Below are 48,210 nucleotides of genomic sequence, written 5' to 3' on the forward strand. Positions count from 1 at the left end.
TGCCACCAACCGTCAGAGCAGCGACAATGCTTGTAAAAATAACGGATATCGTAAATTCAATAGGTGAAGCTTGCTTTTCTACAAAAGACAATGCCAATTGGGCTACGACAACAGCCGATGCCGTCCCGCTGATAATCCCTGAAATATCACCAATGACATCATTGCAAAAGTTTGAAAAGCGATCCGCGTTCCTGATAATGCGAATCGCTTGTTTCGCCCCGTTCACCCGTTTCGCCGCCATTGCATGAAAAGGAACTTCATCTGCAGACGTTGCCGCAATTCCGAGCATATCAAAAAAAATTCCGATCAAAATGATGACGAAGACGATCAGCATACCAACCGCCCATTCTACCCCATCAAGAAGGACAGTCGACACAATTGAAAAAAGAGCCGCTAACACAAACGTGATAACGGCAATTCCTAAGCTCCATCGTATTGAATAGCGAATAAGCTCCTTTATCATTGAATGAATAACACCTAATTTCTTTAGTTAAACTATGTATATCAAGTGGAGTGGTCATATATAGAGTAAACATTGCGGCTTAGGTCCAGTAGGTTTTCCCAGCAGGGTACCGCGCGTTGCCGCTTCGGCGGTTTCCCTTTAAACCCCGCTTAGCGCTGTCGCCAAACGCTAGACTGGATTGCCACTTAGTCCGCACTACAATCCTCTATATATGTCAGAGCGAACAGTCTAGGAGTTTTCCTCTAACAGCCTTTGACCGGTTCCTAGCCTCTTTTGCAGAGCTGATTTCATATGTTTAAAAGAAGCTTTTTCATTGGCCATATGAAAAAGTTCCTTCATCAACATAATCCCCTCAGACTCCACTCAAGGCAGGCTACGCTGCCCGCGCCTCAAGCCTTCAATGTCGGATGTCAATAAGGCGCTAAAGACAGGTTCATACCCATTTCGCACGGACTTCCATTCCGATGCGAAAAACAGGCCTCCGCGGAAAGAGGGTCAACGCCCACATGCCATTGTGGATCGCCCTCTAACCTTAACCCCCAGCATCAACCCAAGGCTGGGCGCCTCAAGCCAACACCAGGAACTTCATCGATGTGCCCTTCGGCGGATTTTTAGGCCCGCCTTCAGAACCGGGGGGCTGACTAGAATACTGCACCACTCCATGAATTTTTCTAGCTCTATTATATCATATTCAAAAGGAGTGACTCAATAATGGAATCGCAGATCCACAAATAGCCGGCTGTCCATTCATTGTGATTAAAAATCTCTTTTGCCGACAAAATCGCATAAAGACGAAAGCAGCTCCGTATTCATTGAACATCCCTGCAAAGCCGCCTTAGATTTTGCTATATGCTCTGCCAGCTTTTTCTTGGCCTCTTCCAATGATAGGAGAGAAATGTAGGTTGTTTTATGATTATCTTGGTCAGAACCGACCGGCTTGCCGATTTTTTTCTCGTCTCCTTCAACATCCAAAATATCATCCCGTATTTGAAAAGCGATGCCGAAATGTTGGGCAAAAACGCGCAATTTCTTTATTTCTTCTTCAGTCGCACCGGCAATAATGGCTCCCGCAACAATGCTAAATTCTAAAAGCTTTGCCGTTTTATGCTCGTGAATATATTCGAGTTCTTCTAAAGAAATGGTCTTATTTTCTCCTTCCATGTCGGCCGTTTGTCCACCGACCATTCCTTCCGCTCCCGCCGCTTTGGAAAGCTCTGCTATCAATTTGATTTTAACCGGATCCGAAAGCTGGTTGCAATCGGCTATTACGCGAAAACTTTCGGTCAACAAACCGTCTCCGGCAAGAACGGCGATTGCTTCGCCAAACACTTTATGATTGGTTGGTTTACCTCTCCGCAAATCATCGTCATCCATGCAAGGCAGATCATCATGGATGAGCGAATAAGTATGAACCATTTCTACTGCACAGGCGGTTCTGTACCCGAGCTCTTCTTGTTTTCCATATGAATGAAGCACCGCCAATAAAAGGACGGGGCGCAATCTTTTTCCTCCGGCATTAAGAGAATAAAGCATCGAGTCTTTTAACGTTTTCGGAGCATTCAATTGCTCGATGAAAGTCGGGAGAATTGAATCTATAGCTTCTTTTCGCGATTTTAAATATTCTGATATAGAAATCACAATCATTCGTCCTCCTGTGGTGTAAACGGCTTGATCTCGCCATTGTCTTCGAGAATAAACTCCATCTGCTCTTCCACCCTTTTTAACTTTTTGTGGCAAAGTTTAGAAAGTTCCATACCCTCCTGAAAATATTGAATCGCTTCCTCCAACGGTACGTCCCCTTCTTCTAATTTTTTGACGATTGATTCTAATTGTTCCATCGCTTTTTCAAATGAAATGTCTTTTTCCTCTTTCATTGTCTTCTCCCCTCAATGTTCAATACTTCACAGTGGACGGCGCCGTCTTGAAGCTTAATTTGGACAGTATCGCCCGGAGCTGTTTGCTGAACACTTTTAACGAGAACGTCTTTTTTATAAACGAGGCTGTACCCTCTTTCCATTACTTTTAATGGACTTAACGCATCAAGTTTCGAGACGAGCGCCTGAAAACGTGCTTCCTTTTGTTGCAATAATCTTGTTAATTCCCGCACCAGTTTTTGATCTTGTTCCACTATTTTTTCTTTTGTTTGCTTAATGCGATCGGAAAAAAGATTTGCATTCAGCCGATTGTTTATGAGCAAATAGCGGTCCATGTGGTTTTGCCAATAACGTTTTCCCGCTTTTTGAAAACGTTCTAACAAAAGATCAAGCTCCTGCTCTTTTTGCAAATAAAGTCTTTTCGGATATTTAAATGCATACGAGGTCGTTAGTCTGGAAAGCTTGATTTTTTCTTTGTTTATCCGTTCTTTTAAAGAGTTGACCATTCGAATTCTCCGCTCTTGAATCCGCTCCTTCAAATCGGCAATGTTCGGCACTGCCAGCTCGGCTGCTCCCGTTGGGGTCGGCGCCCGCATGTCCGCAACAAAATCGGCAATTGTAAAATCCGTTTCATGCCCCACTGCTGAAATAATCGGGATCTTTGACTGAAATATCTCCCTCGCCACTATTTCTTCATTAAATGCCCAAAGCTCCTCAATGGAACCGCCGCCCCGTCCTAAAATCAGCACATCTAAAAAACCTAACTGATTGGCGGTCTGAATTTGTTTCACGATTGATCTGCTTGCATGGATGCCTTGTACGAGTGCAGGGAGAACAATCACTTTTGCCACGGGATACCGCCGTTTAATGGTTGTGATGATGTCACGCACAGCAGCTCCTGAAGGCGACGTAATGACACCGATCGATTTTGGAAAAGCAGGAATCGGTTTTTTATGTCGATGATCAAATAAACCTTCCTGCGCTAATTTTTTTTTCAGTTGTTCATAAGCAAGGTAAAGGCTGCCGACGCCATCCGGCTCCATTTCTTTTACATACATTTGATAGGCGCCGGCTTGCTCATATACTGTGATCTCACCGCGCACAAAAACGCTCATCCCTTCCTCCGGACGGAAAGACAGGGAGCGGTTAAAACTGGAAAACATGACAGCCTGCATTCTGGCATGCTCGTCTTTTAGCGTAAAATAAATATGTCCGCGCTCGTGAATTTTTACGTTTGAAAGCTCCCCTTTTACCCAAATATCCTGCAGATGAGGATCGACATCAAACTTCATTTTAATATATTTTGTCAATGCCTTGACCGTTACGTATTTTCGATCCGCCATGAAAACGCTCCTTTATTGGTTAACCGAGCCGTTTTTTTGCTGATTTTACCGTATTGTAGACGAGCATCGTGATCGTCATTGGTCCGACTCCCCCAGGTACAGGGGTGATGACGCTTGCTTTCTCTTTCGCTTCTGCAAAATTGACATCGCCGACAAGCTTGCCATTTTCCAAACGATTGACACCGACATCAATGACAACGGCACCTTCTTTTATATCATCTGCTCCGATCAACTGCGGACGGCCAACCGCAACAATTAAAATATCTGCTTGTGTTGTGATGTCCCGCAAATTTTTTGTTTTTGAATGGCAATATGTAACTGTTGCATGTTCGTTCAGAAGCAATTGACCGACCGGTTTGCCGACAATATTGCTTCTGCCGACCACGACGACATGTTTTCCGGCAATGTCAATGTTGGCAGATTTAATCATTTCCACGATTCCGGCAGGCGTGCATGGCAAAAATGCATCTTGCCCCGTCATCATACGCCCGATGTTGATCGGGTGAAAACCGTCAACATCCTTTTCTGGAGAAATCTTTTCGATCACCGCTTTTTCGTCTATATGCTTTGGAAGAGGAAGTTGGACAAGAATGCCGTCAAAGCGGTCATCGTGATTATAATGATCAATAAGTTCCAACAATTGTTCCTGGGAAACGGTTTCGTCTAAATGTTCAAGTTTGAATGAAACTCCGGTCTCTTCCGATGCTTTTTGCTTCCCTTTAATATAAGAGAGAGAAGCGGGGTTATTTCCGACCAAAATAATGACAAGGCCCGGTGTAATCCCTTTCTTTTGCAATTGTTCGACCTCTTTTTTGAGTTCGCTTCGTTTTTCTTTTGCTAATTCTTTGCCGCTAATAATCGCTGCCGTCATTGTTTTTCCTCCTCTGTTTCCAATTCATTTTTTACATTTGAGAGGACACCATTTACAAATTTGCTTGACTGATGATCGCCAAAAATTTTGGCAAGTTCGATTGCTTCATCAATTGCAACATTATAAGGAATATCCGGCTCGTATTTCATTTCATAAACAGCCATGCGCAAAATGGCGCGATCAACATTTGCCAGCCTTTCAAGCTTCCAATTCACTAAATTTGATTGAATCAACTCATCAATTTCTTTTTGGTATTTGACTGTTCCAAATACAAGCCTGTTCAGAAATTCATCTTGTTCCTCGTCAGATAAAACATGTTGAATAGCTTCTGCAGGCGGCGTATCAGCCAAATCTATTTGAAATAGTGCCTGCAAGGCTTTTTTTCTAGCTGTTCTCCGTTTCATCGTCCTTCTCCTTTATTCATCCTAATTGTCGAAATGTCTTACATGAATCATATCACAATTCCGCTCCTTATCGTACACGAAAGTTCATGGGAAGCAAGAATTCAGAATGATTTTTATTTTTTCAATAAAAAAAGGGGGGCGTCCCCCTTTTTTTACATCTCCTCTTCAATTTCCGTCTCTTGTGATTTAACCTCAAATTGTATTCCAACAACGTGAATGTTGATTTCATTGATTTCAAGCGCAGTCATTGTTAAAAGCGCTTGGCGGATGTTATCTTGCACTTTTTGCGCAACAACCGGTATGGAAACGCCAAAATTCATGACGCAATAAACATCGATTACGATGCCATCTTCCCGTAAATCCACTTTTACGCCTTTGCCATGGTTTTTCTTTCCAAAACGTTCAGCGACACCAGAAGCAAAATTCCCGCGCATTTGCGCCACACCTTCAATTTCGGAAGCTGCAATGCCTGCAATCACTTCAATGACTTCCGGAGCAATCTCTACTTTTCCCAAACTTGCTTCCTCATGATTCATCTCAAGAAGATTTTCTTTCATGAGATCCACCTCCTACGAATTATTCCATGATCTTGTAATGTTCAAGGAACCTTGTGTTAAAATCTCCGCTGACAAATTTTTCGTGTTCCATTAATTTTTTATGAAAAGGAATCGTTGTATATACTCCTTCAATCACAAACTCGCTTAATGCCCGCTTCATTTTTGCAATCGCTTCTTCTCTTGTCGCACCGTGGGTAATCAGCTTGGCGACCATTGAGTCATAGTACGGAGGAATGGAGTAGCCCGGATAACAGGCGGAGTCCACTCGAACCCCGGGTCCTCCCGGCGGAAGGTACATTTCAATTTTTCCTGCCGACGGCATGAAATTTTTTTCAGGGTTTTCAGCATTGATCCGACATTCGATTGCCCAGCCATTAAATTTGACGTCTTCCTGTTTGTAGGAGAGCGGTTCATTGGAGGCAATCTTGATTTGTTCTTTGATTAAATCGATGCCTGTGACCATTTCAGTAACAGGATGTTCAACTTGGATTCGTGTATTCATTTCCATAAAATAAAATTGTTGATTTTTGTAATCGAAAATGAATTCAACCGTTCCAGCTCCTGCATAATTGACAGCTTTTGCAGCTTTAACAGCCGCTTCTCCCATCTTGTTTCGCATTTCTTCTGTCAGAACAGGGGATGGGGTTTCTTCCACCAGTTTTTGCAAGCGTCTTTGAATGGAACAGTCCCTTTCGCCGAGATGAATGACATTGCCGTGATGATCAGCGAGAATTTGAATTTCAACATGGCGGAAATCTTCAATATATTTTTCAATGTAAACACCGGGATTGCCGAATGCCGTTTGCGCTTCTTGCTGGGTAATTTGAATGCCTTTTCTTAAACTATCCCTGTCATGCGCAACGCGAATCCCTTTTCCGCCTCCGCCAGCCGTGGCTTTAATGATGACGGGATATCCAATTTCTTCGGCAAGCTCAACGGCCTCCTCAACATCTTGAATGATTCCTTTTGAACCAGGCACAATTGGAACTCCCGCCTGTCTCATCGTTTCACGAGCAACATCTTTTTCCCCCATTTTTTGGATAGCTTCAGGACTTGGGCCGACAAAAATTATATTGCAATCATTGCACAATTCGGCGAAATCAGCGTTTTCCGCTAAAAAACCGTAGCCGGGATGAATGGCGTCAGACCCGGTCAAGGTAGCAGCACTGACAATGTTTGTAAAGTTTAAGTAGCTGTCTTTAGAAGCTGTTGGTCCGATGCAATATGCTTCATCGGCAAGCTGTACATGCAGCGCCTCTTTATCGGCTTCCGAATAGACAGCAACCGTTTCGATCCCCAGCTCTTTGCATGCGCGTATGATTCGTACAGCGATTTCTCCTCTGTTGGCTACAAGCAGTTTTTTAATCATTTCTAAGTCCCTCACTCCGGTTTTACTAGAAATAATGGTTGCCCATATTCTACGAGCTGTCCATTCTCCACCAAAACATCCACGATTTCGCCTTTTACTTCTGCTTCAATCTCATTAAATAATTTCATTGCTTCCACTATGCATACGACGGTATTTTCTTTTACTTTTGAACCTATTGTAACATACGGATCTGCATCTGGTTTAGGTGAAGCATAGAATGTACCCACCATCGGGGAGGTAATTTTATGGAGTTCACTGGAATTTTCTTCAGTTTCAGCCGTCTTGACGGCAGCTTTCGAATCGTCAATAGCATTTGCCGGTGCAGCGGGTGCTTTTGGGGCAAGGTTTGCTTGCACGTTTTCCTGGCTAAAGGTTTGGTTGGCAACGAAGGACGCTTCGACTTTCCTTTTTTTTAATTCAATTTTCGCTCCGTCAAATTCATATGTAAATTCATCAATTGCTGTTTCATCAATCAGTTTAATCAATTCCTTGATTTCTTCTATTTTCAGCATTGCAAACACTCCTTAAAGTATATAGCATTATCATCAAGTATTAAAAGTAACTACCATTAATCATACGATAATCTTTTGCAAAAATTCAACCGCAATCTATCATTTAAGCTTTCTTGTATTATTTTCATGAATGCGTAAAAAAGCCCCGATTGGATACGGGGCATGTTATTCAGCCGTTTGCAATGTGACGAGAACGTCTTCCGTTGTTTGGATTTCATCTTTTACCATATGAATGAGTTCATTCGCTTGTTTTTTCGAAAGCTCCTTCGCTTTTACCGTTATTCTCACTTGATCTCCGTCGGCGCGCACTAATGCATCATCATATCCCTTTGTTTTAATTAATGTTTCAAGCACCTTTTCTTTTTCCGCCAATTCGGATAATCGGCGCATTTCTTCATAAGCTTTGCTTTTTTCCTCAGCTGATACATCATTTGAACCAATGATTGATTCTAATTCTTGCTTTCGTTCGCTCCGCGCATCCTCGAGTTCCATTCTCAAAGCAGTAAAAAGGTCTTCTCCGGTAACTGTAGACACCATTGATCCATCTTGATTTTCAGCTTTGCCAGTTTGGTCTTGTTCATTTGCTGCGCTGTTATTGGCTTGCGGCGGTTCCTCTTGCTGCGAACTTTCGTTTCCTTCTTTTTCTTGCGTTTCTGTTTTTTCGGTGTTTTCCTTTATGCCCTCCTTCTTATTTTCGGAAGAACCTGTCAATGCAACGTTTTGGGAAGTGCCTCCTTCAGGTGAAGTAATGTAATAGACAGATAAAACGACAACTAAACTTAACATCGTTAATAGCCAAACTGTTTGTTTTTTCAACACATCAACCATCCCCCTTTACTTTTTTTGGCATCACAGCAACTTGGTGGCTATTTACATCAAGTACTCTTGTCACGGCATCGACAATCATCTTTTTTACTTGGACGCTTTCAGCTCCTTCTGCAACAATAAGTACTCCGCGAATTTTTGGTTTTTCCGTTTTGGTGACAACAGGTAATTCCTCTTCTCCTTTTCTTATGATCACAACTTGTTCATCGACAGACTTATCTTCGACGAGTCTTCTTCCGCCTTCCTTGTCAGTCTCCTCCGTCGTTTGGTTGTGCATTACACGGTTTTTCTCCAGCACCTGCTCAGATGTAGAATCGACATTAACGACCACTTCCACTTGACCGATGCCATTGATTGATTCAAGCGCCCCTTTCAATTCGCTTTCAAATCTTTCTTCATACTGTTCGATCGTGTTTTTATCGCTTGTTTGTTTAAATACAGGTTCTACTTCTTTTTCATTTGGTGAGTTCATCGGTTCCAACGTTGCTGCATCATCGGAAAAAACACTCCCCACTATCATAAAGGCAACGCCCAATAACAAGAAAACGAACATGAATGGAAAGATCGGCAGTTTTTTTTTATGATCCCTGCTGGAAAATTTTGAGGCTAATGTTTGAAATATATTTTTCCTATCATTCACTCAATCGCCTCCTTGCATGTGAATCGAAATTTTTTCTTGAGAAAGCCCCCATTTTTCTGAAAGCAGGGCAATAATTTCCTTTTCATTTTCATTTTCGATTGTTGGTTGATCAGCTTCTTTTTGAAAAACTGGCTCAATTTCCACAGGTTTAACCATTTCCACAGAATTCGCATTTTCTTTTTCTCCGATAGTCACGATAACTTTTTCCACTTCCTTTAATTGATCCTCATCTGTATTGGCAGAAAGTTGAAGATCTTTCACGGTTAATCCATATTTTTCTACCAGCTCCCCTTCCACCATATTTTCCATTTGGACAGCCATTTGTTCTAAAATATATGCATGATCTTTTGCTTGTATTTCTTTTTTCTTAAATTCAATCGAATTTTTTATAGAGTCTTCCGTTTTTTCAAATTGATGAATTTCATTTGCCAGCATTTGCGGCAAATGATAAGAAAAAATTTTTAATATTGGTTCAATCATAACGGCCAATAATAAAAGGCTCATAATGATTTTTACATATTTCTCCATGGCAGATCGCGGAAGGATCATATCCAATAGGACGGCAATAAAAATAAATAAGATAATGTTTTGAATCCATTCCGTAAAAAAAGCCATATTTTCACTCCTATCGAACCATCATCGTGACATTGCTGGCGGCAATAATCACCGTAATGGATAAAAAGAACATGAATGAAACCAGCAAAAGCGCCGCAAAAATATAAATGATGCTTTTTGAAATGATATCCAAGCATGAAATCACTTCTCCCTCTCCCAAAGGCTGCAATATGGCTGCGGCAAATTTATAGATAAATGCAACAGCTAAAATCTTAATTGCCGGAAAAACGGCAATGAATAAAAGGATGACAAGGCCAAAAATGCCAACGATATTTTTTAAGAGCATCGATGCGCTCACAATCGTGTCGGCCGCATCCGTAAACATTTTTCCAAGAACAGGAATTATATTTCCGGCAACAAGTTTCGTTGTTCTTAACGCAATGCCGTCAGCAACGGCGGATGATGCTCCTTGAACGGAAATCACGCCCAAAAAGATGGTCAAAAAGGTTCCAATTAATCCAATGCTGATATTGCGCAGCAATTTTGCCAAATGCGTCACTTTATAATGATCGGTCATTGTGCTCACTAAAAATAGAAGGGTTGATAATAACAATAGCGGAAGGACAATTTTTTCGATCAATATACCGCTGCCGTTCATTAAAAAAACGGTAATTGGATGGAAAAAGGCCGCCGAAGCAATTCCCCCTGAAGAGGCCATCAAAGCAATTAAAAGCGGTATGAGAGCAAGCAAAAAATTTGTCATCCCTCTAATGGCTTCCATCGCATACGAACTTGCTACTTGAAAACTGTTCAGTGCTAAAATGACAAGAACCATATACAAAATCGAGTAGGAAACTTTGCTAATGGTTGTCCCTTCAAAAGCATTTTGCAAATGTTTTAAAAGGGCGCTGAAGACCGTTAAAAGAATAATTGTTCCAAGAAGTTTGCCATTTGCGATAATTTCGTAAAAAAGAAATTTGCAAATTCCTGTTATCCATTCCTTCAACGAAAATTTTTTCTCACCGCTTATATAATCGATTAAGCTTCCTTTTTGGCTTTCAGGCAGCCACCCGCCATATTTGTTTATAATATCATCCCAAAATTTTGTTACTTCCTCGAGCCCGAGCTTGTCCGCTTGTTGGGCAATGTATTCATTTTGAAACGCCTCCGCATCGTTTCCTTCTTTATAAGCTGCATCGGCAGCCGCTTGTACGGCGTTTGGCAAAGAGATTAAAAAAACAAATAAAAAACCAATTTTCCATAACAACGTCGGCTTCATCGTCTCTCCCCTTTGGCTTAAATGTCTGGAAGAAGCTTAATCATCGTTTGAATGATCACTGTAATGATCGGGATCGCCATTGATAAAATCAGAATTTTCCCCGCTAATTCAATTTTTGAGGCAATGGACCCATGTCCAGCATCTTTTGCAACTTGGGCGCCAAATTCTGCAATGTAGGCAATGCCGACGATTTTCAAAATAGTCTCAATATACACAAAATCAATGCTTGCCTGCTTTGCAATGTTTTCAATCATTCGGATCAATTGAAAAAGGTAATCGACTAAAAAAATAAATATCGTAACACCTGTAAAGACAATTAATAAAAAGGAGAACGCAGGTTTTTGTTCTTTGACGACAAGCGAAAGCAATGTCGCCATTAAACCAACTCCGACAATTTGAAAGATTTCAATCGTTAAGCCCTCCTATCCGTGAAAAAGAAAAACGGACTTAATTTTTTGAAACAAATCATTCACAATGGAAGCGACCATAAAAAGTATGTAAATAAAGCCTAACAACGTTACCCATTGGGCATATTCTTTCTTCCCCATTTGATCTAAAATTGTATGAAGAAAGGCAACGATTATCCCGATTCCGGCAATTTGAAAAATTGTGTTGACATCAACTCCCATGATTCCTTCTCCTCCTAGCTCATTTCATTACATCAGCAGAATAATGATGAGCAATCCAACTAAAAATCCTAAACTTTTCATCATTTTTTCGTAACGCACTTGATGATCAACCGCTTCTTTCTCTTCTTTCTCTAAGTGGGCCATCGTCAATCGGATGTGCTTTTGCTGCGTGATCAAATCATGCTGGCCAAGGGTTTCACCAAACTGTCTTAAAATTTCCAATTCCCCTTCTTTTAAAGAAGTGGAAGGCCATATTTCTGACAGGCTTTCTTCCCATGCCCTCTTTACATCCGTGTCGCCGTCCGATAATTTTTGCGAAAAGGATATAAATAGATCGGAAAGGGGGGAAGCAGTTTGTTTGGCAATATGTTCGGAAGCGTCTTTCAAAGGGGCATGTCCGTACATGATTTCTGCCTCCAAGCTTTGCAAAGAAACTTTTAATTGCCTAAGCTGTTTGGTGCGTTCCGCCAATCTTTTGGCTGCATCAAAACCAGCCCATGTTGTAGCCAAAAGGATAAACACGGATCCGATTATTTTCAGCATGACTATTTGACACCCGCTTTATATAAAAGTTCCTTGTTTTTTTTCCCCCATATTTTCATTACAGTTCCCGGCAAATGGACTTTCCCAAGTTCTAGAAAGCGGTCAAAAATGCCGGCTTTAATCAGCTCTCTGAGCGTCGGCCGGAGCATTAAATCTTCCAGACGCTCTCCATGGGCGCTTACAAACAACCGAACTCCACTATTGACTGCTTCAAGCAACGCTTCCGCATCTTCCTTTCGTCCGATTTCATCCGCAATAATGACTTCAGGACTCATGGAACGGATTAACATCATCATGCCTTCCGCTTTCGGGCAGCTATCGAGGACATCGATCCGCTGGCCAAATGTAAACTGCGGAATTCCTTTCACACAGCCAGCTATTTCCGATCGTTCATCAACGATGCCAACTTTTTGAGAAGGAATCTTATTTGTCCCTTGACTTATCAACCTGGCAAAATCGCGAAGCAATGTCGTTTTTCCCGATTGCGGCGGCCCGTATATAAGCGTATTTAACCAGTTTTCTTGATAAACATAAGGAACAAACCGCTCGGCTATGCCAATTTTTTCTCTTGCAATCCGAATATTAAATGAGGTGACATGGCGGATCGCCTTGACTTTTCCTTGCTCTGTCACAACTTTTCCCGCAAGGCCAATTCGATGCCCTCCTCCAATGGTGATATAACCTCTTTTTAACTCCTCCTCCAGCGTATAGATAGAGAACTGGCTAATTTTGTTTAGAATCATCACTCCATCTTCTTTTGTGGCCTGATAGGGGAGAAAATGAGGTTTGCCGACAGCAACGAGCTCTATCGGCTTGTACAAGCGAATACGAATTTCCTCGGTTCGTTCAAAAAAAGAAGAAGGGAGTTTTTTCAGCTCTTTTTCTATTGATTCCGGCAATATGGAAAAGATTTCGTTCAATCTCCCTTCCTCCTTTGTTATAGTTACTTTCAATGTATGCGAGCTTGGACACTTTATGACTGTACTTTCCATATTCCTTTTTATATATTTGAAATTATTTCTAAAAAATAGGGATGGCATTTTGGGGCTTGATCCATTTAGGAGTGAATTTTGTTTGTTGCGGAATTGAACGAGGGACTGTATGGATGGAAAGCTTTCCTATTTTGCTAGTCTTCCTTTTTTGACTAGGAAGTTCATCAACTGAAAAAAGGCTTTTTTATTTTTGGCTCTCAGCAAACATGACCCGCCTCCCCTTCACCTTATTCATTTTAGGAGAAACTTCAATTTAACAGAAAATGGAATTTTAAAACGTTGTGAATATTGTGCAAGGAAGAGGAAGACGATTCAATATTGGCCGCAAAAAGACAAAAACCATCATGCTCCTTTAATTTATCTCCATTGGCCGCAACTCAACTGAACACAAAAAAGGTGATCCAAAAGGAACTTTCCCTTTGGATCACCCAATCCTTTCATAACATTATGCCCGGGAAACATAGGAACCGTCAGATGTGTTGACGACAATGACATCCCCTTCGTTAACAAAGAACGGAACTTGGACGACAAGACCTGTTTCTAATGTTGCCGGTTTTGATCCTCCTGAAGCAGTATCTCCTTTAATGCCCGGTTCAGTTTCAGTGACGGTCAGTTCAACGGTATTCGGAAGCTCAATACCGATGGTCTCTCCTTGGTACATCATAATGTATACTTCCATATTTTCTTTCAAAAATTTCAATTCGTACTCAATTTGCTTTGCACTAAGTTCAATTTGCTCATACGATTCTGTATCCATAAAAACGTGTTGATCACCGTTTGCATACAAATATTGCATTTTTCGGGTATCGATTTGCGCGCGGGCCACTTTTTCACCAGCCCGGAACGTTTTTTCTTGTATGGCTCCTGTCCGAAGGTTGCGCAATTTGGATCTGACAAACGCCGCCCCTTTACCCGGTTTAACATGTTGAAATTCAAGAACGCGCCAAATTCCGCCGTCCACTTCAATGGTTAATCCTGTTCGAAAATCATTGACAGAAATCATTTTTTGTTCCTCCTATAACATAATCATTCCCGATAATTCGGCCATTAAAGAATAATGAAATCTTTGCGCGAATGAGTCAGCAGTTCGTTCCCTTGCTCGGTAATAAGGATATCATCTTCAATCCGGACTCCTCCCTTTCCCGGGAGATAGATTCCAGGTTCAACCGTAACCGCCATCCCCGGTTCAAGCACGGTGTCGGAACGAACGGATAAAGTCGGCCCCTCATGGATTTCAAGGCCGATTCCATGTCCTGTTGAATGGCCAAAGTAATCTCCGTATCCTTTCTCGGAAATGTAAGTTCTCGTTATGGCATCCGCTTCCCTGCCGGTTATTCCGGGTTTGATTTCGTTTACGCCCTTTTTTTGGGCTTCCAATACGATTTGATAAATTTCTTTCATTTCTTCTCCCGGGTCGCCAACAGCAATGGTTCTTGTAATATCCGAGCAGTAGCCTTTATAATAAGCGCCGAAATCAAGGGTGACTAGTTCGCCTTTTTCAATTGTCTTATCGCTTGCCACACCATGCGGAAGGGCAGAGCGGTAGCCTGATGCGACAATCGTATCAAAAGACGAAGAAGCGGCTCCGTTTTTCCGCATAAAAAATTCAAGCTCATTCGCTATTTCAATCTCTTTCACACCTGGCCGAATAATATGTAAAATATGTGAAAAAGCTCGATCCACAAGTTCGGCAGCTTCCTTTAATATCTTAATCTCTTCGTCCGTCTTAATCAAGCGTAACTTTTCAACGATATTTGAGACAGGGATGAATTCAATTCCCTTTAATATATTCTTATACTCGGTATAGACGGAATAGGCGAGATGATCCTGTTCAAATCCCAAAGCCCGGATTCCCATTTTTTTCGCTTGTACGGCGATTTCTTCCATAATGGATCCAGTATGCTGAACGATTCTAAATTCCTTCACCTGCTTTTTCGCCTGCTCAACATACCGGAAATCTGTAATAAAACAGGCATCATCCTTTGACACGAGAGCTATTCCAGCCGTCCCTGTGAACCCGGTTAAATATCGGCGATTATATTCATTTGTAATTAACATTCCGTCAATATTGACAGATTCCATTTGCTCACGGATTTTTTCAAGCTTCATTTTTATCATCTCCCAACAAATGAAGTAAAGAGAGAGCAGCTAATTGATAACCGTAAAATCCAAATCCGACGATTTGTCCTTTTGTAACAGGTGCAGTGACAGAATGATGTCGAAATGATTCCCGTTGATGGATGTTTGAAATATGAACTTCCACAACCGGCTTTGAAATGGCGCTGATGGCATCCCTTATCGCATAGCTGTAGTGGGTGAAAGCAGCCGGGTTTAATATTATGCCGTCAAAATGCCGATCGGCTTCATACAGCTTATCGATGATGGCGCCTTCATAATTTGATTGAAAAAAGGAAAATTGAATACCTTTTTCTTCTCCAAACAGTGTCAGCTCCTGTTCTAAATCGTTTAATGTTTTATTTCCATAAACATGCGGCTCCCTCAATCCGAGATGGTTTAAATTTGGACCGTTTATCACTAGTATCTTCAACGTCATGACACCTTTCTGCTGGAAATTAAAAAAGAATGCTCATTTCAAGAACATTCTACCATAAGTTTCATTTCCGCTCACCATTAAGTTTGCGGACGCGCTCCCCTTGTTCATATGAAATGGAGTAGCCGACAAAAACGCCAAACAAAATAAATAAACATAATGTTGTTACAAACGTGTTGGCGCCAAGCTTGTTGATCGGATCAACATTTAAAAGCGATGGCCCAACCCAATAACAGACAACCGCCCATAAAGCAATGCCGAAAAAAATTCCTCCCCAGATGGAACGGACATTTTTCAACAATATATAATATAGAAAGGATAGAATGATCGAAATGATGCCGCATAAAAAAATTCCGATAAAATGGCTGGCCTGATGAAAATTCCTATCGTTGAAGCCAAAAATTTTTAGAATATGATTCGGTCCAATCGTTGTAAAGTTGAGTATATAAGCTAAATAATCGATGGAACTCCACAAAACGCCGCCAACAAAACCAGTGACAGTGATGATGGAAAAAAACGATTGCGCCGGATTTTTCTTATTTTCCTGCGTTTGAGTTTCTTCCGCCGTTTTTTGATCGGTCATTTGCTTCACCTCCGCTTATAGTATACCCATTTTTATGAAAGGTACTTTTTTCACTTTATTTTAAAAAATTTTGCCTTTTGAATGAAAAAAACCGGGATGGGACATACTATTAAAAAATGAAATTTTCAACGCTTTTCCAAAAGTAAAAAAAGAATAGCTTCTTGCCTAGAGGTTTGGAAATTTTTCTTGTAGAATAATAACTAATAACATGACCTTTTGCAATCATAATATAAATAGGCAGGTAGGTGCTGTTATGAAAGAAGGAAAAGCGTTATACGGCGGTCAAGCGGTTATTGAAGGAGTCATGTTCGGCGGAAAACATCATTTCGTCACAGCGATAAGACGGAAGGACAATTCGATCGACTTTTTTGAACTGCCTCGAAAAAAATCACCGATTATCGCAAAATTAAAGGCAATTCCATTTCTTAGAGGATTGATCGCAATCATTGAAGCAAGCGCAAATGGTTCACGGCATTTAAATTTCTCATCTGAACGCTACGGAATCGATCCTACAGATGATGAGAAAATCTTAAAGGAGCAAAAGGAATCAAAGCTGACCCTTATTTTAGGTGTCGCTGTTGTCGGGGTTTTGTCCTTTTTCTTTGGTAAATTTATTTTCACGTTAATTCCTGTGTTTATCGCAGAATTGTTCAGACCATTGGTTCCATCCGATATGGGGCAAATCTTGCTTGAAGGGTTATTTAAACTTGTTTTGCTTTTATCCTATATCTATTTTATATCCATGACTCCCTTGATTAAACGCGTCTTTCAATATCACGGGGCAGAGCACAAAGTGATCAATGCGTATGAAAATAGTCTTCCCTTGACGGTTGAGAACGTGCAAAAGCAGTCAAGACTACATTACCGCTGCGGTTCAAGTTTCATTTTATTTACTGTGATCGTAGGCGTATTTGTGTATATGGTTGTTCCGACTGAACCGCTTTGGCTCCGCATTGTAGACAGAATTGCGCTCATTCCGATTGTTATCGGCATTTCGTTTGAAGTGCTGCAATTGACGAACAAGTTGCGCCATCTCCCGGTTTTGAAATGGTTTGGCTACCCCGGACTCTGGCTTCAGCTTCTGACAACGAAAGAACCTTCAGACGATCAAGTGGAGGTGGCGATCGCAAGCTTTGAAAGACTTCAAGCATTAGAACAAGAAAAAGAAAGAATGGAACAAATCAGTTAATGTGACTGAAACTTATTTTCTTCCTTTTAATAAGCTATAATAAAACGATTGACGGGAGGTGGCCTTTTGATGAACCGTTATCCCTTCCACCCTGTGTTTTTCATTATTTCTCTCATGAGCGTTTTTGGGCTTTTCTACATGTTTTTCTTTCAAACGAAGGTTTTTTTTTATCAGCTGTTCGTTTGGGCGGTCGTCATTGGGATCATCGTTCTCATCTTTCGCATGGTGATGAAAAGGCGATTGAATAAAGAATATGCCCAATTTTTAAAAGCCGCTAAAAAATCGAAAAAGAGATATAAAGATAAAAAGATGAAGAGCTTGCATAAGAAAGGTTATCAAGCAAGAGCTAGAACGTCGTCTTCCGTTAAAAAGCGAAGAAATCATAACCATTTAACCGTCATAGAAGGAAAAAAAGGAAAAAAGAAAAATAGAGCTCTTTTCTAATAGTCCCATTCTTTTTGGAAGTTCATCATTTAGGAAACTCCGGAAAAAACATTGTTTTCCGCTACTTATTCGTCGAGCTCCCACAACGCTTGAAATATTCGGAACCGGTCACACAGATAAAAATGAAGCGGCAGATTCTCTTCTGCCGCTTCATTTTTTACAATCCGCATTTTAATTGGGCGCCGCAGTTTGTACACGTGTTGCAGCCGCCAATTTCCTGCACCGTACCTTCACGGCAAACAGGGCAGGTGTTACCTACCTCGTTGCCATATGTGACATCCGTTGACCGCAAATCTTGAACAGTGTTCATTAATACAACTTTTCCTTCATTTTCTTTTGGAAGTTCGCTGTTGTCATCAAAAGAGTTTTCTTCCGCTGTTAACGTCAGCACTTGTGTATCCCGGCTTCCGTCGACATAAACGGTTCCGCCTTTTGCCCCGCCTCTCCATAAACGTTCATAAACCTTTTGCACTTGTTCAACTGAATAGCCTCTCGGTGCGTTTACCGTTTTGGAAAGGCTTGAGTCGACCCAGCGCTGTATGATGCATTGTACATCCGCATGCGCTTCCGGCGACAAATCCATTGCTGTCACAAACCAATTTGGCAAATGGTTCGGATCAGCTTCCGGATGTTGATCCAAATACTCTTGAACAATATCGGCTTTGACTTCTATGAATTTGCCGAGGCGTCCGCTGCGGTAATAGGAAAATGAGAAATAAGGTTCCAATCCTGTCGATACGCCAACCATCGTTCCAGTGCTGCCTGTTGGTGCAACGGTTAACAAATGAGAATTGCGAATGCCGTATTTTAAAATGTCATGGCGTATGTCTTCCGGCATCTTTTTCATATAGCCCGTATTGATAAAGGCTTCTCTTAATTTTTGCGTTTCCTCTTCCGTTTTCCCTTGAAGGAATGGGAAGCTGCCTTTTTCCTTCGCCAGTTCAATCGAAGCGCGGTACGCTGTCGTTGCGATTGTTTGAAACACTTCGTCAACAAGCTTGTTGCCATCTTCAGCTCCATATTCTTTCTCACAGTAAATGAGCAGGTCAGCCAAGCCCATGACGCCTAAACCAACGCGCCGTTCACCGAGCGCTTGCTTTTTATTTTCCTCAAGGAAATAAGGGGTTGCGTCAATGACGTTGTCCTGCAAACGCACACCGATTTCTACCGTGCGTTTTAGTTTTTCAAAATCAACAACTTTCTTTTCTTTGTCTACCATATTCGCCAAGTTTACGGCTGCCAGATTACAGACAGAATATGGAGCGAGCGGCTGTTCCAATATTTGTTATCCCGGAGGCTTTTTATCCTCCAGTTCTAACGGTTCATTTCCCGTTAGTTCAGCATATGTTTTCATTGCACACGTTTTTGCTGCATGACGATTGAAACGGTTTTTATTTTTTGCAGCCATTCAGACGGTTTTATCTTGTGTCTGCATGGCATAGGCATGATTTGTGTGCAATGCTGCGGCCTCGTGGGCGGATTATATTCTCCATCGGAGGTTCACCGCCTATGCGTTGCCCCTGACTGAGTTTTTAGGCTCAGCCTTCGGTTCAGGTTCCCGTCTCAGGGTTCCTGCTTCATTCCGCAGTTTTTAACGTGAGGCAAACTAAGCTGCTTTACCACACGGATTTGTTGCCACGACCTTTTGTCCATACGCTCTTGCGTTTGTCATATCGTTGGCATTGTCGATGAAGAAAATACCCGGTTCAGCCGAATAGGTTGCGCAAATGTTAATCAGCTTCCAAAGCTCTCTAGCGCGGATTTTTCGATAGACGCGGACGCGGTAGCCCATTTTTTCCCATTCGCGCACATCACCGACTTCGTGCCATTTTTCATTATAAATGCTCATTTCTTTTTCAGAGTACGTCTCAACATCCGGAAAGCGCAATTCATATTCCTTATCTTCTTCGACCGCTTGCATAAATTCTTTTGTTAAACAGACGGAAATATTCGCACCGGTCAAAAATTCCGGATTATGTACGCTGTATGTTCCGCCTGTGCGCAGTTTTTCTTCCGCTTCTTGAATGATCTTCTCCGTGAAGCCGCCGTAGCCCGGCATGTTTTTGTAGTTTACAATGCCTTGGTACATGGCGATTTCCTGATCAGTGAGGGGCGTAAATTTCAACTTATCCTGCGCGGCTTTTTTAATTCCTTCATCTTCCGTATTTTCAATTAAAAAACGCAAGATGCGCGGATTTTGCATTTTGGAAACGATGAATTCAATGATGTCCGGATGCCAGTCAGCCAGCATAATCATTTGCGCTCCGCGTCTGGAGCCGCCTTGCTCAACAAGATGCGTTAGTTTGGCAATATCATCGAGCCACGACACAGACCCGGAAGATTTTCCGTTTACTCCACGCGCTAATGTATTGCGCGGACGCAATGTTGAGCCATTCGTGCCGACACCGCCGCCCCGGCTCATAATTTCCATCACTTGTTTTCGATGTTCAGAAATTCCTTCGCGCGAGTCTTTTACAAACGGCATGACGTAGCAGTTAAAATACGTAACATCCGTTCCGGCGCCTGCACCGTACAAAACGCGGCCTGCAGGGATAAAGTTTAAATGGACCAGCTCATCATAAAATTTTTCAAACCATTCTTTTCTTTTTTCCTCTGTTTTCTCCACTGCCGCAAGGCCTGTTGCGTTTCTTTTGGCAATTTGTTCATAAAAGATTTCAAGCGGCTTTTCAATCACATCCAGAGATCGAACGATAATCCCCGTTTCTCTTTCTTCAGGCTTTTCGAGCGAATGAAGGAACTCTTCTTCCACTTGCACTTTTACTTTTTTGTTTTCCCAATCAATTTCTAAAATGTAGCCCAGACCCCTTGCCGGAAATTTTGGATCTTCTTTAATTGTCAGGACGACAAAATCGCCTTCAGAAAGAGTAATCTTTTCGGTATCTTTAAATGAATATCTGTCAAGCATGACTAATCTTGAAACGCCCTTGTGTGTAATATTCATATCTTCCGTAATCGGATGTACTTGCGGAAAATGGCTGATATCCTTATTCAGCTTATCTACATCAACCTTTAATTTCTCTTTCAGCGCTGCACTCATTTTCACAACTCCCTTAAAAATATGATACTCGTTTAAAGTTACCACATTTCGACAATATATTCAACAAAATATTACAATATATAGTATGTAAGAACTTTTGTTCGCTCTATATATTGTATGATATGCATATTTCTTCATAAAAGTCAAATGAAAAACTAATCAAAAAACGAAGGAAAGAAAAGAAAATCTTAGATAATTTGATAAACAAGCGGTACAATGAAGAAATTTGTCGGTTGCCTTTTGAAAATATAGCCTGCCCTTGCCGTTTACAGATCCCATGCCAAAAATTATTGCTGCCAAAGAAAAAAGCGGGAAAAACCGCTTCAGTTTATCTTCTGAAATTCCAATCATCCGATTCATATTTTTCCTTCGCCAACTGTCTGACATAGTTCTCTTGCTCTTCCGTCAACTCATAAGGTTTGAGATCTATGTCAAGCCCGATTTCAAAACCTTTTTTAAAGGCATTCCATGCTTCAGCCATTGTCACGGACTCCTTTCGCAATTCATTTATCGCAACGGCTTTCTTTTTAAAATTTCTTTCCAGTCTTTCCCGGACTCGCTCATTCGGGTATTTAAACAAATCAAAAAGCAGTTGTTCGTCTAAGTCCAACAATATGGAGCCATGCTGTAATATAACGCCTTTCTGTCGAGTTTGAGCGCTGCCTGCCACTTTTCGTCCTTCCACCACCAACTCATACCAAGACGGTGCATCAAAACATACGGATGACCGCGGATTTTTGAGATGTTGCTTTTCCTCATCTGTTTTCGGAATAGCAAAATAGGCTTCTAATCCCAAAAGTCGGAAACCTTGCAAAATGCCTTCGGAAATGACACGGTAAGCCTCTGTCACTGTTTTCGGCATTTTCGGATGTTCTTCTGAGACGATGACGCTATATGTAAGCTCTTTGTCATGCAATACCCCTCTGCCGCCTGTCGGACGGCGGACAAATCCTAAACCGTGGCGTTTGACAGCATCCATATCAATTTCTTTTTCGACTTTTTGAAAATATCCGATCGATAATGTCGGCGGATCCCAGCCATAAAAACGAATTGTCGGCGCTATTTTTCCTTCGCTGTGCCATTCCAATAAAGCTTCGTCAAGAGCCATGTTATAAGATGGTGATGAAAAACCGGAGTCAATGAAATTCCATGTCTCTTTTCCCATTTTCAAAACCCTCTTTGCATTATAATATTTGCCTATTTAGTCTATCAAATTAAGCCCTTGTTGTTAAATAAAACAATCTTGAAAAGAAATGACAATTCTTTTCGTGTTTTATATAATAAAAGTTGTCGATAAAAAGGCGCCGTGTTTCAATCAATGGGAAATAAAAGAAAAAGGAGTCGAACAAGCGTGTATTGGTCATTACTCATTCTGGCAGCCATCATTGTTTATTTTCTTATCACATTTCTTTATCAAAAGCGGATTATGAAAGGACTGACAGAAGAGGAATTTAAGGCTGGCTATCGAAAAGCCCAGCTGATTGATGTGCGTGAACCGAATGAATTTGAAGGGGGACATATTTTAGGGGCGCGGAATATTCCTTTAACCCAGTTACGCCAACGCTATAAAGAAATCCGACCGGATAAGCCTGTTTATTTGTATTGCCAATCAAGCGCAAGAAGCGGGCGGGCAGCTCAATTTTTAAAGAGGAAAGGATATCATGATCTCTATTATTTAAAAGGCGGATTTAAAAAATGGACAGGAAAAATTAAAACAGGAAAATAAGGATTCGCCGCAACACGCGAATCCTTATTTTTTTTCATATTTTAAGATTGGATTTCTTGCGGCAAGTGTTTCATCAAGCCGCTTTACGACGGTTGTATGCGGAGCTTCCTGAACGATTTCCGGCTGTTCTTCCGCTTCTTTTGCAATTTGAATCATTGCTTCAATAAAAGCATCGAGCGTTTCTTTTGATTCCGTTTCAGTTGGCTCAATCATCAAGCATTCTTCAACATTAAGAGGAAAGTAAATCGTAGGCGGATGATAGCCAAAATCAAGCAATCTTTTCGCAATATCAAGAGCGCGGACGCCCAATTTTTTTTGCCTCTTCGCAGATAAAACAAATTCATGTTTGCAAATGCGGTCATAGGGCAAATCGTAATACGGTGCTAATTTTCTTAACAAATAGTTGGCGTTCAGGACGGCATTTTCTGTCACTGCCTTCAAGCCGTCCGGACCCATCGACCGGATATAAGTGTATGCGCGGACATTGATGCCAAAATTTCCATAAAACGGTTTGACCCGACCGATCGATTTCGGACGATCGTAATCAAAGTGGAAATAATTCCCATCTTTTATTAAAACAGGTTTCGGCAAAAACGGTATCAATTCATGTTTTACTCCGACCGGACCCGAACCAGGGCCGCCCCCTCCGTGCGGGCCTGTAAAGGTTTTATGAAGATTCAAATGAACGACATCAAATCCCATATCTCCTGGCCTTGCTTTGCTTAATACAGCGTTCAAATTGGCTCCGTCATAATACAGCATTCCACCAGCTTCATGGACGATTTCGGCAATCTCGCAAATTTGTTCTTCAAAGAGACCGAGCGTATTTGGATTTGTCAGCATCAAAGCAGCAGTATCATCGCCGACTGCCTTCTTCAAATCATCCAAATCAACAAGACCGTTTTCATTGGATTTAACGGTTACGGTTTCAAATCCGGCAACACTTGCTGAAGCAGGATTTGTTCCGTGGGCAGAATCAGGAACAATCACTTTCATCCGCTGCTTTTCCCCGTTTGCTTCATGATAGGCGCGAATCATCATCAATCCCGTCCATTCTCCGTGGGCTCCTGCCGACGGCTGCAAAGTGACTGCGTCCATGCCTGTAATTTCTTTTAAATGCTCTTGTAAATCATACATGACTTCCATAGCCCCTTGAACGGTTTCCTCATCCTGCAGAGGATGAATATGGGTAAACCCCGTTAATCTCGCTGCATTCTCATTCATTTTCGGGTTATATTTCATCGTGCAAGAACCAAGTGGGTAAAAACCGGAATCTACTCCATGATTCCTCTTGGATAATGCTGTGTAATGCCTCATAATATCTAGTTCGGAAACTTCAGGCAATTCAGCCTCTTCTTTTCGTAAATAATGATGTGGAATGAGGTGTTCAAGATTCTCCTCGGGCACATCTAAATCAGGAAGACTGTAGCCAATCCGCCCCGGTTTTGATCTTTCAAAAATTAACGGCTGATCTTTCATTGCCATTCCTCCAGTTCCTTAACAAAAAAGTCGATTTCTTCTTTTGTGCGCAATTCTGTAACCGCAACAAGCATGTGATTTTCCAGTTCTGGATAGTCTCGGCCAAGGTCATATCCGCCAATAATTCCTTTTTCCATCAATCTTTTGTTTACGAAAGAGACAGGTTGCTTGAGCTTTACGACAAACTCATTAAAAATGGAACCTTGAAATGGAATTTCAAAACCCTTTCCTAACAAAAAGTTTTTGGCATAGTTTGCCTTTTGAATATTTTGATAAGCCATTTCTTTTACACCTTTTTTTCCAAGAGCAGCCATGGCAACAGAGGCAGCGAGAGCATTTAACGCCTGGTTGGAACAAATGTTGGATGTTGCTTTATCTCGCCGAATGTGCTGTTCCCTTGCCTGCAGTGTCAGAACAAAACCGCGTTTTCCTTCTTCATCCACTGTTTGCCCGACGAGCCGGCCAGGAATTTTCCGCATGAGCTGTTTCTTTACGGCGAAATAGCCGCAAGTGGGACCTCCGAAGGACAAAGGTATTCCAAACGGCTGAACATCGCCGGTGACGATATCGGCACCAAATTTTCCAGGCGGCGCAAGCACACCTAATGCAAGCGGATTGCTTGAAACAATCAACATTGCCTTTTCCTGATGAACAATTTCTTCAATGGAAGACAGCGGTTCTATTTGTCCGAAGAAGTTTGGATATTGGATCATCACTCCCCCTATTTCGCCGCTCATCATATTTTTTAAAGCGTTGATATTTGTGATGCCTTGATGATGGGGGATTTCCTCCACTTCAATGTTCTGTCCTTTTGCATATGTTTTTAAAACTTCCCTCGTTTCAGGGTGAACTGTTTGGGAAACGAGCACTTTTTTCTTTTTCGTTTGGTTGGCTGCCAACAAAGCTGCTTCTGCCAAAGCTGTTCCGCCATCATACATTGAAGAGTTGGCAACGTCCATCCCAGTTAATTCGCAAATCATTGTTTGAAATTCAAAAATGGCTTGAAGCTCGCCTTGAGATATTTCAGGTTGATAAGGGGTATAAGCTGTATAAAATTCCGAACGGGAAATCACATGATCAACAATTGCCGGGATGTAATGGTCATATACACCAGCGCCGAGAAACGAAACGTTCGTTTTTAAATCTTTATTTTTGCCGGCAAGAATCGAAAGTTCACGGAACAAGGCTGTTTCCGGTTTTGCTTTTTTAATGTTGTATTCTCCTTTAAACCTCACTCTCTCCGGTATATCAGCAAATAGCTCATCGACAGATTGGATGCCGATGGCCTCCAGCATCTCTTTCCGATCCGCCTCCGTCATCGGTAAATAACGGTGTTTCATGAAAACTTCTCCTTTCCTCATTATCTATTTTTCTGTTGGCGTTTATAAAACGGGGTTGGTGCAATTTTCGCTCTCAGCCGTTTTTTCCGGATTTCAATTTCAATTTCGGCGCCGCATTCTGCAAACTCTTTTTTCACCATGGCAAGGGCGATGCTTTTGTTTAATGTCGGAGAATAGGTGCCGGAAGTAATGAAGCCGATTTTTTGATCGCCTTTAAACAATTCATAACCCGTTCGGGGGATGCCTTTATCCATCATCTCAATCCCGACAGCCTTTCTCAGTATCCCTTTTTCCTTTTGCTCTTTTAACACAGTTTTTCCGATAAAATCCTCTTTTTTATTCAGTTTCACCGCAAAGCCGATTCCAGCTTCGATCGGGGTAATGTCTTTCGTGAGCTCCTGGCCGTACAGCGGCAATGCTGCTTCCAGCCGCAAAGTGTCGCGTGCTCCCAAACCGCAAGGAATCAACCCTTCTTTACTGCCCGCATGCAAAATTTCATTCCATAAGAAAACAGCGTCCTCATTTCGACAATAGATTTCAAACCCGTCTTCCCCTGTATAGCCTGTGCGGGAAATCAACGCTCTTCTTCCTGCTATCGGCGCATTTTCAATAAATTGCAAAAATTTTAACATTGATAAATCGACGTCTGTTAAAGTTTGCAATACATTTTCCGCTTTTGGTCCTTGTAATGCGAGCTGGGCGCAATGATTTGAAATATTTTGCAATTCTACATTTTCTTCTTGATGGGTCAAAAGCCACTTGTAATCTTTTTCAATATTTGCTGCATTGACAACAAGCAAATATTTTTCTGCTGATAAACGGTAAACGATCAGATCATCGACACATCCGCCGTTGTCAAAACACATGGCGGTATACTGCGCTCGTCCTTCTTCAAGTTTAGACACATCGTTTGTTAACATCCTTTGCAAAAAAGCCAAACTTTTTTTGCCTTTCACAATGATTTCCCCCATATGGGAAACGTCAAATAAGCCTGCTTTTGATCGGACGGCATGATGTTCCTCTTTAATCGAGGAAAATTGCACGGGCAATTCCCATCCTCCAAAATCGATTGTCCTCGCTCCATGTTTCTCATACACTTCAAAAAGCGGCGTTCGCTTTAATTGAGTCTTCAATTCTCCTTCCCCTCCTGCTGGCCATTCTATTGTTTGCCCTTTTCAAACAGAAAAAGGGCAGAAAACAGCCTGTCATCATCTAGTCTCAATGTTAGAGACAAGATGATTTGTTCGGCTGTCTCTGTCCTTTCACCTGAAAGTTTACCTATAAAGGTTTTCCTCTTTGGTGGTTTGCCGTATAGCAAACACTCTCCAGAGCTGCGTCAAACAAGAGTCTTTTTGCCTGAGAGATTCACATATATGTTTGCTCCTTCGGCGCCTCCGTGAGGTCTCTCCCCTTGTTTTCATCCGCACATATTTTTTTATGAAAAAGAGAAAAATGAAAAGTAGACATGTTCGACAAATAGGAAAAAGATGAGCGGAAACAGCTTGAAATTCCTTGCAAATAACTATGGTTTCATCGTACCATCTTTATCATTTTTCATCAATACTTTTTTCCATATAATTTAAAAAAATCAATTTGAATCGTTCGTTTTTTGTCCATTATTTCACTTTATAAAAAGAAAAAAATTTATTTTCATGTAAGAAAACTGAACATTGATCATCATTGGAAAGGGGTGTCACAGATGGATCTCGACATCCGGTTTCAAACGAATTGGGAAGAAGGCTTTTTGAGAAGATTGGAAGACGATGGACCATGGGCTAATTGGACTTTATATAAATTGGCGTTTGAAGTCGCGAACCATCTCGCCATTCCATCTTTTGAAGGGTTAATAGCACCGAAGCATTTAAATCATTTAACACCACTTCCCCATCAGCTGGAAGTTGCCCAAACTGTTATAGAAAAAATGAACGGAAAAGCGATTTTGGCAGATGAAGTCGGCTTAGGAAAAACAATTGAAGCAGGGTTAATTTTAAAAGAGTATATGATTCGCGGCCTTGTTAAAAAAGTGCTGATCCTAGTGCCGGCCTCTCTCGTATCACAATGGGTGAAAGAATTAAACGAAAAATTTTATATTCCCGCCGTAGAACAAAGAAAAAGCTATGTTTGGGAGAATTGCGATATCGTTGTATCCTCGCTGGACACAGCGAAAAGGAGCCCGCATAAAGAAATCATTTACGGCTTGGATTATGATATGGTCATCATTGATGAAGCCCATAAATTAAAAAATAATAAAACGAAAAACTATGAATTTGTTCAAAATGTAAAGAAAAAATTTTGCTTATTATTGACTGCCACGCCGATTCAAAATCGGATTGAAGAAATTTTCAATCTCGTCTCTCTTTTAAAGCCTGGCCATTTGGGCAATGAGCAATTTTTTAACGAAGAGTTTAAGAAAAAAGGCGGTCGTCTTCAGCGGGATGAACATTTGCGCGAACTGGTCAACAAAGTGATGATTCGAAACCGGCGCAGTAATACAGGGATTGAATGGTCAAAAAGGCATGTCAAAACGATTTGGATTCGTTTTTCGGAAACAGAACAAGCCATGTATGATGCCATTCGCCAAATTCGAACAACAACGGCCATTCCTTACGGGGGCTTTTCTCTTATGACTTTGCTCAGAGAGGCATGTTCAAGCAGAGAAGCCGTTTATATGACATTAAAAAAAATGCTTCATAAACCTGAAGAGAAAAGCACCGCCTTCTTGCCTGAAGACGTCATTGTTTATCTTATGGACATTGTCGATAAAGTAGAGCAAAATTCAAAAGCGGAAAAAGCGGTGGAATTGATCCAAGAAATAAAAGATAAAGTAATCATATTTACTGAATACAGGGCGACCCAGCTCTATCTGCAATGGTTTTTAAAACAACATGGAATTACATCCGTTCCGTTTCGAGGCGGTTTTAAACGAGGGAAAAAAGATTGGATGAGAGATTTGTTTAAAAACCGTGCTCAAGTGCTTATCGCTACTGAAGCAGGGGGAGAAGGAATCAATCTGCAATTTTGCAATCACATTATCAACTATGACCTTCCATGGAACCCAATGCGGCTGGAACAAAGAATAGGCCGCATCCATCGCCTCGGCCAAAAACGTGATGTGTTTATTTACAACATGGCAACGAAAAATACGGTGGAGGAGCACATTTTAAAGCTGTTATATGAAAAAATCCATCTATTTGAACGTGTCATCGGAGAATTGGATGATATTTTAACAAGGCTTGACATTCGCAATTTTGACGAACATTTGGAAGATATTATATTTCAATCAAGTTCAGAAGGGGAGATGAAAATAAAAATGGAAAATTTAGCTGCTATTTTAAACTTCGGAGACCAAGTGCACAAGGAAAAACAAATTAAATAAGGACAAGGAGGGTGAGCGACCATGAGCAGTGTGAAAAATTTATGCACGGTCATACCACTTATTACAGATATTGTAAATCTGTTTGTTAGGATAGCCCCTTTATGTAATATATTAAAAAATTCCAGTGATATCCACAACATTGAGGTGAAGAAGCTATTGGATGTAAAAGTAATTAAAAGAAAACGTGAGAAATCTGGAGAAAATAGGGAGGCGAAAACATGCAGCAATCTGAAATTTCTTCATTTTTAATGAGTTTTTTTGAGGCGAACTCCTGCCCAATCATAGAAGAAAATAATGGTTATTTTGTTGTACAGCTGACAAATGAAATGGATGAAGCCTTAATGAACAGGCCTTTTTACTGGCAGTACTTAAGAAAAACAGGAGGAACGCCGAACCCGATGAAATTGACATTTATTACAAATGCCCAAGAAGCGCCTGCCGATTTAAAAGGTGAACGAGTGCATTTTGGATCCCCAAGATTGCACCAAATTTTTGCTGCAACGAAAAAGCTTGCAGCCTATATCCGTTTATACGAACAAAAGAAAAGAACGGAGCAAAACGTTCCTCTTCAGCCGTGGCTCGGCATAAACTTAAAGGTTTCCTATATTTGCGACAAAAAGAAAGATCAAATTTATTCTCTCGGGCTCCATTTAATAAACGGAGTGATGGTGGATCATTTCCAAGAAAAATTACAAAAGCTCGAGTTAACCCCGAAAATTCCCGATTACTGCTTTACAATAACGCCTTTAATTAAACCTTTTAGCGGTCTAAACAGAATAAAAAACTATGTGTTGGAAAAAATTAAGCAAGAAGACCATCAATGGGCGGAAGAAGCCGAAAAAAGAATGAAGGCTGATTTGTTCCTTTTAGATCATTTTTATGAGGATTTGGATGAAAAACCGGATCTTTATTGGATAGAAAAACAGGCGATTCAAGATCTGTACAAACCGCGAATTGAAATTGAAATTCAAAACGGTGGAATGTTTTATTTATCACAGCAAGCGATTCATTGAGAATTTCAGTAAAACTTTTTGGGAACATGTTTGGTGCAAGCTAACAGCGCCTTTTTCACAAAAGATTCCAGATGGAAAACACTTCCCATTTCAATCTTTCGGAATATGCGAACTGATTGAAAAATTTTATCGGCCGTTCTGGCAAGTAGACTTTTTTGCAAGATCCTAGCCGGCTGCCCTTTTTTGAAAAAAAGCCGCACGTTATCTTTTCTTTTTCATAAGCATTGAAAGCGACATTGGCAATATCCCAAACCATTTTGTTAAAAACGGCGTTTTGGCATTTTTTCGTTCCGCTTTCCTTTGAACTCTCACTTCTTTAGGTGTATCGATATATTTGACAATCTGCTCTGTGACAAATTTGACATAATCATTTGCAGACATGAAAACACCTCTCAAAGTTTAGTTTTTTTCATTCTGGCCTAATTTCTCAATATTTATACAAACTGGCAGACTATTTTCATAATTGGTAATAAATCATGTATCGCTTTTTGAAAATTGGGGATTTAATAATATTCGTTCCAACGAATAATGCGTCTCTGCAACACATCGTAATCAAAATCCGCCTTATATTGTGAACCTTTTTTCGTTTCACAAAAAATGTCAACACGAATGATCCCATCTGCCGTTTTTTTCTTTTGATACACAATCGTACCCGTTGGCAAATCAATATTCATTTGATCGTTTGCTTCTTCCATGTTTGTTAAGGAATGTTGGACAGCAAAAAGCATTAATGTTTCAAGCATGTAAAACTCTTTTGTATCATGAGTAAACCTCTGCTTTTCCATATAAATGGAAGCATATGCTGAGGCTACCATCAAACAAAACAATACAAGAGCAATTGTAAAAGGAAAAACATGGCCTTTTTCGCACTTCATTTTGGCAGCACACCTTTTACATCCCGAATACTCCCTTCATATTTTTTTCCATTCTTGCTTGTTACGGCTATTTTCACTCCATTTTTTACAGCAGAAAATTGAGCGTTGCGGACATTTCGTAAAAGAACGACATGACCCTTGCCCTCAACCTGATATCGAATTAAATCGTTGTAATGGCTGACAGTGATCAATTCTCCTTCGCTGTTTATATAGGAGAAAGTATTGTTTGCCGCCTCAATTTGTCTAGCCGCTTTTACCTCTCGATGGAGTTCAACTAAAAATAAATTCCATTCGTTTCCATTGATATCTTGCTCGTACATACCAATTTTGAAAAAGAACAATAGAAGGGGTGAGAAGGTGGAGACAATCACTAAAGTGGCCATAAACGCAATGAGCATGTTCGGAAATGTATAGCCGCTATCATTCAATGGCATAACCGCAAACTTCAGACCTGTTGTCTTTTTTCCATTGTAAACATAACTCAGCATAATTCTCCCCCTTCTTTCCCCACCTCAGTTCAAACTGGAATCCCTGTTTTTCAACCTTGCCCTCTGTTTTTTTATTTTCAAAAACAAAGCGTTCAAGCTCTTCTTTTAATAATTGGTGAGCGATAACGGAGGCATCAGTTTTCTTTTGTTGTTGCAACAATTCGGCGACTACCGGAATCATGGTGATGGAAAGAAAGCACCATAGGGAAAAGGACATTAACGTTTCAGCGAGTGTATACCCGTTTGAATTCTTCGACACGAAATCTCCCTCTTCCTAAATTAAAAATCATTTTATATGTTTTGTTGTTATAATTGATCAATATCGAACCAGATTTATTCACGAAACCGTTTTGCGTATATTCGATCGGAAATTTCATTGTAGTCGGTTCGACATTTATGTTTTTGTCATATCTTCTCTCAAACAATTCACCTTTTAACCCCGATAATTCCGCTTCATAATAGTGTTGATCGGGGTACCAAAACAAATAAATCGTTTCCTTTCTCATCAATGCACGCTGCTGAATATACAACAAATCTTTCTCAAGCTGAAGGAAAAACAAATCAACGGTTTTTTCGCGATATATATTGATGGCTCCCATCCAAACAATCGCACTGACAACTGCAAAAACAGATAAAACGATAAGCATTTCCAAAAACGTAAAGCCTTCTTGATTATTGCTTTTTAACATTTCCGCTTGCATCGATCTCAATTGCCTCACCATTCGGGCATTTCAGCGAATTATTTGGCAAATATCCTTTCTCTATTAAATCGTTGATTGATGGAGTTTGCTGATATTCCATTTCATACGCCACAACTTGACCTTGCACCATATCGATCAGACCTTCACATCCTTTGTTTTGGATATTTTTATTGTGAGCGACAACGTTGGGAATCGTAATTAATAGCAAAATGGAAATCACTAGCAAAACAACAAGCATCTCGACTAACGTAAAACCGTTTTCGTTTCTCATTATCCCAGTCCTTCCTAAAATCTAAATTTTTTCCATCATTTCGTACATTGGAAGTAAAATAGACAAATAAACGACTAAAATGAAAATGCCAATGCATATAAAAATAGTTGGTTGGATAAAACTCGTCATCTTTATAAATTTTTCTTCCATTTTTTCCAATAAGAAACGACTGTAAGTATAAAGTTCCCTTGCTAAATGACCGACCGTTTGTCCATGGAAGATGACGGCAGCAAGTTCTTTTTCAAAAAATGGCTGGTTGGATATGATTCGGTCAAGCGTTTGTCCTGTTTTCAATTGTTCGATCATAATCGTAGCCTCTTCTTTATAAAACGGAAGCAAGCTTTGCTCTTGAAAAAGGGTGAGACATTCAAAAACAGACAATCCCCCTCTTAACAAATTGCTTAACTGCAAGGAAAAATAGTAACTATGGAAAAGCCGCAAAGCTTTGGAAACAAGAGGAATTTTCAGGAAGAGAAGCTGTTGCTTAATTGGAGGCATTTTTCGCACATAGCTCCAGTAGCCTACGAGCATAAGAATCGTTAAGATCACCATTATGATCAATACCCATTTTATTCCTTGAAAAACGATCGTTAATAAGAACAGAAAAAATGACGCATCCGTCTGCATGGAATCAAACAGATGGGTAAATTGGGGAGCGACAATCGTTTGGACAACCAATAAAATTACCATTAAAAGCCCAGATAAAAATATCGGATACCTGATTACTTGAACAAATTTCTCCAAATGTGCCATTTGCTTTTCCATCATTAAGGCGCTTTCCTTAAATGCAAACTTTAAATCGCCATGTTTTTCCGCAAAAAATAAATAGCTCAACACTCTGCGATGAAAACCGATTTTATTGAAAGCCGTACTTAACGAATTTCCTTCTGAAAGCCATTGGATACACAATTCCAAATCTCTATGATATTTTTTAGGCCAATGAATCTTCATAAAGCTGAGCGCTTCGTTTAATGTATATCCTTCTGAAAGCAATTCACCTGCTTTTTTCAAAAATTGCGCCTGCATCTTTTTATTCCATCTATGCTTACGCCTCATATTCATACACCCATTGTTTATAAGATTGCGGATGTAAATAGCCTAATGCGATTCCTTTTTTGATAACATCTTTTAACTTGACATAATCAACCTCGCATTCCGCTCCTTTTGCTTTTTGGATAGCCGCATTTAATGGTTTTCCATACAGCAGTTCATAAACGCCAAGACGATTTCTTTTTCTTAATTTTTTGCAATAAGGGGAGCAATCCGTCCCGCAAAACGGGCAAACTAATTCCACAAGCCGCTGCGCTGCAATAGCAATCAATGTTTGTTCAATTTCAGAAATGGAAACACCGAATTCGAGAAGTCTGTAAATCGCTCCATTAGCGTCGCGCGTATGCATAGTAGTTAACACGAGATGACCAGTTAAACCCGCTCTTATTGCGATATGTGCCGTTTCCTCATCGCGGATTTCCCCAACCATAATGACGTCAGGATCATGCCGCAAAATGGCCTTTAACCCCAAAGGATATGTAATGCCGGCTTTTTCATTCACTTGTACTTGAAGCATATTCTCATTTTTTCTTTCCACTGGATCTTCAAGGGTGATGACGCTTCTTCGGAAATGTTTTTTCAAATAATCAAGCAGGGAGTAAAGGGTTGTCGTTTTGCCTGAGCCCGTCGGTCCAGTAAAAATGATTAAACCGTGCGTATGCTGCAAAAAAGACAGCAATTTCTTTGCTGCAGATGGAAAAAGCGAAAGCTCTTCCGGCGTTTCAGCCGGTTGTTCAAGAAAAATGCGGATGACCAAACTTTCGTCAAAAACCGTCGGCAATGTGGAGAGGCGAATGTTCACATCACCCGCAATGGTTTGAAGTGTTAACGCTCCATTTTGCGGACGCCTCTTTTCGCCAATGTCCATTTGCGCTATAAATTTAAAATGGGAAATCAGCCGTTCACATACCATTTTTGAAACCGTGAGCATTTGAATGATGTCAAAACCGATTCGAAAATGGATGGCGGCATCCTTTTTTCTAGGAACGATATGAATATCCGTCGCTTTGAGCGAACACGCCTTATCTATTAACTGCCCGCTGAACTTTTCTATATCCACCATCTGTGCCTCCTTTCAAGCTTGTTGCTTTCATCTTAACGAAGGCAAAGGAAAAAAGCGAACCACGGAAATTTCATTTTCTATGCAATGACATAGCACAAAATGTGAATTTCGGAGCGAGATGATTTATCCTTCATACAAAAATAAAGGGAGAAAAAGCTTTTTGGCATATTTAGAAAAATTATTTCCATCCATATGAGTTCAAATTGTCGGAAGGATAACCAAGTCACTGGCGTCGGTAACGCTCATTAGCCATTTGAGAGGTGTCGATCAATAAAGCAGAAACTCCGTTACTAAAAGTATGCCAAGCAATCCAAGCGATTATCACTTGTTTACGGGGAATCGATAGGTGGCGGTTCATTGATGCATAAAAAATGCCACCCTTTTTTAGAGTGGCGCCCTGTTTTAAGTTTTATCGAAAATTTCAACCTATTTTCATAGAACGATTTAATCGTTGTATACTTTCTTTCCGACCAATTATGTTTTGCACAATGTTGGCGGTTTATATGGAAAGCTATTTTAATTTAATGTATTTTATTCCATGGTAGCTAGTATAAAGAGATACTAATGAAATGGTCATGTTTCTTGCCGTACATTTGTTCCTTTCATGTATTTATTTGATCATATCGTGTATATTGGGTCAAACATAACAACAAAGTCGGTTCTCCGATTATTCGTTGCCCATTTGCAGAAACGTTGGCGGTTGGTGAGCAGCCAATTTTAGACGCTAAATGTGAGTTTCCGCACTGAAATTACTTGTTTTTTATATTAGAATGAAAGAGAAAGTATTTTTTAAACTCGGCAACATTTTTCGGTCCTAACATGAATTATGGACTTTCCGGGAAAAATAACGATTGGAAACGGTTATTTACAATTGACGGCAGCGTACATTATAATATAAAAAGTGATGAAAACTGTGGCATAAAAGGAGGGAATCACGAATGGACCGCATGTTTCGTGTATTAGGCTTTTGGACTGGCATTTTTGCAGTTATGTTTTATTTAGGAGATATGAAAGAAGCTTCTTTGCTCTTTTTTGGTCAAACAGGATTTTTCGTGCTATTATCTTATTTGAAACTTACAGAACGCATGTACATTTACATTTTTGGCGCATATTTAACCATTTTTTTCGTCGGATTTACATATTGGACGACCTTCATGATGGTTCCTGGCCAAGGCGGCCATTAATATTGCCTTCAAAGTCCGTTTATACTTTTTGAAAACCCACAGCGGTTCAATCGTCTGTGGGTTTTTTTGTTTTGTCTAGATTCTTCTTTTTTCACCTGATCAACAGCTTGGCAAATATGGGGAATGCCGAACGGAACGAAACAGTTATCGTTTAAATCAAAAGGAAAAGCCGTTTAAAAATGGATTTGTTTCCATTTCATCGATAATTGTCGTTTCTGGTCCGTGACCTGGCAATACGATTGTATCTTCCGGCAGCGCCAGCAGCTTTTCATGAATGCTTTTCAGAAGCTGGTCATGATTTCCCCCAAATAAATCGGTACGGCCGATGCTGCCTTTAAACAAGGCATCGCCGGAAAAAACCGCCTTTAATTCCTTGCAATAATACGATACGCTTCCCGGAGAGTGCCCAGGCGTTTCCAAAATAGACAACTGAAAGGATCCGATCGCGATGGCTTCTTCCCCTTTAATCGTTTTGTCAGCCGGTCGGGCTGTAATTTTTGCGTTCATCAATGATTGTGATCCATTTAACATGGGATTACCGAGCCATTCCTTTTCAAGCTCATGGACATACACTGGCAGATTCCATTCCTCTTTCATTTCATCGATCGCTCCTATATGATCAAAATGAGCATGCGTTAATAAAATGGCAAGCGGAACTAACTTTTGTTCACGCAAAACCGTTTTGATTTTTTCACCTTCCGCCCCCGGATCAAACAAAAGGCATTCATTTTTTTCATTTGCTAAAATATAAGCGTTTGTTTGCAGCACTCCAAGAGGGATTCTAACCCAGTTCATCTTCTCACCACCATTTCAACTTTTCCTTTTCATCATACAAAAAATTTGTTTTTCCCGTCAAAAACGAATAAATCATAGAGAAAACGACAACCATGATAAATGTAAAAATATGAACTTTTCATAACAATCCGCATTGACTTTGGGGCGAACCTACCATTAACACCTCGACAAATCCGATAAAAGCCATTAAAATTATGATGGAGAAGAAAATTTGTAAGCGCGCTATATGTTTATTACGTTAGGGGGCTCGAAAATGGGTACTGTTATTATTTTTTCATTAGTTACATTACTAGGAATTTTTGCTATTTTCCGTTCTTTAAAAAACAAAAACTTTTTAGCAGTATTGTTTGCGCTCGGAACTGTTGCGGTTTTCGGATGGTTTACGTTTAAAACTATAGTTGACAACGGATTTCCAGCTGCACACTAAAAAAGAATGGCCTGCGGGGCCATTCTTTTTTTATTGGATGATTGAAAATACTTTTCCTTTTTCTACATCGATTAGATTTTCCAATCGTGGTCCGTACAAAGCATAGCGGCCGGATGGTGAAAGCTTAATGGGATAATTAGAAACATTTGATAATATTGGCGTTTCCCGGCCTGATAAAGGATTTATTTGTACAAGCTTAAAAAGACCCGTTTCCATTGGCTTATTGGGTATGAAAACATAAACGAAATGTTTCGTTTTATCATATTCATAAAATGGAAATACCCATTGGGCGTTGTCAGAAGCCAATGGCGCACGTTTTGTAAATACTTTCTGCTTGGAAGAAGAGCGAAGAAACACATATCGGCCAAACCCTTTATTTTCCTGATCTTCTTCTAAATACATGATAAAAGAAGACATATTTCCGTTGCCAATAGCATGTTCCGCTAATTTTTCTACTTTTTTATTTTGCAGATCCACTTCATAAAGAGGAGCGCTTAACTCAGGTTCGTCATTGTTCCAGTGAATGTATGTAAAGCGCTGTTTCCCTGACCATTGGATAAACGGTATTTGATATGGACTTTTCACAACTTTTTGATCTTTTGCATCTACAATATAGGATGTATAAGACCAATCCTCTGCAAACGCCGTGACAAATAGTTCTGATTGATGATAAGGATTCCAAATATATTGAAGGTCAAACGCCGGAATTTCCCAGCGGAAAAGTTCATTGCCATTCTTATCAACAAACATCAATGCTGCTTGGCGGCTGCTTGATGTGGAGTGCAAAAGAAATATCGTGCGGTCGGGGTTTTCAGCCAACTGAACGATCGGATCGTTCGTTTGGTAGAATATTGTGTCAGATCCGCTCTCCAAATTATGGCGGATCACTTCCGAACCGTGTTCATCATTGTTGATGTAAAGAACAGACGCCTCATCAAACCATGCTGAAATCGTTTGAAAAGATTGGGAATTGATTTCAATTGGCTGCAAACTTTGAAGTTCATGTTCCGTTTTTTCCTTTACTGCCTCTTTTTCATTCTTTTTGTCCGTTTGGGCAACTTTTTCTCCGCTTTTGAGTTGATGGCTCTCACAAGCGGAGAAAAGGAGGAGCAATAAAAATCCAATGAAGAGCTTCATTATTCTCATTCATCTCAACCTCATCTCAACACCATGGATCATATTTGAAAATCCATTTCTCTATTTATTTTGAAAAATGAAAAAGTGTCGTCCAAAAAATTCCGTTCGCTTTTCGATCAATTTCATCGAATTGGGACAGCGGCAGCGGATTTGTTCCTGCACCCAACTCAACGGTAAAGCCGGGCTTCCGAAATTCTTTGATAAACCAATCCCGAAATCCTGCATGGCTATCAATTGTTTGCACAGCTTTATAACCGCTTGCCCGCTCATAGTCTTTTACAATCAATTCTGAAACTTCCGGTTCATAATTTAGATAGCCCCAATAAATTTCTTCCCCTTGCGTATGGAATGCTAATATAATATCAAATAAAGATCGTTTTGCTAATTCCGCCATTGCAATAGCTTCCGGCTCTGACAAAGGGCGATCGCCTGGATAGTCCCTTGGCGATGGGGTCTTTTGCGGCTTCCTCCTTTTTTCTATCTCCCAAAAAGCAGGATATTGATTATTTAAATCCACTCCGCGCACATTTGACTTCCAATTAGAAAAATCCGTGCTCCCTCCGTTGAGTTGTATAGCCTGTTTTCTAATTTCCACATCTGTTTCATGACTTCCCAGGACTAGGCTTATGCCATCGGGGTTCACCATCGGCACGAAAGATAAAGTGATGTTCTCATAAAATTCACGTACTGGCTTTGAACTAAAATATTCGTTCAAAACAAGCTTCCGCAAGTAATCGTTGAGCCACTTCATCATAATCGCAGAGGTGATCCACTCATTGGCATGAAACGATCCGTTCATATGTACTTTTTTCGAACCGCATCCAATGATTAGCTCTATTAAAGGATTTCCTAAAACACTGTAGCCAATGATGCGTTCCTTCATAAAAGGATAAAATGCCTTTAGTGTTCCAATATCGTTGACAAGCGACTGAAAATGGTAACGGCGCTTTGGCTGTATTACCGGTTTTGAAATCGGCTCAACTTTTTTGATATCGGCAATATTGATGAATTTTCCAATACTCGAAGAAGAATTTCCCCCCCGCCAACCTGGAATTTCAATAACCGTCCCTTCAGGGATTTGTTCATTTTGCAAACAGGGATTGGAGTCTTTTAATAATCTTTCCGAAAGTTGAAACCGATCGGCGAGCTGTTTTATAGTGACGGTCTCATTCATACAAATTTTCATCTGCAAACGCTCCTCTCTTTATTACAGCTACATTACTCATTGTATGAACGAAACCAGTTACATTGATCGAGTTGTATAAAAAAAGCTCTGACCAAATGATCAGAGCTTATGATTTATTTTCCTTAAGCTGGCCGTCGGAGGTTTGCTGCCCGCTGTCTTTTCCTTGATCTCCTTCCTTATCAAAAAAGCGCAGAAGATCTCCGTAAATAATTTCGTCCGAATAATTCAGCTCATTTTTCGCTTTTTCCATATACGGTTCGCATGCTTTTTGATCCTGGGCAGGTTCACCTGTTCCCTTATCATAGCATGTTCCTCTTGTGTAAACATATTTGTCTGTTACAAAGCTTCCATCACGCAATACGACAAACGGAAGGCGATCGTTCGAGAATACATCCGTGCCGAATTCAATATCATTTTTTGTGTCAACACCCAGCATATTTAATATCGTCGGTTTTAAATCAATTTGCCCCGCCACTTGATGAAATACTTTAGGATGTTTATCTGTTACACCAGGAATATGGATGATAAGCGGAACTCTTTGCAATTGAATCGTATCAAACGGTGTAATCTCATCTTTTCCGAAAAATTGTGCCATCGCTTTATTGTGATTTTCGGAAATGCCGTAATGGTCGCCATATAAAATAATGATCGAATTGTCGTATAAACCAGCTTCTTTTAATTTTTCAATAAACACTTTTAAAGCCTCGTCCGTATAACGAACTGTTGTAAAGTAATGATTCACCACTTCATCATCTGAATGAAATTCCTCTATTAACTTATCACTTTCATCCAGTTCAAACGGGAAATGGTTCGTCAACGTAATATATTTTGTGTAAAACGGCTGAGGCACATTTTTCAGCAGTTCTACCGATTGTTCAAAGAAAGGAATATCTTTCAGACCCCAACCAACCGAGTTTTCCTCGTTTACATCATAGCTTTTGATATCAAAAAACCGCTCATATCCTAAAGAATTATACATGACATCACGGTTCCAGAACGTCCGGTTGTTTGCATGAAACACCGCTGTATAATAGCCATAATCCTTTAAGATTTCTGGAGTGGCATTGTATTCATTGTTAGCATTTGTAAAAAAGACAGAACCCCTTCCTAATGGATATAATGAGTTCTCCAACAGAAATTCGGAATCCGATGTTTTGCCTTGTCCAGTTTGGTGATAAAAATTATCAAAATAATAGCTTTGCTTAATGAAATCATTTAAAAACGGCGTAATTTCCTGCCCATTTACCTTATTGTTGATAACAAAGTTTTGGAACGATTCCATTGAAACGATAATAACGTTTCTTCCTTTTGCAATTCCATGCATGTCTTTATTTGGTTCTTTTCTATTGGCATTTAAATAATTTTCAATTTCCACTAAGTTGTTGCTGTCAGCTAAAGCCCGCTGCGCAGATGTTTTCGATTGAAGCAATGAGTCGTAAATATGAAAATTGTACAAACCAATATTTTTCACAAGCATCTCTCTATCAAACGAACGTGTTAAAAGCTGCGGGCGTTCAGTTTCCGAAATTCCTAAATTAATAAAAAATACTGCTGCAACCATAAGAAAGTATGCGGTTTTTTCCTTGCGCATTAATTTTTCCGATTTTTTGAAGACAGGTTTTCTTGACAGCCAAATTAAAATGGCGATATCGACAAACATCAAGAAATCGACCGGCTGAAGCAGTTCAGTAATGCTGCTTCCTAAGTCCCCCATATTGCTTGCTTGAAAGAGGACAGGGATTGTCAAAAAGTCGTTGTAAAAACGGTAAAAAACAACATTTGCCAACAGCACGATCGTCATGATCACGCTAGTGCCGATAACCCAGCGATTTCGGTTTTTTTCATTCATGAACAGTCCGATACCAAAAACCAAAAGCAAAAAGCTGAGCGGGTTTATGAATAAAATAAATTCTTGCGTGAAGTTTTCTATTTTAATATCAAAGCTAGTTTTATAGACTACATATGTCTTGATCCACATAAAAAAGGTCGCCAACAACAAAAAAGATATTTTTGAAAACGTGCTTTTACGCATTCTTAAACCTCCTTAAACGGTGGAACCTGCGTACATCAACATTCAATCTTTTCCATTTTTTAGGTTTCAAGATAAATAACTAAAGTTTATCTTAATACTTCTTTCATAAAAAATCAATGGTTTTTACACTATATCAACAAAAGGAGTGGCTGGTTTACATTCATCATTGTATTCCAATCACCTATTTAAATAGACGCCACCTGCGCAAAAAAGTTTCAAAAAAAATCAAGCTAAAGGATCACAGCAAAAGCTTCATTAATTTTTTACAATGGCATCTAGCCTAAAAAAATTTCCTTACAATGGTAACTTACCTAAAAAAAGACCTGCGAACAGGTCCTTTTTATTCCTTTAATATGTATGTTTTTACGAGCCAAGCCCCACCGATGACGCCTGCATCGTTTCCAAGTGCGGCAATGGCAATTTCTGCAGAGGAGGCTTCTGGAAAAACAAATTGCTGAAAGTAATGGCGAACCTTTTCTATCAAGAAGTTTCCTGCTTTCGAAACCCCGCCGCCAATGACAATTTTCGCCGGATTTAACGCAGATGCCAAGGTGGCTAAGGCAAGTCCAAGATGCATCGTCACTTCTTCGACAACCTCCATTGCCTGATAATCGCCTTTTTTGGCTGCATCAAACACATCTTTCGCAGTAAGGGATCCGTTTTTTTCATACAATGTTTTCAGCTGAGAACCTTCTCCCCCAACTTGGATTTTTTCTTGCGCTATTCTGGCGATTCCTGTCGCAGAAGCAACGGTTTCCAAGCAGCCGGTTTTTCCGCAATTGCACGGCGCTCCTCCCTTTACCACGGACTGCATGTGACCGATTTCTCCTCCGGCACCGCTGTTCCCGTGCACGATTTCGCCATTGACAATAATTCCTCCACCAACTCCTGTTCCTAGCGTTATGCAAATTAAATCTTTTTCTCTATTTCCTGCACCTTTCCACATTTCTCCTAGCGCCGCAATGTTCGCATCATTTTCGACTGCTGCCGGTAAACCTGTAGCCTTTTCTAAACGGTCTTTTAAAGGGTAATTTTTCCATCCTAAGTTAACGGTGCGGTATATGACACCCGTTTCCAAATCTACAGGGCCGGGGGCGCCCATCCCGATTCCTGCAAGCTTATCCTTTGATTCGCCGAGTTCTTTCACCTTTTCATCTATAGCTTTTGCTATATCGTCTACAATTCTTTCACCGGATTTATCTGTAGGGATTTCCCATTTTTCGATGATTTCGCCATCCATACTGATAAAGGCAACTTTAATGGTTGTCCCCCCTAAATCTACTCCAACCAACCATTTGTTTTCATTCATATCGTGATCCTCTTTCCCCTCTTCTTTTTCTTTTTTCTTTTTCTCTTGTGATTTCTCTTCCTAAAATGAGCATTGCCATTTGAAAATCTTTCGCTTCCATCAATTGCGATTGGTACAACTGCCTTACTTCCATTTCCATTAATTCCAGATCAGCTAAACGATCTCCAATATAAATAATAATGCCAAACCGTTTCAAAAACTGTTGAATGTCGTAAACCGTTTTCAAAAACATCACCTTCAAAACTATCAATCAACGCAGTCTATAAACAAGTATAAATGATGAAAAAAAACAGTCAATATGAGATTTCAACTGAAATTTTCCGCCCATGCACCTGCCTTGTTCAAAACATTTTTTGTTTGAAGGTAGAAACATACACTTTTGCACTTACAACATTTTGCTTTTTTCAAAACGTTTTTTGTTTGAAGCGCAAAATTAGAAGCGGCTGAGCTGTTCTTTCACCAATTGATATTCCTTTCGATCCGGATCTATTTTCAAAGCAAGTTCTATCGCTTCTTTTGCTTTTGCAAATTCATTTTGTTCTGCATAAATGAGACTAAGTACATAGTAAGCTTGATGGAAAGCAGAATCCTTTTCGATCACTTCTTTTAAATATTCGATTGCCTCATTGACGTTTCCGAGCCGATATTCGGAGTATGCCAAAAGGTATGTCATTTCAATTGAAGCATCCTTCAATGTTCTCGCTTCTGATAAAATGTCAGAGGCCTTCTGAAAATCTTGGTTTGAAATTAATGACTGGGCAAAGGCAAGAGCCATTTCACTATTGCGTTTAGGTGCAATTTCATAACCGTAAAACCATAGTCCTAATACAAATCCAATTGCCAGCAATATGCCGACCGTTCTTGTCAAAAATCGGGACATTTTCGGAAGCTGCAAAGCAAATGCAGCTAAAAATCCGCCAATTAAGCCGCCAATATGGCCAGCATTGTCCACATTAGGGATCGTCCAACCAAGCATCAAGTTGATGGCCACTACGACGAGAATATTGGGGCCGATCGTTCTTAAAAAAAGTTTAGGCTTTATGACCCCGAAAAACAAAAGAGCTCCAAATAAGCCGAAAATAGCACCGGAAGCCCCAGCCGATAAAAAAGGGCTGAAGGCAAAGCTGGCGAGCGATCCTGTAAATCCTGCAAATAGGTAAATAAGTAAAAACCGGAGCGAACCGTACATTTTTTCGACAGCGATGCCGATAAAATAGAGAGCAAAAGAATTCATTAACAGATGAAGCATGCCAATATGAAGAAATATTGGAGTAAAAAACCGCCACCATTCTCCATCATAAATGGCAGGATTGTATTTTGCCCCGAACTTAATCAGCGTTTCGGAATTTGTACTTCCTCCAGACCACTCCAATATGAGAAACATGACAATTTGGGCAAATAAAAAAATATAGGTGAAAAAAGGTTTTCCGTTTTCAAAAAGAGCCCGCTCTTGTTTTTCCTGTTTTTGAATAAAAGAAAATAATTCTGTTTTGATATGATCCACCGTATCAAATGCAAGATCATCCCGTTCATGTCCGACATCATCCAAAACAACCGATAGCGCTTCTTCCAAAAAATTGATTTTCTCATCAATATGATGCTGATCCATGAGGACTGTATGAATGGTTGTTTTTCCGTTCATATACGGCGTTTCGATGCGGAATTCCCAATCATCCACAGGAGGGAGGGCTGTTATATAAACATTGAGAACATTTAAATGATTTGCTGCTGATTGCCTGCGAATCGTTTCAAACATATTTGCCGCTCGTTCAATGTCTTGAGAAATCCAAATTCCCCAGTCGATATCTTGACGGACAAAACGTACGAGATGATAATGTTTGCTTCGAAAAGGCTCTAGCCATATTTCCCGCTGATCCCCCGACATATTGGCGAGTCTGAAACCATTCTTTATCACTAGTTTTTTCACAATTTTCCAAAAGATCAAGTCCTGTTGAATTTCCATTCATATCTCTCCGAAATATTTTTCCTATATTATATCAAGGTCTGGATTCAGTTTGAAGAAAAAAGCTGAACCAGATTTGATTCAGCCCAAACCCATTACCTATTACAATTGCCGGACGACAAGTTTTCGAACATAAGGCAATTGCATTGCCAGATTCAGAAGCTGACTGCGAAGCCACTTGCTTTTTAAAAAAGCATTTATGATTCGGTATCGATAAACATACAAACAAAAAACGCTTGTAGCCAATAGAAACAAACGAAATAAACGTTTCATCCAAATCCCTCCAATGATTAAGATGAACATTGACATCAAGGTTTATCCAAGGAAAAATAAGCTAAAATTGTTGCAATCAGAATGGATAAAAAATTGACCGAGTCATTGTTCAGCCATGAAACGCCTTTCGTTTGAACAGTACGATTTCCACAATGAATGCGCTTTTCGGTTTCGGCTTTGCATATCGTACATTGATATTTTGCTTGCAACAGACAGCCCAGCACCGTATCGGCGAAAGCTCCGGCAAAACCAAAGAATACGGAGAACCAAAAAATGTTTTCATTGCTTTTTGTCATAACAAACGTGCCAAACACTACAAACAACGATCCTAGAAATGAAGCAAAAGTGCCAAGCAAACTGACCGCGCCTGATGTTCCTCTCTCCACAAAATGCGGAGGAAAAAGAAAAAGCGGTTTTTTTTTGCTTAAACTTCCAATTTCCGAAGCCCATGTATCAGCATTGGCGGAAGCAAAGGAAATCGTCAACAGAATATACCAGAGATAATTCGGATCGAAAAGATTGAGCAAACTCGCTAAAACTGCTGCTCCGCTATTTGCGAATACTTGAATCGCATCACGTTCTCCTGTTTTTTCCAAAATATTGTTCAATACTTGCTTTTGTTCTTTTTTCCATCTGCTGAGAATGCTCGAAGAAACAAAAAATAATCCAAGCGGAACAAGCCCTTTCAGCCCAAAACTGTAATACATGATGCCTCCTGCGAAAACGGAAGCAACCGCACCGGAAAAAGTTAAGGCATGAAACCGATAAGCGGCAAATGATGCGAGAATTATAAATAAAAAAATAAACATCATGTCCCGCACTCCATGATTTCATTTTCCGTGACGATGAGGCCGACAGGAAGATCATGCTGTTCTGCCGGCACTTTTTCCACTATTTGCAGTGAAAACGCAAGGGCAGCGGCTGTATTCGAATATTGTTTCAGATAGCGGTCATAGTATCCTCCTCCGTATCCGATCCGATATCCATAACGGTCAAAACAGATTCCGGGAACAATTAACAAATCGATTTCTTCCGGTGAAACAGCCGTTGTTTCTTCAACAATCGGTTCTTTTAAATCAAGATACACATTTTCTAACTGATCATAGGAAATAAATTCACGGAATTCCATCGTTTTCGTCTCCGGGTCGCATTTCGGCGCCGCAATTCTTTTTCCTTCCAGCCAACCTTGTGCAATCAATGGATTTGTATCTACCTCTCCCCCTTTTGAAATGGTTAGACCAACCGTTTTGGCGTTTTTCCATACATTCGTTTGAAAAAAGGCCTCGGCAATTTTTACAGATAAAGCAGCATGCAAGCCTTTATCCATCTTTTTTAGCAAATTTTTCACACGATTTCTCAATTCCTCTTTATTATGCATTTCCATCTCACCGCTTTGCCTTATAATAAAAAAACAGCAGGAAACCTCTTTCCTACTGTTTTTATTTTGTTTCACGATGTAACGTATGTTTTTTATCTCTAGGGCAGTATTTTTTCAACTCAATACGCTCTGTATTTGTGCGTTTATTTTTCGTTGAGATATAGTTGCGCTCTCCGCATTCTGTACAAGCAAGTGTAATATTTACGCGCATATTTCTTCCCTCCAAACATCAATCTTTCATCAGACTTTTATATCATATCATTTTTATTTCGCAAAATCTACATATATTTCCGCTTTTCTTTCCTTATGATTTGTTACAAATATTAAATTTCTTCAAAAGCCGTTTTGTTCTACTAAAATATATGATATAACAATAAATGGACAACATACGGAAGGTGAGATCCTATGGAAATTGTGATTATTATTTTATTTCTCGTTAGCATTGCGCTCTTAGGAATTGCTTTTACCCAAAGAGACGACATAAAAGAATTGGAACAGGAAGTTGAGCATTTGTCCGTTTCAGCGATGCAGGAAATTTACAAAATTAAAAAGAAAATGCGGGTATTTGAAGAAGAATTGCTGCAAGGTTCAAATACCGGCGCTGTTTCCCAAGATACTCAGTCCGTCTTGCATTTCGACTATTACACAAAAAAGAAAATTTTATCAAAATATGAACAAGGCATGTCCATAGCTGAAATCGCCAAATCTGAAAATGCCACAACAGATGAAGTGAAATTAATCATTGAGCAAAACAAGAGGGAGCTAGTATGAACAAACGTGTATTGCAAGCCTTTGCCGCAGGCATGATTGTGTCAACATCCGTACTGACAATCACATTTTTTGCAGGGGACTATCATCAAAAAGTTGTGGCGGAAAAAGAGCTGACGGACAAATCAGTGAATGAATATTTGGCCAAGAACAATCAAATAGCCGTTTCAAATAAAGATTATGAGGAATTTCTTGCATACAAAGACGCAAAAGTCAAAAACGAGAAAGATTCCGCTGTCGCTCAAACCGATCCGAAGAAACAGCCAAAAAATCAAGCCCAACAAAATCAGAATCAACAAAATCAAAGCAAGCAGCCAGCTAAAAACAGCAATGCTCAACAAACTCCGGTCAAAATTAACATTCAAGAAGGCATGAATACAAGTGATGTATCCAAACAGCTTGAGCAGGCAGGAATTATCGACTCCGCCTCAAAATTTAATCAATACTTAATTAAAAATGACTATCATAAACGCGTCCAAATCGGAACGTTTGAAGTCAAAAAAGGGATGAGCTACTACGAAATTGCTGAAGCTCTCACCCGATAAATAAAAAAGGTTTGCCAAAATCGGCAAACCTTTTTAATTGTTTAAGTCGTAATGGCGTCCTTTTACCAAGTACAAAATATTTTCGGATATATTTGTCGCATGGTCTGCTATTCTTTCAATAAATCTTGCGATAAGCGACAATTGCGTAATTTGATTTAAATAATCTTGATCGGATGGAACTGTCTGCAGAAGATCGCGTATCGTCTCCCCGTATAAGTCATCTACTTCATTATCCATCTCGGCGACTTTTCTTGCCAGTTCAACATCTTCTTCATGAAAAGCTTTCAGCGAAAGGGACAACATTTCAGATGCAAGCTGATGCATTTTTTTAATTTGATCGATCGGTTTCACGAGTGCTTCGTTGCCGATGCGGATAGCGGATTTTGCAATATTGACTGCATTATCAGCCATCCGCTCGATATCTGCGGCAATTTTGATCGACACAATGATCCTTCTCAAATCAATGGCAACTGGCTGCTGCTTTGCAATTAAGAGAATGGCAAAATCATTTATTTCTTCTTCCAAATCGTCAACTTTTTCATCTTGCTCCATCACTTCAAGAGCCAACTCAATGTTTTGTGTTTCCAAGGCGTTGATTGCCTTGCTCAAAGCGATTTCCGTATGGCTGCCAATTTCAATCAACTTTGTATGCAGAGTATTTAAATCAACTTCAAATTTTTCTCTCATTCGTTTTCCCCCATTAACTTCAAGTCATCCAGTTACCGAAAAAATTTTTTTATCCAAAACGGCCAGTAATATAATCTTCTGTCCGTTTATCTGCTGGGTTTGAAAAAATACTGTCCGTATCGCCGAATTCGACGACTTCCCCATTTAGGAAAAATGCTGTTTTATCCGAGATGCGCGCAGCCTGCTGCATATTATGAGTGACAATAATGATGCTGTAATTCTTTTTCAATTCTTGGACTAATTCCTCTATTTTTAATGTTGAAATCGGGTCAAGCGCCGATGTCGGTTCGTCCATCAAAATAACATCCGGTTCAATCGCTAAGCAGCGGGCAATACATAGACGCTGCTGCTGTCCCCCAGAAAGTCCGTAAGCATTTTCTTTCAAACGATCTTTGACTTCGTCCCAAATCGCCGCGCCTCTTAAACTTTTTTCTACAATTTCATCTAAAATCTTTTTGTCGCG

The 48,210-nt window shown here is 40.2% G+C and carries 55 protein-coding genes, 2 pseudogenes and 1 riboswitch (1 of these 58 cut by a window edge); of the genes and pseudogenes, 9 read left to right on the plus strand and 48 right to left on the minus strand.

Annotated features, from left to right (window positions below):
• The 21 genes from AC0KTX_RS02505 to AC0KTX_RS02605 all read right to left on the minus strand — a co-directional run.
• Positions 1 to 463, minus strand: partial view of a hypothetical protein gene (locus AC0KTX_RS02505; protein WP_474250660.1) — the 5' portion only. The gene continues 161 nt to the left of window position 1, outside the view; 463 of the gene's 624 nt are visible here — the first part of the coding sequence; its start codon is at positions 461 to 463; its stop codon lies beyond the left edge, outside the window.
• Positions 464 to 1,219: 756 nt separating this feature from the next.
• Positions 1,220 to 2,104, minus strand: coding sequence for a polyprenyl synthetase family protein (locus AC0KTX_RS02510; protein WP_474250794.1), 885 nt, complete (start codon positions 2,102 to 2,104; stop codon positions 1,220 to 1,222).
• Positions 2,104 to 2,337 (minus strand): exodeoxyribonuclease VII small subunit, encoded by a 234-nt coding sequence (locus AC0KTX_RS02515; RefSeq protein WP_474250661.1) that lies wholly within the window; start codon positions 2,335 to 2,337, stop codon positions 2,104 to 2,106. The genes AC0KTX_RS02510 and AC0KTX_RS02515 overlap by 1 nt, the downstream gene beginning before the upstream one ends.
• Entirely contained in the window at positions 2,334 to 3,680 is a 1,347-nt protein-coding gene (gene xseA / locus AC0KTX_RS02520; RefSeq protein ID WP_474250662.1) for an exodeoxyribonuclease VII large subunit, read from the minus strand. Before xseA ends, AC0KTX_RS02515 begins: the two co-directional genes overlap by 4 nt.
• Before the next feature lie 19 nt (positions 3,681 to 3,699).
• Positions 3,700 to 4,551, minus strand: coding sequence for a bifunctional methylenetetrahydrofolate dehydrogenase/methenyltetrahydrofolate cyclohydrolase FolD (gene folD, locus AC0KTX_RS02525; RefSeq protein ID WP_474250663.1), 852 nt, complete (start codon positions 4,549 to 4,551; stop codon positions 3,700 to 3,702).
• On the minus strand, positions 4,548 to 4,955 hold the full coding sequence (nusB, locus tag AC0KTX_RS02530) for a transcription antitermination factor NusB (RefSeq protein WP_474250664.1): 408 nt from the start codon (positions 4,953 to 4,955) through the stop codon (positions 4,548 to 4,550). The genes folD and nusB overlap by 4 nt, the downstream gene beginning before the upstream one ends.
• Before the next feature lie 152 nt (positions 4,956 to 5,107).
• Entirely contained in the window at positions 5,108 to 5,512 is a 405-nt protein-coding gene (locus AC0KTX_RS02535) for an Asp23/Gls24 family envelope stress response protein (protein WP_474250665.1), read from the minus strand.
• A gap of 19 nt (positions 5,513 to 5,531) precedes the next feature.
• A complete protein-coding gene (accC, locus tag AC0KTX_RS02540) occupies positions 5,532 to 6,881 on the minus strand; it encodes an acetyl-CoA carboxylase biotin carboxylase subunit (RefSeq protein WP_474250666.1) in 1,350 nt (449 codons plus the stop codon).
• An 11-nt stretch (positions 6,882 to 6,892) separates the two neighbouring features.
• Positions 6,893 to 7,393, minus strand: coding sequence for an acetyl-CoA carboxylase biotin carboxyl carrier protein (gene accB / locus AC0KTX_RS02545; RefSeq protein ID WP_474250667.1), 501 nt, complete (start codon positions 7,391 to 7,393; stop codon positions 6,893 to 6,895).
• Positions 7,394 to 7,558: 165 nt separating this feature from the next.
• Positions 7,559 to 8,212, minus strand: coding sequence for a SpoIIIAH-like family protein (locus AC0KTX_RS02550; RefSeq protein ID WP_474250668.1), 654 nt, complete (start codon positions 8,210 to 8,212; stop codon positions 7,559 to 7,561).
• A gap of 1 nt (position 8,213) precedes the next feature.
• Positions 8,214 to 8,858, minus strand: coding sequence for a stage III sporulation protein AG (gene spoIIIAG / locus AC0KTX_RS02555; RefSeq protein WP_474250669.1), 645 nt, complete (start codon positions 8,856 to 8,858; stop codon positions 8,214 to 8,216).
• Complete coding sequence (gene spoIIIAF / locus AC0KTX_RS02560) at positions 8,859 to 9,473, minus strand: stage III sporulation protein AF (protein WP_474250670.1); 615 nt, start codon at positions 9,471 to 9,473, stop codon at positions 8,859 to 8,861.
• 10 nt (positions 9,474 to 9,483) lie between these two features.
• Positions 9,484 to 10,692, minus strand: a complete 1,209-nt coding sequence (gene spoIIIAE / locus AC0KTX_RS02565) for a stage III sporulation protein AE (RefSeq protein WP_474250671.1) — start codon at positions 10,690 to 10,692, stop codon at positions 9,484 to 9,486.
• A gap of 17 nt (positions 10,693 to 10,709) precedes the next feature.
• Positions 10,710 to 11,069: a stage III sporulation protein AD gene (spoIIIAD, locus tag AC0KTX_RS02570; protein ID WP_474250672.1), complete on the minus strand. Its 360-nt coding sequence runs from the start codon at positions 11,067 to 11,069 to the stop codon at positions 10,710 to 10,712.
• A gap of 45 nt (positions 11,070 to 11,114) precedes the next feature.
• Positions 11,115 to 11,321, minus strand: a complete 207-nt coding sequence (gene spoIIIAC, locus AC0KTX_RS02575) for a stage III sporulation protein AC (protein ID WP_474250673.1) — start codon at positions 11,319 to 11,321, stop codon at positions 11,115 to 11,117.
• A gap of 27 nt (positions 11,322 to 11,348) precedes the next feature.
• A complete protein-coding gene (spoIIIAB, locus tag AC0KTX_RS02580) occupies positions 11,349 to 11,861 on the minus strand; it encodes a stage III sporulation protein SpoIIIAB (protein ID WP_474250795.1) in 513 nt (170 codons plus the stop codon).
• 5 nt (positions 11,862 to 11,866) lie between these two features.
• Positions 11,867 to 12,784 carry a stage III sporulation protein AA gene (spoIIIAA, locus tag AC0KTX_RS02585; protein ID WP_474250674.1) on the minus strand — a complete coding sequence of 306 codons (918 nt, stop codon included), beginning with the start codon at positions 12,782 to 12,784 and terminating at the stop codon, positions 11,867 to 11,869.
• A gap of 517 nt (positions 12,785 to 13,301) precedes the next feature.
• Positions 13,302 to 13,859 carry an elongation factor P gene (gene efp, locus AC0KTX_RS02590; RefSeq protein WP_474250675.1) on the minus strand — a complete coding sequence of 186 codons (558 nt, stop codon included), beginning with the start codon at positions 13,857 to 13,859 and terminating at the stop codon, positions 13,302 to 13,304.
• A gap of 44 nt (positions 13,860 to 13,903) precedes the next feature.
• The gene (locus AC0KTX_RS02595) at positions 13,904 to 14,965 is read right to left on the minus strand and encodes a M24 family metallopeptidase (protein WP_474250676.1); all 1,062 of its coding nucleotides are present in this window, start codon (positions 14,963 to 14,965) and stop codon (positions 13,904 to 13,906) included.
• Positions 14,955 to 15,404: a type II 3-dehydroquinate dehydratase gene (gene aroQ, locus AC0KTX_RS02600; RefSeq protein WP_474250677.1), complete on the minus strand. Its 450-nt coding sequence runs from the start codon at positions 15,402 to 15,404 to the stop codon at positions 14,955 to 14,957. The genes AC0KTX_RS02595 and aroQ overlap by 11 nt, the downstream gene beginning before the upstream one ends.
• Positions 15,405 to 15,471: 67 nt before the next feature.
• Positions 15,472 to 15,990, minus strand: coding sequence for a YqhR family membrane protein (locus AC0KTX_RS02605; RefSeq protein WP_474250678.1), 519 nt, complete (start codon positions 15,988 to 15,990; stop codon positions 15,472 to 15,474).
• 253 nt (positions 15,991 to 16,243) lie between these two features.
• Here AC0KTX_RS02605 and AC0KTX_RS02610 point away from each other — a divergent pair, with 253 nt between their 5' ends.
• Together AC0KTX_RS02610 and AC0KTX_RS02615 are read left to right on the plus strand one after the other, a co-directional pair.
• Positions 16,244 to 17,179 carry a DUF1385 domain-containing protein gene (locus tag AC0KTX_RS02610; protein WP_474250679.1) on the plus strand — a complete coding sequence of 312 codons (936 nt, stop codon included), beginning with the start codon at positions 16,244 to 16,246 and terminating at the stop codon, positions 17,177 to 17,179.
• Positions 17,180 to 17,248: 69 nt separating this feature from the next.
• Positions 17,249 to 17,623: an SA1362 family protein gene (locus AC0KTX_RS02615; RefSeq protein ID WP_474250680.1), complete on the plus strand. Its 375-nt coding sequence runs from the start codon at positions 17,249 to 17,251 to the stop codon at positions 17,621 to 17,623.
• A gap of 157 nt (positions 17,624 to 17,780) precedes the next feature.
• On the opposite strand, the pseudogene AC0KTX_RS02620 reads toward AC0KTX_RS02615, so the two are convergent.
• The 3 genes and pseudogenes from AC0KTX_RS02620 to AC0KTX_RS02630 all read right to left on the minus strand — a co-directional run.
• Positions 17,781 to 18,899 (minus strand): annotated as a pseudogene (locus tag AC0KTX_RS02620) (vitamin B12-dependent ribonucleotide reductase); the annotation flags it as partial.
• 342 nt (positions 18,900 to 19,241) lie between these two features.
• Positions 19,242 to 20,681, minus strand: a pseudogene (locus AC0KTX_RS02625) (vitamin B12-dependent ribonucleotide reductase); the annotation flags it as partial.
• Between the two features lie 328 nt (positions 20,682 to 21,009).
• Entirely contained in the window at positions 21,010 to 21,846 is an 837-nt protein-coding gene (locus AC0KTX_RS02630) for a lipoate--protein ligase family protein (RefSeq protein ID WP_474250681.1), read from the minus strand.
• Positions 21,847 to 22,032: 186 nt separating this feature from the next.
• Between AC0KTX_RS02630 and AC0KTX_RS02635 the strand changes: the two genes are divergently transcribed.
• On the plus strand, positions 22,033 to 22,407 hold the full coding sequence (locus AC0KTX_RS02635; RefSeq protein WP_474250682.1) for a rhodanese-like domain-containing protein: 375 nt from the start codon (positions 22,033 to 22,035) through the stop codon (positions 22,405 to 22,407).
• Between the two features lie 24 nt (positions 22,408 to 22,431).
• Here the strand turns inward: AC0KTX_RS02635 and gcvPB are convergent, their stop codons facing one another.
• The 3 genes from gcvPB to gcvT are packed head-to-tail and all read right to left on the minus strand — an operon-like array spanning position 22,432 to position 26,359.
• The gene (gene gcvPB / locus AC0KTX_RS02640; protein ID WP_474250683.1) at positions 22,432 to 23,892 is read right to left on the minus strand and encodes an aminomethyl-transferring glycine dehydrogenase subunit GcvPB; all 1,461 of its coding nucleotides are present in this window, start codon (positions 23,890 to 23,892) and stop codon (positions 22,432 to 22,434) included.
• Positions 23,883 to 25,226 (minus strand): aminomethyl-transferring glycine dehydrogenase subunit GcvPA, encoded by a 1,344-nt coding sequence (gene gcvPA / locus AC0KTX_RS02645; RefSeq protein WP_474250684.1) that lies wholly within the window; start codon positions 25,224 to 25,226, stop codon positions 23,883 to 23,885. The genes gcvPB and gcvPA overlap by 10 nt, the downstream gene beginning before the upstream one ends.
• Before the next feature lie 20 nt (positions 25,227 to 25,246).
• Positions 25,247 to 26,359: a glycine cleavage system aminomethyltransferase GcvT gene (gene gcvT / locus AC0KTX_RS02650; protein ID WP_474250685.1), complete on the minus strand. Its 1,113-nt coding sequence runs from the start codon at positions 26,357 to 26,359 to the stop codon at positions 25,247 to 25,249.
• A 201-nt stretch (positions 26,360 to 26,560) separates the two neighbouring features.
• A riboswitch (glycine riboswitch) is annotated at positions 26,561 to 26,647 on the minus strand.
• Between the two features lie 278 nt (positions 26,648 to 26,925).
• On the opposite strand from gcvT, the gene AC0KTX_RS02655 reads away from it, so the two are divergent.
• Together AC0KTX_RS02655 and AC0KTX_RS02660 are read left to right on the plus strand one after the other, a co-directional pair.
• Positions 26,926 to 28,602, plus strand: a complete 1,677-nt coding sequence (locus AC0KTX_RS02655; RefSeq protein ID WP_474250686.1) for a DEAD/DEAH box helicase — start codon at positions 26,926 to 26,928, stop codon at positions 28,600 to 28,602.
• Between the two features lie 218 nt (positions 28,603 to 28,820).
• Positions 28,821 to 29,615: a YqhG family protein gene (locus tag AC0KTX_RS02660; RefSeq protein WP_474250687.1), complete on the plus strand. Its 795-nt coding sequence runs from the start codon at positions 28,821 to 28,823 to the stop codon at positions 29,613 to 29,615.
• A gap of 201 nt (positions 29,616 to 29,816) precedes the next feature.
• On the opposite strand, the gene AC0KTX_RS02665 is transcribed toward AC0KTX_RS02660, so the two are convergent.
• From AC0KTX_RS02665 to comGA, 8 genes are all read right to left on the minus strand, one after another.
• Entirely contained in the window at positions 29,817 to 29,996 is a 180-nt protein-coding gene (locus AC0KTX_RS02665; RefSeq protein ID WP_474250688.1) for a YqzE family protein, read from the minus strand.
• Positions 29,997 to 30,118: 122 nt separating this feature from the next.
• Entirely contained in the window at positions 30,119 to 30,490 is a 372-nt protein-coding gene (gene comGG, locus AC0KTX_RS02670; RefSeq protein WP_474250689.1) for a competence type IV pilus minor pilin ComGG, read from the minus strand.
• Entirely contained in the window at positions 30,487 to 30,978 is a 492-nt protein-coding gene (gene comGF, locus AC0KTX_RS02675; protein ID WP_474250690.1) for a competence type IV pilus minor pilin ComGF, read from the minus strand. Before comGF ends, comGG begins: the two co-directional genes overlap by 4 nt.
• Positions 30,911 to 31,195, minus strand: a complete 285-nt coding sequence (locus AC0KTX_RS02680; protein WP_474250796.1) for a hypothetical protein — start codon at positions 31,193 to 31,195, stop codon at positions 30,911 to 30,913. Before AC0KTX_RS02680 ends, comGF begins: the two co-directional genes overlap by 68 nt.
• Before the next feature lie 7 nt (positions 31,196 to 31,202).
• On the minus strand, positions 31,203 to 31,679 hold the full coding sequence (gene comGD, locus AC0KTX_RS02685; RefSeq protein ID WP_474250691.1) for a competence type IV pilus minor pilin ComGD: 477 nt from the start codon (positions 31,677 to 31,679) through the stop codon (positions 31,203 to 31,205).
• Positions 31,651 to 31,950 (minus strand): competence type IV pilus major pilin ComGC, encoded by a 300-nt coding sequence (gene comGC, locus AC0KTX_RS02690; RefSeq protein ID WP_474250692.1) that lies wholly within the window; start codon positions 31,948 to 31,950, stop codon positions 31,651 to 31,653. Before comGC ends, comGD begins: the two co-directional genes overlap by 29 nt.
• Before the next feature lie 21 nt (positions 31,951 to 31,971).
• On the minus strand, positions 31,972 to 33,006 hold the full coding sequence (gene comGB, locus AC0KTX_RS02695) for a competence type IV pilus assembly protein ComGB (protein ID WP_474250693.1): 1,035 nt from the start codon (positions 33,004 to 33,006) through the stop codon (positions 31,972 to 31,974).
• The gene (gene comGA, locus AC0KTX_RS02700; protein ID WP_474250694.1) at positions 32,996 to 34,063 is read right to left on the minus strand and encodes a competence type IV pilus ATPase ComGA; all 1,068 of its coding nucleotides are present in this window, start codon (positions 34,061 to 34,063) and stop codon (positions 32,996 to 32,998) included. Before comGA ends, comGB begins: the two co-directional genes overlap by 11 nt.
• Positions 34,064 to 35,001: 938 nt before the next feature.
• Between comGA and AC0KTX_RS02705 the strand changes: the two genes are divergently transcribed.
• On the plus strand, positions 35,002 to 35,247 hold the full coding sequence (locus tag AC0KTX_RS02705; protein WP_474250695.1) for a DUF2626 domain-containing protein: 246 nt from the start codon (positions 35,002 to 35,004) through the stop codon (positions 35,245 to 35,247).
• A 156-nt stretch (positions 35,248 to 35,403) separates the two neighbouring features.
• Here AC0KTX_RS02705 and AC0KTX_RS02710 read toward each other — a convergent pair whose 3' ends face one another.
• Positions 35,404 to 36,042, minus strand: coding sequence for an MBL fold metallo-hydrolase (locus AC0KTX_RS02710; RefSeq protein ID WP_474250696.1), 639 nt, complete (start codon positions 36,040 to 36,042; stop codon positions 35,404 to 35,406).
• A gap of 253 nt (positions 36,043 to 36,295) precedes the next feature.
• Here AC0KTX_RS02710 and AC0KTX_RS02715 point away from each other — a divergent pair, with 253 nt between their 5' ends.
• Positions 36,296 to 36,469, plus strand: coding sequence for a DUF2759 domain-containing protein (locus tag AC0KTX_RS02715; protein WP_474250697.1), 174 nt, complete (start codon positions 36,296 to 36,298; stop codon positions 36,467 to 36,469).
• A gap of 30 nt (positions 36,470 to 36,499) precedes the next feature.
• Here AC0KTX_RS02715 and AC0KTX_RS02720 read toward each other — a convergent pair whose 3' ends face one another.
• The 10 genes from AC0KTX_RS02720 to rpmG form a co-directional block, all read right to left on the minus strand.
• Positions 36,500 to 37,615 (minus strand): YqgU-like beta propeller domain-containing protein, encoded by a 1,116-nt coding sequence (locus AC0KTX_RS02720; RefSeq protein ID WP_474250698.1) that lies wholly within the window; start codon positions 37,613 to 37,615, stop codon positions 36,500 to 36,502.
• A 55-nt stretch (positions 37,616 to 37,670) separates the two neighbouring features.
• Positions 37,671 to 38,792 (minus strand): M14 family metallopeptidase, encoded by a 1,122-nt coding sequence (locus tag AC0KTX_RS02725; RefSeq protein ID WP_474250699.1) that lies wholly within the window; start codon positions 38,790 to 38,792, stop codon positions 37,671 to 37,673.
• Between the two features lie 106 nt (positions 38,793 to 38,898).
• Complete coding sequence (locus tag AC0KTX_RS02730) at positions 38,899 to 40,824, minus strand: LTA synthase family protein (protein ID WP_474250700.1); 1,926 nt, start codon at positions 40,822 to 40,824, stop codon at positions 38,899 to 38,901.
• A gap of 340 nt (positions 40,825 to 41,164) precedes the next feature.
• Positions 41,165 to 42,133, minus strand: coding sequence for an ROK family glucokinase (locus AC0KTX_RS02735; RefSeq protein ID WP_474250701.1), 969 nt, complete (start codon positions 42,131 to 42,133; stop codon positions 41,165 to 41,167).
• Positions 42,126 to 42,359, minus strand: a complete 234-nt coding sequence (locus tag AC0KTX_RS02740; protein WP_474250702.1) for a YqgQ family protein — start codon at positions 42,357 to 42,359, stop codon at positions 42,126 to 42,128. The genes AC0KTX_RS02735 and AC0KTX_RS02740 overlap by 8 nt, the downstream gene beginning before the upstream one ends.
• Before the next feature lie 207 nt (positions 42,360 to 42,566).
• Positions 42,567 to 44,096, minus strand: coding sequence for a rhomboid family intramembrane serine protease (locus AC0KTX_RS02745; RefSeq protein WP_474250703.1), 1,530 nt, complete (start codon positions 44,094 to 44,096; stop codon positions 42,567 to 42,569).
• A gap of 102 nt (positions 44,097 to 44,198) precedes the next feature.
• The gene (locus AC0KTX_RS02750; protein WP_474250704.1) at positions 44,199 to 44,369 is read right to left on the minus strand and encodes a sodium:proton antiporter; all 171 of its coding nucleotides are present in this window, start codon (positions 44,367 to 44,369) and stop codon (positions 44,199 to 44,201) included.
• A gap of 35 nt (positions 44,370 to 44,404) precedes the next feature.
• Positions 44,405 to 45,181, minus strand: coding sequence for a DUF92 domain-containing protein (locus tag AC0KTX_RS02755; RefSeq protein WP_474250705.1), 777 nt, complete (start codon positions 45,179 to 45,181; stop codon positions 44,405 to 44,407).
• Positions 45,178 to 45,747 carry a 5-formyltetrahydrofolate cyclo-ligase gene (locus AC0KTX_RS02760; RefSeq protein ID WP_474250706.1) on the minus strand — a complete coding sequence of 190 codons (570 nt, stop codon included), beginning with the start codon at positions 45,745 to 45,747 and terminating at the stop codon, positions 45,178 to 45,180. The genes AC0KTX_RS02755 and AC0KTX_RS02760 overlap by 4 nt, the downstream gene beginning before the upstream one ends.
• 61 nt (positions 45,748 to 45,808) lie before the next feature.
• Positions 45,809 to 45,958 carry a 50S ribosomal protein L33 gene (gene rpmG, locus AC0KTX_RS02765; RefSeq protein ID WP_044894432.1) on the minus strand — a complete coding sequence of 50 codons (150 nt, stop codon included), beginning with the start codon at positions 45,956 to 45,958 and terminating at the stop codon, positions 45,809 to 45,811.
• 194 nt (positions 45,959 to 46,152) lie between these two features.
• Here rpmG and AC0KTX_RS02770 point away from each other — a divergent pair, with 194 nt between their 5' ends.
• Positions 46,153 to 46,518, plus strand: a complete 366-nt coding sequence (locus AC0KTX_RS02770; RefSeq protein WP_474250707.1) for a DUF6115 domain-containing protein — start codon at positions 46,153 to 46,155, stop codon at positions 46,516 to 46,518.
• Positions 46,515 to 47,060 carry an endolytic transglycosylase MltG gene (locus AC0KTX_RS02775; protein ID WP_474250708.1) on the plus strand — a complete coding sequence of 182 codons (546 nt, stop codon included), beginning with the start codon at positions 46,515 to 46,517 and terminating at the stop codon, positions 47,058 to 47,060. The genes AC0KTX_RS02770 and AC0KTX_RS02775 overlap by 4 nt, the downstream gene beginning before the upstream one ends.
• A gap of 33 nt (positions 47,061 to 47,093) precedes the next feature.
• On the opposite strand, the gene phoU is transcribed toward AC0KTX_RS02775, so the two are convergent.
• Positions 47,094 to 47,747, minus strand: coding sequence for a phosphate signaling complex protein PhoU (gene phoU, locus AC0KTX_RS02780; protein ID WP_474250709.1), 654 nt, complete (start codon positions 47,745 to 47,747; stop codon positions 47,094 to 47,096).
• A 49-nt stretch (positions 47,748 to 47,796) separates the two neighbouring features.
• Positions 47,797 to 48,210, minus strand: a 414-nt coding sequence (locus AC0KTX_RS02785) for a phosphate ABC transporter ATP-binding protein (protein ID WP_474250710.1), incomplete at its 5' end; no start/stop codon positions are given.

The organism is Aeribacillus sp. JST-2 (genome assembly GCF_056032925.1).

Excerpts from the sequence above, each read along its gene's own strand:
- AC0KTX_RS02515 (WP_474250661.1), bottom strand. The coding sequence starts at position 2,337 with ATGAAAGAGGAAAAAGACATTTCATTTGAAAAAGCGATGGAACAATTA.
- xseA (WP_474250662.1), bottom strand. The coding sequence starts at position 3,680 with ATGGCGGATCGAAAATACGTAACGGTCAAGGCATTGACAAAATATATT.
- folD (WP_474250663.1), bottom strand. The coding sequence starts at position 4,551 with ATGACGGCAGCGATTATTAGCGGCAAAGAATTAGCAAAAGAAAAACGA.
- nusB (WP_474250664.1), bottom strand. The coding sequence starts at position 4,955 with ATGAAACGGAGAACAGCTAGAAAAAAAGCCTTGCAGGCACTATTTCAA.
- AC0KTX_RS02535 (WP_474250665.1), bottom strand. The coding sequence starts at position 5,512 with ATGAAAGAAAATCTTCTTGAGATGAATCATGAGGAAGCAAGTTTGGGA.
- accC (WP_474250666.1), bottom strand. The coding sequence starts at position 6,881 with ATGATTAAAAAACTGCTTGTAGCCAACAGAGGAGAAATCGCTGTACGA.
- accB (WP_474250667.1), bottom strand. The coding sequence starts at position 7,393 with ATGCTGAAAATAGAAGAAATCAAGGAATTGATTAAACTGATTGATGAA.
- spoIIIAF (WP_474250670.1), bottom strand. The coding sequence starts at position 9,473 with ATGGCTTTTTTTACGGAATGGATTCAAAACATTATCTTATTTATTTTT.
- spoIIIAE (WP_474250671.1), bottom strand. The coding sequence starts at position 10,692 with ATGAAGCCGACGTTGTTATGGAAAATTGGTTTTTTATTTGTTTTTTTA.
- spoIIIAD (WP_474250672.1), bottom strand. The coding sequence starts at position 11,069 with ATGGCGACATTGCTTTCGCTTGTCGTCAAAGAACAAAAACCTGCGTTC.
- spoIIIAC (WP_474250673.1), bottom strand. The coding sequence starts at position 11,321 with ATGGGAGTTGATGTCAACACAATTTTTCAAATTGCCGGAATCGGGATA.
- efp (WP_474250675.1), bottom strand. The coding sequence starts at position 13,859 with ATGATTTCTGTCAATGATTTTCGAACAGGATTAACCATTGAAGTGGAC.
- AC0KTX_RS02595 (WP_474250676.1), bottom strand. The coding sequence starts at position 14,965 with ATGAAGCTTGAAAAAATCCGTGAGCAAATGGAATCTGTCAATATTGAC.
- AC0KTX_RS02605 (WP_474250678.1), bottom strand. The coding sequence starts at position 15,990 with ATGACCGATCAAAAAACGGCGGAAGAAACTCAAACGCAGGAAAATAAG.
- AC0KTX_RS02610 (WP_474250679.1), top strand. The coding sequence starts at position 16,244 with ATGAAAGAAGGAAAAGCGTTATACGGCGGTCAAGCGGTTATTGAAGGA.
- AC0KTX_RS02615 (WP_474250680.1), top strand. The coding sequence starts at position 17,249 with ATGAACCGTTATCCCTTCCACCCTGTGTTTTTCATTATTTCTCTCATG.
- AC0KTX_RS02630 (WP_474250681.1), bottom strand. The coding sequence starts at position 21,846 with ATGGGAAAAGAGACATGGAATTTCATTGACTCCGGTTTTTCATCACCA.
- gcvPB (WP_474250683.1), bottom strand. The coding sequence starts at position 23,892 with ATGGCAATGAAAGATCAGCCGTTAATTTTTGAAAGATCAAAACCGGGG.
- gcvPA (WP_474250684.1), bottom strand. The coding sequence starts at position 25,226 with ATGAAACACCGTTATTTACCGATGACGGAGGCGGATCGGAAAGAGATG.
- AC0KTX_RS02655 (WP_474250686.1), top strand. The coding sequence starts at position 26,926 with ATGGATCTCGACATCCGGTTTCAAACGAATTGGGAAGAAGGCTTTTTG.
- AC0KTX_RS02660 (WP_474250687.1), top strand. The coding sequence starts at position 28,821 with ATGCAGCAATCTGAAATTTCTTCATTTTTAATGAGTTTTTTTGAGGCG.
- AC0KTX_RS02665 (WP_474250688.1), bottom strand. The coding sequence starts at position 29,996 with ATGTCTGCAAATGATTATGTCAAATTTGTCACAGAGCAGATTGTCAAA.
- comGG (WP_474250689.1), bottom strand. The coding sequence starts at position 30,490 with ATGAAGTGCGAAAAAGGCCATGTTTTTCCTTTTACAATTGCTCTTGTA.
- comGF (WP_474250690.1), bottom strand. The coding sequence starts at position 30,978 with ATGCTGAGTTATGTTTACAATGGAAAAAAGACAACAGGTCTGAAGTTT.
- AC0KTX_RS02680 (WP_474250796.1), bottom strand. The coding sequence starts at position 31,195 with ATGTCCTTTTCCCTATGGTGCTTTCTTTCCATCACCATGATTCCGGTA.
- comGD (WP_474250691.1), bottom strand. The coding sequence starts at position 31,679 with ATGCAAGCGGAAATGTTAAAAAGCAATAATCAAGAAGGCTTTACGTTT.
- comGC (WP_474250692.1), bottom strand. The coding sequence starts at position 31,950 with ATGAGAAACGAAAACGGTTTTACGTTAGTCGAGATGCTTGTTGTTTTG.
- comGB (WP_474250693.1), bottom strand. The coding sequence starts at position 33,006 with ATGAGGCGTAAGCATAGATGGAATAAAAAGATGCAGGCGCAATTTTTG.
- comGA (WP_474250694.1), bottom strand. The coding sequence starts at position 34,063 with ATGGTGGATATAGAAAAGTTCAGCGGGCAGTTAATAGATAAGGCGTGT.
- AC0KTX_RS02705 (WP_474250695.1), top strand. The coding sequence starts at position 35,002 with ATGGACCGCATGTTTCGTGTATTAGGCTTTTGGACTGGCATTTTTGCA.
- AC0KTX_RS02710 (WP_474250696.1), bottom strand. The coding sequence starts at position 36,042 with ATGAACTGGGTTAGAATCCCTCTTGGAGTGCTGCAAACAAACGCTTAT.
- AC0KTX_RS02715 (WP_474250697.1), top strand. The coding sequence starts at position 36,296 with ATGGGTACTGTTATTATTTTTTCATTAGTTACATTACTAGGAATTTTT.
- AC0KTX_RS02720 (WP_474250698.1), bottom strand. The coding sequence starts at position 37,615 with ATGAGAATAATGAAGCTCTTCATTGGATTTTTATTGCTCCTCCTTTTC.
- AC0KTX_RS02725 (WP_474250699.1), bottom strand. The coding sequence starts at position 38,792 with ATGAAAATTTGTATGAATGAGACCGTCACTATAAAACAGCTCGCCGAT.
- AC0KTX_RS02730 (WP_474250700.1), bottom strand. The coding sequence starts at position 40,824 with ATGCGTAAAAGCACGTTTTCAAAAATATCTTTTTTGTTGTTGGCGACC.
- AC0KTX_RS02735 (WP_474250701.1), bottom strand. The coding sequence starts at position 42,133 with ATGAATGAAAACAAATGGTTGGTTGGAGTAGATTTAGGGGGGACAACC.
- AC0KTX_RS02745 (WP_474250703.1), bottom strand. The coding sequence starts at position 44,096 with ATGGAAATTCAACAGGACTTGATCTTTTGGAAAATTGTGAAAAAACTA.
- AC0KTX_RS02750 (WP_474250704.1), bottom strand. The coding sequence starts at position 44,369 with ATGAAACGTTTATTTCGTTTGTTTCTATTGGCTACAAGCGTTTTTTGT.
- AC0KTX_RS02755 (WP_474250705.1), bottom strand. The coding sequence starts at position 45,181 with ATGATGTTTATTTTTTTATTTATAATTCTCGCATCATTTGCCGCTTAT.
- AC0KTX_RS02760 (WP_474250706.1), bottom strand. The coding sequence starts at position 45,747 with ATGCATAATAAAGAGGAATTGAGAAATCGTGTGAAAAATTTGCTAAAA.
- rpmG (WP_044894432.1), bottom strand. The coding sequence starts at position 45,958 with ATGCGCGTAAATATTACACTTGCTTGTACAGAATGCGGAGAGCGCAAC.
- AC0KTX_RS02770 (WP_474250707.1), top strand. The coding sequence starts at position 46,153 with ATGGAAATTGTGATTATTATTTTATTTCTCGTTAGCATTGCGCTCTTA.
- AC0KTX_RS02775 (WP_474250708.1), top strand. The coding sequence starts at position 46,515 with ATGAACAAACGTGTATTGCAAGCCTTTGCCGCAGGCATGATTGTGTCA.
- phoU (WP_474250709.1), bottom strand. The coding sequence starts at position 47,747 with ATGAGAGAAAAATTTGAAGTTGATTTAAATACTCTGCATACAAAGTTG.